49 protein-coding genes and 1 riboswitch (1 of these 50 cut by a window edge) are annotated in these 57,064 nt (G+C 60.7%); of the genes, 22 read left to right on the top strand and 27 right to left on the bottom strand.

Translation table 11 applies throughout. The features are described 5' to 3' along the window. Positions 1 to 48, bottom strand: the 5' portion of a protein-coding gene (gene lptF / locus G5287_RS03670; protein WP_421172974.1) for an LPS export ABC transporter permease LptF. It extends 1,065 nt beyond the left edge of the window; only the first 48 of its 1,113 coding nucleotides appear in the window; the start codon lies at positions 46 to 48; its stop codon lies off the left edge, out of view. Between the two features lie 172 nt (positions 49 to 220). On the opposite strand from lptF, the gene pepA reads away from it, so the two are divergent. The 3 genes from pepA to G5287_RS03655 all read left to right on the top strand — a co-directional run bounded on the left by pepA (position 221) and on the right by G5287_RS03655 (position 5,276). Then, positions 221 to 1,729, top strand: a complete 1,509-nt coding sequence (gene pepA / locus G5287_RS03665; RefSeq protein ID WP_005336423.1) for a leucyl aminopeptidase — start codon at positions 221 to 223, stop codon at positions 1,727 to 1,729. A 174-nt stretch (positions 1,730 to 1,903) separates the two neighbouring features. Further along, entirely contained in the window at positions 1,904 to 2,359 is a 456-nt protein-coding gene (locus tag G5287_RS03660; protein WP_040068777.1) for a DNA polymerase III subunit chi, read from the top strand. 64 nt (positions 2,360 to 2,423) lie between these two features. Next, positions 2,424 to 5,276: a valine--tRNA ligase gene (locus G5287_RS03655; RefSeq protein WP_421230871.1), complete on the top strand. Its 2,853-nt coding sequence runs from the start codon at positions 2,424 to 2,426 to the stop codon at positions 5,274 to 5,276. 70 nt (positions 5,277 to 5,346) lie between these two features. On the opposite strand, the gene G5287_RS03650 is transcribed toward G5287_RS03655, so the two are convergent. Then, a complete protein-coding gene (locus tag G5287_RS03650; RefSeq protein WP_421230870.1) occupies positions 5,347 to 6,333 on the bottom strand; it encodes a sodium:calcium antiporter in 987 nt (328 codons plus the stop codon). 88 nt (positions 6,334 to 6,421) lie between these two features. Continuing rightward, positions 6,422 to 6,528: riboswitch (yybP-ykoY riboswitch) on the bottom strand. A gap of 169 nt (positions 6,529 to 6,697) precedes the next feature. Between G5287_RS03650 and G5287_RS03645 the strand changes: the two genes are divergently transcribed. Further along, positions 6,698 to 7,285, top strand: a complete 588-nt coding sequence (locus G5287_RS03645) for a superinfection exclusion B family protein (protein ID WP_421230869.1) — start codon at positions 6,698 to 6,700, stop codon at positions 7,283 to 7,285. 96 nt (positions 7,286 to 7,381) lie between these two features. Here G5287_RS03645 and G5287_RS03640 read toward each other — a convergent pair whose 3' ends face one another. Together G5287_RS03640 and G5287_RS03635 are read right to left on the bottom strand one after the other, a co-directional pair. Continuing rightward, positions 7,382 to 8,236: an AraC family transcriptional regulator gene (locus G5287_RS03640; RefSeq protein WP_421172994.1), complete on the bottom strand. Its 855-nt coding sequence runs from the start codon at positions 8,234 to 8,236 to the stop codon at positions 7,382 to 7,384. Positions 8,237 to 8,240: 4 nt separating this feature from the next. After that, positions 8,241 to 8,729, bottom strand: coding sequence for a GNAT family N-acetyltransferase (locus G5287_RS03635; protein ID WP_421230868.1), 489 nt, complete (start codon positions 8,727 to 8,729; stop codon positions 8,241 to 8,243). A gap of 644 nt (positions 8,730 to 9,373) precedes the next feature. Between G5287_RS03635 and G5287_RS03630 the strand changes: the two genes are divergently transcribed. Together G5287_RS03630 and G5287_RS03625 are read left to right on the top strand one after the other, a co-directional pair. Continuing rightward, on the top strand, positions 9,374 to 10,606 hold the full coding sequence (locus tag G5287_RS03630) for a hypothetical protein (protein WP_421230867.1): 1,233 nt from the start codon (positions 9,374 to 9,376) through the stop codon (positions 10,604 to 10,606). 109 nt (positions 10,607 to 10,715) lie between these two features. Next, on the top strand, positions 10,716 to 11,492 hold the full coding sequence (locus G5287_RS03625) for a substrate-binding periplasmic protein (protein ID WP_421230866.1): 777 nt from the start codon (positions 10,716 to 10,718) through the stop codon (positions 11,490 to 11,492). A 12-nt stretch (positions 11,493 to 11,504) separates the two neighbouring features. Here the strand turns inward: G5287_RS03625 and G5287_RS03620 are convergent, their stop codons facing one another. After that, a complete protein-coding gene (locus tag G5287_RS03620) occupies positions 11,505 to 12,353 on the bottom strand; it encodes a helix-turn-helix transcriptional regulator (protein ID WP_421230865.1) in 849 nt (282 codons plus the stop codon). A gap of 145 nt (positions 12,354 to 12,498) precedes the next feature. On the opposite strand from G5287_RS03620, the gene tyrS reads away from it, so the two are divergent. From tyrS to G5287_RS03605, 3 genes are all read left to right on the top strand, one after another. Next, positions 12,499 to 13,764 (top strand): tyrosine--tRNA ligase, encoded by a 1,266-nt coding sequence (gene tyrS / locus G5287_RS03615; protein WP_227341558.1) that lies wholly within the window; start codon positions 12,499 to 12,501, stop codon positions 13,762 to 13,764. Positions 13,765 to 13,932: 168 nt separating this feature from the next. After that, positions 13,933 to 14,844 (top strand): lipase family alpha/beta hydrolase, encoded by a 912-nt coding sequence (locus G5287_RS03610; protein ID WP_216954489.1) that lies wholly within the window; start codon positions 13,933 to 13,935, stop codon positions 14,842 to 14,844. Continuing rightward, positions 14,841 to 15,581 (top strand): lipase secretion chaperone, encoded by a 741-nt coding sequence (locus G5287_RS03605; RefSeq protein WP_216952695.1) that lies wholly within the window; start codon positions 14,841 to 14,843, stop codon positions 15,579 to 15,581. Before G5287_RS03610 ends, G5287_RS03605 begins: the two co-directional genes overlap by 4 nt. A 44-nt stretch (positions 15,582 to 15,625) precedes the next feature. Here the strand turns inward: G5287_RS03605 and G5287_RS03600 are convergent, their stop codons facing one another. From G5287_RS03600 to sgrR, 3 genes are read right to left on the bottom strand one after another with little or no spacing between them, the layout of a single operon-like run. After that, positions 15,626 to 16,327, bottom strand: coding sequence for a hypothetical protein (locus G5287_RS03600; protein WP_216954488.1), 702 nt, complete (start codon positions 16,325 to 16,327; stop codon positions 15,626 to 15,628). Positions 16,328 to 16,371: 44 nt separating this feature from the next. Then, on the bottom strand, positions 16,372 to 16,767 hold the full coding sequence (locus G5287_RS03595) for an acyl-CoA thioesterase (protein WP_216952694.1): 396 nt from the start codon (positions 16,765 to 16,767) through the stop codon (positions 16,372 to 16,374). Positions 16,768 to 16,815: 48 nt separating this feature from the next. Then, positions 16,816 to 18,534: an HTH-type transcriptional regulator SgrR gene (gene sgrR / locus G5287_RS03590; RefSeq protein WP_216952693.1), complete on the bottom strand. Its 1,719-nt coding sequence runs from the start codon at positions 18,532 to 18,534 to the stop codon at positions 16,816 to 16,818. Between the two features lie 100 nt (positions 18,535 to 18,634). On the opposite strand from sgrR, the gene G5287_RS03585 reads away from it, so the two are divergent. From G5287_RS03585 to G5287_RS03575, 3 genes are all read left to right on the top strand, one after another. After that, positions 18,635 to 18,811, top strand: a complete 177-nt coding sequence (locus G5287_RS03585) for a hypothetical protein (protein ID WP_216952692.1) — start codon at positions 18,635 to 18,637, stop codon at positions 18,809 to 18,811. Positions 18,812 to 18,963: 152 nt separating this feature from the next. Further along, positions 18,964 to 20,232: an O-acetylhomoserine aminocarboxypropyltransferase/cysteine synthase family protein gene (locus G5287_RS03580; protein ID WP_005336464.1), complete on the top strand. Its 1,269-nt coding sequence runs from the start codon at positions 18,964 to 18,966 to the stop codon at positions 20,230 to 20,232. A 106-nt stretch (positions 20,233 to 20,338) separates the two neighbouring features. Further along, positions 20,339 to 20,965 carry a glutathione S-transferase family protein gene (locus tag G5287_RS03575; RefSeq protein ID WP_421230864.1) on the top strand — a complete coding sequence of 209 codons (627 nt, stop codon included), beginning with the start codon at positions 20,339 to 20,341 and terminating at the stop codon, positions 20,963 to 20,965. 64 nt (positions 20,966 to 21,029) lie between these two features. On the opposite strand, the gene G5287_RS03570 is transcribed toward G5287_RS03575, so the two are convergent. Beyond that, positions 21,030 to 21,929, bottom strand: a complete 900-nt coding sequence (locus G5287_RS03570; protein WP_216952690.1) for a DMT family transporter — start codon at positions 21,927 to 21,929, stop codon at positions 21,030 to 21,032. A gap of 72 nt (positions 21,930 to 22,001) precedes the next feature. Beyond that, a complete protein-coding gene (locus G5287_RS03565; RefSeq protein ID WP_216952689.1) occupies positions 22,002 to 22,442 on the bottom strand; it encodes a DUF2214 family protein in 441 nt (146 codons plus the stop codon). An 83-nt stretch (positions 22,443 to 22,525) separates the two neighbouring features. Between G5287_RS03565 and G5287_RS03560 the strand changes: the two genes are divergently transcribed. Beyond that, on the top strand, positions 22,526 to 24,166 hold the full coding sequence (locus tag G5287_RS03560) for a sensor domain-containing diguanylate cyclase (protein WP_421230863.1): 1,641 nt from the start codon (positions 22,526 to 22,528) through the stop codon (positions 24,164 to 24,166). Between the two features lie 98 nt (positions 24,167 to 24,264). Here G5287_RS03560 and G5287_RS03555 read toward each other — a convergent pair whose 3' ends face one another. From G5287_RS03555 to G5287_RS03530, 6 genes are read right to left on the bottom strand one after another with little or no spacing between them, the layout of a single operon-like run. Then, positions 24,265 to 24,918 carry an HAD family hydrolase gene (locus tag G5287_RS03555; protein WP_201907707.1) on the bottom strand — a complete coding sequence of 218 codons (654 nt, stop codon included), beginning with the start codon at positions 24,916 to 24,918 and terminating at the stop codon, positions 24,265 to 24,267. A gap of 39 nt (positions 24,919 to 24,957) precedes the next feature. Further along, a complete protein-coding gene (locus G5287_RS03550) occupies positions 24,958 to 25,965 on the bottom strand; it encodes an ABC transporter ATP-binding protein (protein WP_421230862.1) in 1,008 nt (335 codons plus the stop codon). A gap of 6 nt (positions 25,966 to 25,971) precedes the next feature. Then, entirely contained in the window at positions 25,972 to 26,748 is a 777-nt protein-coding gene (locus tag G5287_RS03545; RefSeq protein WP_005355251.1) for an ABC transporter permease, read from the bottom strand. Further along, positions 26,741 to 27,640 carry an ABC transporter permease gene (locus G5287_RS03540; RefSeq protein WP_421230861.1) on the bottom strand — a complete coding sequence of 300 codons (900 nt, stop codon included), beginning with the start codon at positions 27,638 to 27,640 and terminating at the stop codon, positions 26,741 to 26,743. Before G5287_RS03540 ends, G5287_RS03545 begins: the two co-directional genes overlap by 8 nt. Continuing rightward, positions 27,640 to 28,473 carry an alkaline phosphatase family protein gene (locus G5287_RS03535; RefSeq protein ID WP_108613448.1) on the bottom strand — a complete coding sequence of 278 codons (834 nt, stop codon included), beginning with the start codon at positions 28,471 to 28,473 and terminating at the stop codon, positions 27,640 to 27,642. The genes G5287_RS03540 and G5287_RS03535 overlap by 1 nt, the downstream gene beginning before the upstream one ends. Before the next feature lie 9 nt (positions 28,474 to 28,482). Continuing rightward, positions 28,483 to 29,544 (bottom strand): ABC transporter substrate-binding protein, encoded by a 1,062-nt coding sequence (locus G5287_RS03530; protein WP_031227932.1) that lies wholly within the window; start codon positions 29,542 to 29,544, stop codon positions 28,483 to 28,485. Positions 29,545 to 29,808: 264 nt separating this feature from the next. Here G5287_RS03530 and G5287_RS03525 point away from each other — a divergent pair, with 264 nt between their 5' ends. Further along, the gene (locus G5287_RS03525) at positions 29,809 to 30,573 is read left to right on the top strand and encodes a UTRA domain-containing protein (protein WP_265343877.1); all 765 of its coding nucleotides are present in this window, start codon (positions 29,809 to 29,811) and stop codon (positions 30,571 to 30,573) included. A gap of 150 nt (positions 30,574 to 30,723) precedes the next feature. Here the strand turns inward: G5287_RS03525 and G5287_RS03520 are convergent, their stop codons facing one another. Continuing rightward, positions 30,724 to 31,488, bottom strand: a complete 765-nt coding sequence (locus G5287_RS03520) for a helix-turn-helix domain-containing protein (RefSeq protein ID WP_005336490.1) — start codon at positions 31,486 to 31,488, stop codon at positions 30,724 to 30,726. 1,276 nt (positions 31,489 to 32,764) lie between these two features. On the opposite strand from G5287_RS03520, the gene G5287_RS03515 reads away from it, so the two are divergent. Beyond that, positions 32,765 to 33,391: a porin family protein gene (locus G5287_RS03515; RefSeq protein ID WP_421172987.1), complete on the top strand. Its 627-nt coding sequence runs from the start codon at positions 32,765 to 32,767 to the stop codon at positions 33,389 to 33,391. 75 nt (positions 33,392 to 33,466) lie between these two features. Here G5287_RS03515 and G5287_RS03510 read toward each other — a convergent pair whose 3' ends face one another. Further along, positions 33,467 to 34,465 (bottom strand): sensor domain-containing diguanylate cyclase, encoded by a 999-nt coding sequence (locus G5287_RS03510; RefSeq protein WP_216952682.1) that lies wholly within the window; start codon positions 34,463 to 34,465, stop codon positions 33,467 to 33,469. A 190-nt stretch (positions 34,466 to 34,655) separates the two neighbouring features. Beyond that, entirely contained in the window at positions 34,656 to 35,552 is an 897-nt protein-coding gene (locus tag G5287_RS03505) for a helix-turn-helix transcriptional regulator (RefSeq protein ID WP_227341565.1), read from the bottom strand. Positions 35,553 to 35,627: 75 nt separating this feature from the next. Between G5287_RS03505 and G5287_RS03500 the strand changes: the two genes are divergently transcribed. Together G5287_RS03500 and G5287_RS03495 are read left to right on the top strand one after the other, a co-directional pair. Next, a complete protein-coding gene (locus tag G5287_RS03500; protein WP_227341566.1) occupies positions 35,628 to 36,026 on the top strand; it encodes a VOC family protein in 399 nt (132 codons plus the stop codon). Between the two features lie 332 nt (positions 36,027 to 36,358). Next, positions 36,359 to 37,528 carry a helix-turn-helix domain-containing protein gene (locus G5287_RS03495; protein ID WP_421208930.1) on the top strand — a complete coding sequence of 390 codons (1,170 nt, stop codon included), beginning with the start codon at positions 36,359 to 36,361 and terminating at the stop codon, positions 37,526 to 37,528. 41 nt (positions 37,529 to 37,569) lie between these two features. Here the strand turns inward: G5287_RS03495 and recD are convergent, their stop codons facing one another. The 6 genes from recD to G5287_RS03465 all read right to left on the bottom strand — a co-directional run bounded on the left by recD (position 37,570) and on the right by G5287_RS03465 (position 48,331). After that, the gene (recD, locus tag G5287_RS03490; protein WP_421230860.1) at positions 37,570 to 39,633 is read right to left on the bottom strand and encodes an exodeoxyribonuclease V subunit alpha; all 2,064 of its coding nucleotides are present in this window, start codon (positions 39,631 to 39,633) and stop codon (positions 37,570 to 37,572) included. Then, on the bottom strand, positions 39,630 to 43,238 hold the full coding sequence (recB, locus tag G5287_RS03485) for an exodeoxyribonuclease V subunit beta (RefSeq protein WP_421230859.1): 3,609 nt from the start codon (positions 43,236 to 43,238) through the stop codon (positions 39,630 to 39,632). The genes recD and recB overlap by 4 nt, the downstream gene beginning before the upstream one ends. Continuing rightward, positions 43,238 to 46,591, bottom strand: coding sequence for an exodeoxyribonuclease V subunit gamma (recC, locus tag G5287_RS03480; protein WP_421230858.1), 3,354 nt, complete (start codon positions 46,589 to 46,591; stop codon positions 43,238 to 43,240). The genes recB and recC overlap by 1 nt, the downstream gene beginning before the upstream one ends. 258 nt (positions 46,592 to 46,849) lie before the next feature. Next, complete coding sequence (locus G5287_RS03475) at positions 46,850 to 47,242, bottom strand: DoxX family protein (protein ID WP_005336513.1); 393 nt, start codon at positions 47,240 to 47,242, stop codon at positions 46,850 to 46,852. 39 nt (positions 47,243 to 47,281) lie between these two features. Then, a complete protein-coding gene (locus tag G5287_RS03470) occupies positions 47,282 to 47,968 on the bottom strand; it encodes a pirin family protein (RefSeq protein ID WP_108541868.1) in 687 nt (228 codons plus the stop codon). 30 nt (positions 47,969 to 47,998) lie between these two features. Continuing rightward, positions 47,999 to 48,331, bottom strand: a complete 333-nt coding sequence (locus tag G5287_RS03465) for a hypothetical protein (RefSeq protein ID WP_013723379.1) — start codon at positions 48,329 to 48,331, stop codon at positions 47,999 to 48,001. Positions 48,332 to 48,589: 258 nt separating this feature from the next. Between G5287_RS03465 and G5287_RS03460 the strand changes: the two genes are divergently transcribed. Both G5287_RS03460 and G5287_RS03455 read left to right on the top strand, forming a co-directional pair. Further along, a complete protein-coding gene (locus G5287_RS03460; protein WP_043821788.1) occupies positions 48,590 to 49,504 on the top strand; it encodes a LysR family transcriptional regulator in 915 nt (304 codons plus the stop codon). 99 nt (positions 49,505 to 49,603) lie between these two features. Continuing rightward, complete coding sequence (locus tag G5287_RS03455; protein WP_216952673.1) at positions 49,604 to 50,023, top strand: hypothetical protein; 420 nt, start codon at positions 49,604 to 49,606, stop codon at positions 50,021 to 50,023. 167 nt (positions 50,024 to 50,190) lie between these two features. Here the strand turns inward: G5287_RS03455 and G5287_RS03450 are convergent, their stop codons facing one another. Then, on the bottom strand, positions 50,191 to 50,541 hold the full coding sequence (locus G5287_RS03450; RefSeq protein WP_005355311.1) for a hypothetical protein: 351 nt from the start codon (positions 50,539 to 50,541) through the stop codon (positions 50,191 to 50,193). Between the two features lie 199 nt (positions 50,542 to 50,740). Between G5287_RS03450 and G5287_RS03445 the strand changes: the two genes are divergently transcribed. The 3 genes from G5287_RS03445 to G5287_RS03435 all read left to right on the top strand — a co-directional run bounded on the left by G5287_RS03445 (position 50,741) and on the right by G5287_RS03435 (position 54,387). Then, the gene (locus G5287_RS03445; protein ID WP_216979694.1) at positions 50,741 to 51,463 is read left to right on the top strand and encodes a response regulator; all 723 of its coding nucleotides are present in this window, start codon (positions 50,741 to 50,743) and stop codon (positions 51,461 to 51,463) included. A gap of 33 nt (positions 51,464 to 51,496) precedes the next feature. Beyond that, positions 51,497 to 52,858, top strand: a complete 1,362-nt coding sequence (locus tag G5287_RS03440; protein WP_216954487.1) for an ATP-binding protein — start codon at positions 51,497 to 51,499, stop codon at positions 52,856 to 52,858. 140 nt (positions 52,859 to 52,998) lie between these two features. Continuing rightward, positions 52,999 to 54,387: a diguanylate cyclase domain-containing protein gene (locus tag G5287_RS03435; protein ID WP_421230857.1), complete on the top strand. Its 1,389-nt coding sequence runs from the start codon at positions 52,999 to 53,001 to the stop codon at positions 54,385 to 54,387. A 67-nt stretch (positions 54,388 to 54,454) separates the two neighbouring features. Here G5287_RS03435 and G5287_RS03430 read toward each other — a convergent pair whose 3' ends face one another. Then, complete coding sequence (locus tag G5287_RS03430; RefSeq protein ID WP_005355314.1) at positions 54,455 to 56,407, bottom strand: ligand-gated channel protein; 1,953 nt, start codon at positions 56,405 to 56,407, stop codon at positions 54,455 to 54,457. Positions 56,408 to 57,064: the final 657 nt, after the last annotated feature.

Here is a 57,064-nt window from a genome sequence, read left to right as displayed (position 1 = left end):
GGTTTTCAGGGTTTCCCTGAACAAATATCGGAAAACGATCACAGTCATTCCCAAGTAAACTTGTGTTTTTAGTCGAATGCCTGAAAAATAGGGCCGTATATTGGATTTTTACCAGTTTGAACTGCGGAGCCTGTGGCTGTTCGCTCCGCCTCTGATACCCCAACAAGCACCGCATTATTCAATAAAAGGTGCCTTTTGTCTTTAGGATGTAGGAGATTCCATGGAGTTCAGTGTAAAGAGTGGCAGTCCAGAGAAGCAACGGAGCGCCTGCGTCGTAGTCGGCGTATTTGAGCCTCGTCGCCTCTCTCCGGTTGCCGAACAACTGGACAAGATCAGCGATGGCTATATCAGTTCGCTGCTGCGCCGTGGCGACCTGGAAGGGAAACCAGGCCAGATGCTGCTGCTGCATCAAGTACCGGGCGTGCTCAGCGAGCGCGTACTGCTGGTCGGATGCGGCAAGGAGCGGGAACTCGACGAACGCCAGTACAAGCAGATCATCAACAAGACCATCACCACCCTGAACGAAACCGGCTCCATGGAAGCGGTCTGCTTCCTCACCGAGCTGCACGTCAAGGGTCGGGATACCTATTGGAAGGTGCGCCAGGCGGTAGAAACCACCAAGGCGGGCCTCTACAGCTTCGATCAGTTCAAGACCAACAAGGCCGAGCCACGTCGCCCGCTGCGCAAGCTGGTATTCAACGTGCCGACGCGTCGGGAACTGACCATTGGTGAAAAAGCCATCGCTCACGGTCTGGCCGTGGCCAAGGGTGTGCGGGTCTGCCGCGACGTGGCGAACATGCCGCCCAACGTCTGCAACCCGGCCTATCTGGCCTCCCAGGCCCGTCGTCTGGCCGATGCCTACGACAACATCACCACCAAGGTGGTGGGCGAGCAGGAGATGGCCGAGCTCGGCATGAACTCCTATCTGGCGGTGGCCCGCGGCTCCGACAACGAAGCCATGATGGCCATCATCGAATACAAGGGTCATCCGGATGCCAAGCCCATCGTGCTGGTCGGCAAGGGTCTGACATTTGACTCCGGCGGCATCTCCATCAAGCCGGCCGACGGCATGGACGAGATGAAGTACGACATGGGTGGCGCCGCCTCCGTGCTCGGTACCATGCATGCGCTGGCCCAGCTGCAACTGCCGATCAACGTCATCGGCGTGCTGGCAGGCTGCGAAAACATGCCGGGTGGCAACGCCTATCGCCCAGGTGACATCCTCACCTCCATGTCCGGCCAAACCATCGAAGTGCTCAACACCGATGCGGAAGGTCGTCTGGTACTGTGTGATGCGCTGACCTATGTGGACCGCTTCGATCCGGAAACCGTCATCGACGTGGCGACCCTGACCGGTGCCTGCGTCATCGCGCTGGGCCACCACACCTCGGGTCTGCTGGCCAACCACAACCCGCTGGCCCACGAGCTGCTCAACGCCTCCGAGCAGGCGGGTGATCGCGCCTGGCGTCTGCCGCTGTTCGACGAGTATCAGGAGCAGATCGACAGCCCGTTCGCCGACATGGCCAACATCGGCGGTCGTCCTGCCGGTACCATCACCGCGGCGGCCTTCCTGTCACGCTTCACCAAGAAGTACAACTGGGCCCACCTGGATATCGCCGGGACAGCTTGGAAGAGTGGCAAGGATAAAGGCTCCACCGGTCGTCCGGTGCCCCTGCTGACCCAGTTCCTGCTGAACCGGGCTGGCGTGGATATCGAAGAGAAAGAGTAACTCTCCGGCCCCTGCCGATGGCTGCATCGGAAGGGTTGGCGTTACCCTGAACCACAAGGAAGAGGCCCGCCTCTTCCTTGTTTCATTCTTGAATCAGTGAGTTGCGGACGGGAAACGCCCCGTCAGCCTCATGAGGCGGTCAACACTCCGTCACCGCAAAACGGGATCAACCTGATGAGCCAAGTGACCTTTTACCTGATGAGCGAACAGGATGACGCGCAGGCCTCTGCGGTCGAGCGACTGGCCTGCACTCTTGCGGCCGAGTCGTGGGGCGCGGGCCATATCTACCTCTTCTGCAACGATGAGGCCCAGGCCCTGCGCCTGGACGAGCTGTTGTGGCAACTGCCGCCGGAGCGCTTCGTGCCGCACCAGCTGCAAGGCGAAAGCGGCATGGCCCCGGTGGAGATCGGCTATCAGCCACCGAAACGGCGCTACGCCCGCCTCATCAATCTGGCCACTGCGACACCTTTGTTTGCAGGACACTTCGCTCAAGTGGTAGATTTTGTCCCCACTGACGAAACACAAAAGCAGCAAGCCCGCGAGCGCTACAAGCACTATCGCCAGGCAGGCCATACCCTCGAAATGAGGGATCAGCCCGTCCTTGCCGCACCGGATCCGGCGCAGCCCTGACTGCAACCAATTGATCCATAAAGAATCAACACCAGACTCCATCCATCCAGATTACGGCGAGACCATGGAAAAGACTTTTAATCACAACGCCATCGAACAGGCGCTCTACCAGCACTGGGAAGCCCAGGGTTACTTCAAGCCCCACGGCGACACCAGCAAAGACTCCTTCTGCATCATGATCCCGCCGCCGAACGTCACCGGCAGCCTGCACATGGGTCACGCCTTCCAGCAAACCCTGATGGATACCCTGATCCGCTACAACCGCATGCAGGGCAAAAACACCCTGTGGCAGGCAGGTACCGACCATGCCGGTATCGCCACCCAGATGGTGGTTGAGCGCAAGATCGCCGCAGAAGAGGGCAAGACTCGCCACGATTACGGCCGTGATGCCTTCATCGACAAGATTTGGCAGTGGAAAGAAGAGTCCGGTGGCACCATCACCCGCCAGATGCGCCGTCTGGGCGACTCCGTGGATTGGGAGCGCGAGCGCTTCACCATGGATGAGGGGCTCTCCGCCGCCGTGCAGGAAGTGTTCGTCCGTCTTTACGAAGATGGCCTGATGTACCGCGGCAAGCGTCTGGTGAACTGGGATCCGAAACTCAACACCGCCATCTCCGATCTGGAAGTGGAGAACCGCGAGATCAAGGGCCACATGTGGCACCTTCGCTACCCGCTGGCCAACGGCGCCAAGACTGCCGAAGGCCAGGATCACCTGATCGTCGCCACCACCCGTCCGGAGACCATGCTGGGTGATACCGCCGTCGCGGTAAACCCGGAAGACCCGCGCTACAAGGCGCTGATCGGTCAGCACATTCTGCTGCCGCTGGTGAATCGTCTGATCCCCATCGTTGCCGACGAACACGCCGACATGGAGAAGGGCACCGGCTGCGTGAAGATCACCCCGGCCCACGACTTCAACGACAACGAAGTGGGCAAGCGCCACAACCTGCCAATGATCAACATCTTCACCCTGGACGCCCACGTGCGTGCCGAGGCCGAAGTGGTCGACAGCAACGGCAACCCCAGCACCGCCTATGACGCCGCCCTGCCGACCGAATTCGCCGGGATGGAGCGCTTCGCCGCCCGCAAGGCCATCGTCGCCAAGCTGGACGAGCTGGGCCTCTTGGCCGAGATCAAGGATCACGTGCTGCAGCAGCCTTACGGCGATCGCGGTGGCGTGCCCATCGAGCCGATGCTGACCGACCAGTGGTACGTACGCGTGGCACCGATGGCCAAGACCGCCATCGAGGCGGTGGAAGATGGCCGCATCCAGTTCGTGCCAAAGCAGTACGAAAACATGTACTTCTCCTGGATGCGCGACATTCAGGACTGGTGCGTCTCCCGTCAGCTGTGGTGGGGTCACCGCATCCCTGCATGGTATGACGACGCCGGCAACGTCTACGTGGGCCGCAGCGAAGATGAAGTGCGCGCAAAGCACAGCATCCCGTCCGTGACTACCCTGCGTCAGGACGAAGATGTGCTCGACACCTGGTTCAGCTCCGCCCTGTGGACCTTCTCCACCCTGGGCTGGCCGAACAACACAGAGGCGCTCAAGACCTTCCACCCGACCGACGTGCTGATGAGCGGCTTCGACATCATCTTCTTCTGGATTGCCCGGATGATCATGATGACCATGCACTTCATCAAGGACGAAAACGGCCAGCCACAAGTCCCGTTCAAGACCGTCTACATCACCGGCCTAATCCGTGACGAAGAGGGCCAGAAGATGTCCAAGTCCAAGGGCAACGTGCTGGACCCCCTCGACATGATCGATGGCATCTCGCTGGAAGATCTGCTGGAGAAGCGCACCGGCAACATGATGCAGCCGCAGATGGCCGAGAAGATCGCCAAGCGTACCGCCAAGCAATTCCCGGAAGGGATCGATGCCCACGGTACCGACGCCCTGCGCTTCACGCTGGCAGCGCTGGCCTCTACCGGTCGTGACATCAACTGGGACATGAAGCGCCTGGATGGCTACAACAACTTCTGCAACAAGTTGTGGAACGCCTCCCGCTATGTACTGATGAACACCGAAGATCAGGATTGCGGTTTTGCCGGTGGCGAGATGCAGTTCAGTCTGGCAGATCGCTGGATCCAGTCCCAGCTGCAAGTGGCCATCCGTGACTTCCGCACCGCCCTCGATACCTATCGCTTCGATATCGCGGCTGGCGTGCTGTACGAATTTATCTGGAACCAGTTCTGTGACTGGTATCTGGAGCTGACTAAGCCAGTGCTGACCAAGGGTTCCGAGGCCGATCAACGCGCTGCCCGCCACACCCTCGTCAGCGTCCTCGAGACCCTGCTGCGTCTGGCGCACCCGATCATCCCGTTCATCACCGAGACCATCTGGAAATCGGTCGCCCCGCTGGCTGGCGTACACGCCGACACCATCATGATTCAGGCCTTCCCGGAGTTCGACGCCGCCAAGGTGGACGAAGCCGCGATGGCGGATCAGGAGTGGGTGAAGGAGTTCATCGTCAGTATCCGCAACATCCGCGCCGAGATGAACGTGGCCCCGAGCGTGCCCCTCAACGTGCTGCTCCAGTGCGATGCCAAGGATGCCCAGCGCGCCGCTGACAACGAGGCCTTCCTCAAGTCGCTGGCCCGTCTGGAGTCCATCCGCGTTCTGGCGGACGGTGAAACCGCCCCGCTGTCAGTGAAGAAGCTGATCGGTGCCACCGAGCTGATGATCCCGATGGCCGGTCTCATCGACAAGGATGCCGAACTGGCCCGTCTGGCTAAAGAGGTTGCCCGTCTGGTGGGCGAGTGCGGCCGTATCGAAGGCAAACTCGGCAACGAAGCCTTCGTCGCCAAGGCGCCGGAAGCGGTCATCGCCAAAGAGCGCGAGAAGCTGGAAGATTACCGTCTCCAGCTGACCAAGCTGGAAGCCCAGCAGGCCGAGATCGCCGCCCTGTAAGCGCCGCGACCAACCGCGACAGCAAAGCCCCCTGACCCAAGGGGGCTTTTTCATATCCGCGCTTCTCGCTTCAGCTCACCAGTAGCCAGCCGCAGAAGCCGAGATAGAGCAGACCCACCAGCGCCAACCGCCCGGCGGTCATCACTCCCTTTCTGAACCCCCACCAGAGCAACCCCACCGCCAGCAGCGTCACCAGCGAGGAGGCCATCATGGCACCATCCAGCAACCAGGGGGTGAAGATCAAGCAGAAGGCCTTGGGGATAGTGCCCTGGATCATCATGGCCCCGGAGATATTGGCCAGCGCCAGCCGATTCTTGCCCTGTCGCACCCAGATCAGCACGTTCATCAGCTCCGGCATCTCGGTCGCCACCGGACTCAACAGCAGGGCCGCCAGCACCGGCGAGAGGCCAAACAGTTCGCCCATGCTCTCCAGCTGATGGACAAACAGCTGTGCCGCCAGCGCCACCACCACTAACGCAGCCAGCGTCTGCAGCAGCACCTTGCCAAGAGGCGGGATCCCGGCATTTGGAGCCAGCTTGAGGGGCTCAGGCAACTCGACCTTATGGCTGTCGCTCTGCTTCAGCTCGCGCCTTACATAGACGAGGTAGACCAGCAGGAAGAGCGGGGCCAGCCAGCTCTTGCCGGTAAAGGCGACCAGACCCAGTACAGTGGCCACCAGAAAGATTCCCATAAACCAGCGCTGATCCCGGCCAATCTCGCGCTGTACCTCCCCATTGATGGCGCGCTCGGTACGCCCCATGCAAAGCAGCAGAGTGAGACCGACCGCACCATAGCCGATGGTGGCCAGCACCAGCGGCCCGCCGAGGGCGGCGCCGATGCCGATCTCCTGCTGGGCGGTTGTATTGCCTATCAGCAGGGCGGTCAGGGTGACGATGCATTCGGGCAGCGCCGTACCCAGTGCAGCCAGCAGCGAACCAGTGGCACTTTGCGAGAGTTTGAAGTGGTGTCCGGTCCATTCGATGCCGTTAACGAAGTATTCGCAGGCAAGGTAGATGGTGACCGCAGAGACGAGAAATAACAGCAGGGTAATCAACATAATAGATACCGCCAGGCGAGCAGAATAACCGATGGACCCGACATGGCTCGCCCGGCTGGCGTGCATATCGAGGCCAAAGGTCTTGCAGAGCGATAGTGCCTATCGCCGCCCATGCCATGGATGCGAGGATCCAAGAGTGTTGACATGGGCCCGGCCCGGAATACGGGCGGGTTGCTACTCCCCAATGACTGAGGGGACGTTTTACCAACTCGACCGTCACCTCACAAGGCAAATTACTGATAACTCATTCAATAAGTTGTAAGGAAATGTATCGCCAGCCTCCCCTCCCCGGCGCCATTACGCTGTTGGCACACCGATTGCTGTAGGTAGTTCACTATCCACAACAGTTTGGGAAGGATGAACAATGAAACGGTGGATCCAACATTTCTATCAACTCAGCCGCCTCAATTGGCTGATGGTCTGGTTGTTGCTCTGTTGCAGCATCATTTTGCTGTTTCCGGCCGGGCTGATGAAAGGGGCCGTCAGCCAGTGGGCTGCGGATTATGCGGCCTGGCTGGGGGTCGGCATGCTGATCGCCATCTCCTACTTCTGCAGTCAGGGCTTCCTGATCGCCTGGGAGTGGGCTTGCGAAGAGTGGCAGGCGCGCCGTCAGCAGGACCAGCTGGCCCAGATGATCGGCTTCCTCGACTTCAACGAAAAGGCGGTGCTGCGCGAGTTCGTGCTACAGCGTAAAAGCGTCATAAACTTGCCGATCACCGAGCCCGCCGTCAAAAACCTGATGGATGCCGGCGTCCTCACCTATGCCTACGGCAAGCCGACCCGAGATAAGGATGACGAGAACCAGATCCGCGCCCTGATGATCGCCCTGCCCGCCCGACCGCTGCTCACCTACAAGGTGCTGGGGCTGTCGCGTGGCAAGATGAGCGACGAACAGGTGGAGCAGATCATGAACGCCCGCCCCAAGTTCGCCCAGAAGGGGTTCCAGCGCTAACCGCCGCCCAACCGCCAGATGCAAAAGAGCCGGACACTGTCCGGCTCTCTAATTTCTGCGCGATGCTCTGTACCATCCCTTACGTCTTGTTGTGCCCTAACCCTTTAGGCTGGAGCAAAAGCTCACATCCGCAACCTTGGTCACCGGATCGAAGCTGTGATAGAGCTCGAAACAGGGTCGATCATCAAATTCGAAACCGGCCGCTACCACCTCACCGATATGTTGCTGCCAGAGTGCGGGGTACTGGGCCGGGTCGGTCACGGTAAAACGTGACTGGCCATAGCGGCCGCCCGCCAGCTGCTGGATCTCCACATTGCCACTTCCCCTGGTGCCCGCCGGCACGGTGACGCAAATATCGGTGCGGCGCTGCTGGGGAGCCGTCACTTCGGGGTTGTCGTGGTAGATGAAGATCCACTCCCCTTCGGCCAAGCCCAACCCGACAGCCCATTGATAGAGCTGGTCACACACCGGCTCATAGCCTATGCCGTAAGGGCCGGTGACCCGGATATAGGCCAGAGTGCGCGCAGCCATCTGTTCGGTTTTCATCTGTAGCCTCCTTTCACTGGAACGGCCTTCAGCATAATCAGAGACCCGGGCAGCCGCGTGTCCATTCTTGCTCAGTTGCAAGAGTGACGGCTGGCGGCGCAACATCCCCGGTGCCATGGCAAACTGCTTGCGAAACGCCTTGGCAAAGGCCTGTGAGCTGGCAAAACCGGCCGAGAAGGCAATCTCGGTGATCGGGTCGCGACTGTAGCAGAGAGAGCGAGCAGCCCGCTCCAACCGCAGGCGGCGCTGCATCTCGGTCGGGGTTTCACCGGTGACGGCGGTAAAGACCCGATGAAAGTGATAGCTGGAGAGCGCCGCAAGACTGGCCGCCTCACTGAGGCAGAGCTCGGGATTCTGCTCCAGCGCCCGGATCACCGGGCGCAATCTGGCCTGATAATCGACCATGCCATTAGCGACTGACGCCCCCCGCAACTCTGGCCATATAGAACACATCCACATAGCGCCCTTGCCGGAAGGCATAGTCACGAGCCAGCCCCTCCTGCGTGAAACCGAACTTGCGATAGAGCGCCTGTGCGGCCTCATTGTCGGTATAGACGGTCAGCTCAATCCGGTGCAGGTTGAGCCAGTTATCGGCCAGATCCAACGCCGCAGCCATCAGGGCAGAGCCCACCCCCTTGCCTGCCCAGTCATCCCGTACCCCCATACCGATACAGGCCACATGCTTGCGTCTCGGATTGGGCTCAACCAGCAGCGAGAGCTGGCCTACCAGCAAGCCGTCAACATCGGCGACCAGTGCCACCACGCTGTCACTCTCCAACCGCTTCTGCCACTGGCTAAGGGGAGACATAGGCAAGTGCAAAGTGCCCGCCTGGGCATGGCATAGAGATCGCAAGGCGGGGGCATCGGCGGATTCGGCATGACGGATGGTAATCTGCATATGAGGCTCCTTCTCGAAACGTCCATCATGCATCATCCATCGCATCAGTCCATACAACCGGCACGGTCAGAGTGATTTATTGTCGGCAGACAGGGCTGCACACTGAGCCATTCAGCCAGTTTCATAGGTGAAAAAAAACGGAGCAAACGCTCCGTTTTTCAATGCTTTATCAATCCCGGACGGAACGCGCTTCGCGCTCTTGCCGCTCCCTTGCCAACAGGCGTTTGTACCACCAGCTACTGCGACGACGTTGTGCATTAGAAGAGCGACGAGCCATTTCTTAGGTTCCAGCCAAGAGTAGAAAGGAGCTGCATTATGCGACAGGGATCACGTCCATGTCTTTAGCTGGATCAAGAAAAGCCTCACTGGCCCCTTGAAATCCTCTTCTGGTTTTGCTGCCATGTGGCCACTGGCAGCACCATCGCAGGGGAACGCCAGACTCTCAGGCCCACTCCAGCAATCAACCCGGCCCCGAGTTTACTTGACGGATAATCATACAGCCTGCTGGCATTGTGGAACCAATATGGTAGCCTGCCAGCGCCTGTGGGCAGTCTCTCGCTGCCACGCGCAAACTCCCGGTGAATTTGTCACGTCCTGACAAAATATAACCTTATTTATCAAATCGTTATTTGGATATTATCCCAATGCGTATCATGCCGTTGCTCAAGGCTGCCTGCCTGAGCCTGATGTTGTCCGCCTGCGTTGCTCCATTGCTGATGATGAGCCCCACCAGCCAGCTGATGTGGGCCCTGCTCAAGCCGCTGGTCGGCTTTGACCCGAACGAGGTCAATCTGTTCGAACAACCCCTGATCAAGGATCGGATGACCGCTATCCTTGGCCCCAACTACGACAGCACCATGCAGTTGCTCAAGACGGCCGACAAGTTACAGCAGGAGGGGCCGCTTTTCTATGTGGTCTCCGAGTATGCGCCCGTGCCGGATATCGCCAAGCAGGCGGGGATGGTGTGGAACTCGCAAACCAACCAGATGTCTGTATTGCTGCAAAAAGGGGATGGTACCACCCTGACCTTCGGCGAAAATCTGGCGGGCACGGCACCGACCTGGCCAACCGCCATGCAGGGCTGGCAGACCCCCACCAACCAGCTCACCCCGGCGGCTAATGCCCTGACCGGTACGGCAACCAGTCAGAGTGGCGCCTCCCCCTTCTCCCTTGACAGCGCGCTGGGCACAGTGACTCGCGGCGTCACCGGCTCGCTGACCAACAGCGCCAGCCAGGCCATCAGCGGCGCAGCCGCCAACGCCACAGGGCAGGCCACCCAAGCGGTGAGCCAAAGCACGACCGCTCTTACCCGCACTGCAACCACCGCAGTCACTGCACCCGCCAAACAGGCGGTGAGCAGCACCGCTGCGACCGCAACGCAAGAAGCCACCAAGGCAGTTGCCGCTCCTGCCAAGCAGGCCGTCAGCAGCGCAGCTGCGACCGCGACGCAGGAAGCGACCAAGGCCGTTGCCGTTCCTGCCAAACAAGCCGTCAGCAGCGCAGCTGCGACCGCGACGCAAGAAGCCACCAAGGCCGTTGCCGCTCCTGCCAAGCAAGCCGTCAGCAGCGCCGCTGCGACCGCGACGCAAGAGGCCACCAAGGCTGTTGTCGTTCCTGCCAAACAGGCAGTCAGCATCGCCGCAGCTACTGTGACACAGGAAGCCACCAAGGCTGTTGCCGCGCCAGCCAAACAGGCAGTCAGCACCGCCGCAGCTACTGTGACACAGGAAGCCACCAAGGCTGTTGCCGCGCCAGCCAAACAGGCCGTCAGTGCCGCCCCCCATACGGCCGGAGAGAGCGTCGCCGATGCCGCCAGAGCGGCGGAAGCCAAGGCGCGCGCCAAGGCAGAGGCGGAGATGGAAGCCCTGCTCAAATAAACCGACAGGCCACCGCAAGGTGGCCTGTTTTTTATCCCGCTACCGGATCATGACGTTATGGAAAAGGCCACATAGACTGTTAGGTAACTACCCGCACAAGGAGTGCATCATGCGTCGTCTGCTCCCTGCTCTCGCTTCTCTCGCCCTGTTTATCGCGCTCCCGGCTCCGGCACTTATCTACTATTCGGAGCAGAACATGCCACTCAATGGCCAGGATAAAAATGGTCAGCCTGTGGGGTTGGCGGTCGAGTTGCTGCGCCTGATGTGGCGCGAAATGGGGGAGCCGGAGCACCCCATCCACTTTCTGCCCTGGGCCCGCGGCTGGTATCTGCTGACCCAGCAGCAAGAGGCCGTGCTCTTTACCACGGCGCACACCAAGGAGCGGGATCCCCACTTCCTCTGGGTCTGCCCCATCAGCCACTCCAGGGTCGCGCTGGTCGGCCGCAAGCAGGATGCCCCCAAAGTGGCCAGCAAAGCGGATCTCGCCAAGCTGCAGATCGGTGTGATGCAGGCGGATGTCGGGGAGCAGTTGCTGCTCAACCGTGGGATCAGCCCGAGCAATATGATGTCGGTGGAGCGCATGGATCAGGTGGTGCGCCAGCTCATCATGGCACGCACCGATCTGGTGGCAGGCAACGAGGTGATGCTGCGCCATCAGGCCAAGGAGCTGGGTTTTCCCAGCGAGGATTTTGTCACCGTCGCGATCATTGAAGAGCAGGACAACTGCTTCGCCTTCAACCTGAGGGCAAACAAGCAACAGGTTGCCCGCCTGCAACAGGCGCTGGACAAGGTCAGACAGGGGGATGAATACAAGCAGCTGATGAAGCGCTACCAGTTGCTCAGTATCCTGCCCGAAACCAATCCCCCCATCCCGCGCCTCGAGTAACCCCGGCCCGCCCTATGGCGGGCTCTCTCTATCTCCCGCCGATGACGCCTGCGATGCCTCCACCGGAGCCGTAATGAGGTGGTTCAGAAAGAGATTGAACAGCTCTGCCCGCGAACCGAGCCGCAACTTGCCGTAGAGGTGCTTGCGGTGATTCTTCACCGTACCGCTGCCAATCCCGAGCTCCGCGGCAATCGCCTCGGTATCCAATCCCTGCAGCAGCAACTCCGCCACCTGCCGCTCGCGCCGGGTGAGCAAATCCCCCCCGACACTCGCCATCGCCTGCTCCACCGCACTCCGGAGGCTGATGCTATCTGGCATCGCCGCGCTCTGGGCCAGCAACGGCTGGCTCTGCTGCCACTGCTGACGACAGAGCGAATGAACCAGCGGGAACAGCTGCTCCAGCCTTACCAGCTCGTCACGGCTGAGGGTACTGCGCTTGTCGAGTCGCCCCAGAAACAGCATCAGCGTCAGTCCGTCCCGCACCGGCAGGATCAGCCCCACCTCCTCCTGCCAGCCGGTGGCCTGATAGAAGTGGTGGCGATATTCGGGATCGAGCCGCCCTTGGGAGACCTGCGCCAGGGTCCAGACGCCGGCAGGCAAGCCTTGTTCCAGCGCCTGCATAAAGGGATCCTGACTGAAGTGGCTGGTGAGGTAGCGGTCAAACAGCAGAGCCCGCTGATGATTGAGGTTGTCGTAGAGGTAGACGGGGCGCTGCCCCACCCCGAGCAGCAGGGCGCAATCAAACGCCACCTGTTGCTGGATCAGCCGCACCAGCGCCGCCGCAAAGGCGCAGCTGTGCAGGGCATCGACCACCTCGGTCATGCTGCGGGTCAAGGCATCTGTGGTGAATGGCTGGGTCATGGTGGCACGTTTCCGGTGGCGGGGAGCGATTCTCCGCTATGGCTGAATACTAGCACGAGAGTGGCAAAAATGTCCCTCAGGGGACATATCCGCCACCAGCCAGAACGGCGAGGATGACGGCTTTTCCCCTGTTGTTGGAGCACACATGATCAACCCCCACCTGCTCGATGAGCTGACCGAGCGCGGCCTTGTGGCCCAGAATTCCGACCCGGCGGCCCTGGCCGATCATCTTGCCACCTCGCGCACCGTCTATTGCGGGTTCGATCCCACCGCCGGCAGCCTGCATATCGGTCATCTGGTGCCGCTCTTGATGCTGCGCCGCTTCCAGCTGGCGGGCCACACCCCGGTGGCACTGGTGGGCGGGGCAACCGGCCTTATCGGCGATCCCAGCTTCAAGGCGACCGAGCGCAGCCTCAACAGTGCCGATACTGTGCAGGGTTGGGTCGCCAGCCTGTCGGCCCAAATCAGGGCGCTGCTGCCCGCCGATGATGGCCTGTCGGCCCCGCAACTGGTCAACAATGGCGACTGGATGGGGCAGATGTCCGCCCTCGATTTTCTGCGGGATATCGGCAAGCACTTCTCGGTCAACGGCATGCTGGCGCGGGAGTCGGTGCGCCAGCGACTGGCCCGCCCGGATCAGGGCATCTCGTTCACCGAGTTCTCTTACGCCCTGCTGCAATCCTACGACTTTGCGGTGCTGCACCAGCGGCTCGGTTGCACCCTGCAGATTGGTGGCAACGACCAGTGGGGCAATATCACCAGCGGCATGGATCTGACCCGTCGCCTCCATCAGGCGCAGGTGCACGGCATGACCCTGCCCCTTATCACCAAGGCGGACGGCACCAAGTTTGGCAAGACCGAAGGGGGCGCGGTCTGGCTCGATCCGGCGCTCACCTCCCCTTACGCCTTCTACCAGTTCTGGCTCGGCACCGCAGATGAGGATGTCTACCGCTTCCTGCGCTACTACAGCTTTATGCCGCTGAGCGAGATTGATGCACTGGAGGCGGAAGATGCGAAGCGGCAGGGGCGAAAGCAGGCCCAGCAGGTGTTGGCGAACGAGCTGACCGAGCTGGTACACGGCAAGGCGGCGCTGGCGGCGGTGCAGCGCATCAGCGAGTTACTGTTTAGCGGCGATGTGGCCCGCCTCGGCGAGAGCGATCTGGCCCAGCTGGCGCAGGATGGCATGCCGTGCAGCACCGTCAGCGGCGAGACGGATCTGGTCAGCCTGCTGGTCAGCTGCGGTCTGGCGAACTCCAAACGCATCGCCCGCGAGCTGCTGGCGGCGGGCGCTATCAGCCTCAATGGTGTGCTCAAGCAAGATGATCAGCTGAGTGCCACTGATCGGCTGTTTGGCCGCTACCTGCTGCTGCGCCGGGGCAAAAAGCAGTATCACTTGGTGGCGTGGCAATAAGCCGCAGGGCGGGGAGCACAGCCTCCCTGCCCGCCCCCTGAATCCCTTTTGACTCCCGAGTTGCGATCCCCCTCACAGCCTCTCCCGTCAGCAGCCACCATACTGGCACCGGCGAACATGGAGTACGCCACACAATCTGTTCCTCACGAATCAACAAGGATGCTGATGATGAAGAGATGGCTTCTGGTGCTGCTCTGCACCCTGCCCATGCTGGCACACGCCAGCGGATACACCCAGACCCGCTACCCCATAGTGCTGGTGCACGGCCTGTTCGGCTTCGACAAGCTGCTCGGGGTCGATTACTTCTACGGCATTCCGCAAGCCCTGAGCCGCGATGGCGCCAAGGTCTACGTGGCTCAGGTATCTGCTACCGCCAGCTCCGAGCAGCGGGGGGAGCAGTTGCTCGCCCAGATTGAACTGCTGCTGGCCGCCACCGGCGCCGAGAAGGTCAACCTGATCGGCCACTCCCATGGCGGCCCGACCATCCGCTATGTCGCTTCGGTCGCCCCCGAGCTGGTCGCCTCCGCCACCAGCGTCGGCGGGGTCAACTACGGCTCCGAGATTGCCGATCTGGTACGGGCCAATGCCGCCCCCGGCTCGGCCGCTGAGAAGCTGGCGGCCGCCGCAGCCCACGCCCTCTCCGACATGATTTCGCTGCTCTCGGGCGGGAGCCAGCTGCCGCAAGATCCGGTCGCCGCCCTCGATGCCCTCACTAGCAAGGGGGCCAGCCAGTTCAACCAGCGCTACCCGGAGGGGCTGCCCAGCCGCTATTGCGGCGAGGGGCCGATGCAGGCCAGCAACGGCGTCTACTACTTCTCCTGGAGCGGGCGCGGCAACCTGACCAATCTGCTGGATCCGGTGGATCCTGCGCTGGCGCTGACCGGCGCCTTCTTCAAGGAGCCCAATGACGGGCTGGTCGGAGTCTGCAGCAGTCACCTCGGCAAGGTGATCGGCACCGACTACCGGATGAACCATCTGGACGAAGTGAACCAGTCATTCGGCATCCACCATCTGTTCGAGACCGATCCGGTCACCCTCTATCGCCAGCATGCCAACCGTCTCAAGGAGCTGGGACTATGAAGATCGCCACCCTGCTCGTCGTGCCCTGCGCCATCACCCTGCTGCTTGGCGGGGTGTTGCTCTGGCCCACAGCACCGACGGCAGACTCATCACAGGCTCAAACCAATCAGCATGCACAGAGCCACCCGCACGATCCCGAGCAGGAGGCCGCCGATGCCCTGCAGGCGCGCTATCGCACCTTTGTCTCCGCCCAGAGCAGCCTGACGGTGCCCACCGAAATCTCCCTCGCCAGCTTGCAGATCCTGTTTGACGAGCGGGAGCAGCTGCGCCAGCAGAGCTTTACCCCGGCCGAGCAGGCCCAGCTGTTTGCCGAGGATCGACTGATGGAGCAGCTGACCCTGCGCCGCAGGGCGCTGGCGGAAGCAAGAGACAGCGACAAGTCGCAGCTGGCCAGCGAGCTGGATCTCTGGCTGGCGGAGCAACCGGGCTGGTTTCGCGAGGCTGAGGCCAACAGCCGCCTGCTTGAAGAGTTGCAAGAGCTGGCACAGATGGAGCCAGCCAAACGGGATGCCCTGCTGCTGGAGACGGGGGGGCCGGAAGCGGTGGATCGGATGCGCCAGCTGGAGCAGAACCGGCAAGGGTTCGAGGAGCAGCTCAGCGGCTTTCTGGCCGAACTCAGGCAACTGCCGAACGAGGCCCGGGCCGAACAGCAACAGGAGCTGCTGGCCCGCTGGTTCGAACCCGGACAGTGGCGCCGGGTCGAGGCGCTCACCCGGCTCAAGCTGGGGGAACAATGAGCCAATGACAAGGGGCCCACGATGGGCCCCTTGCTGTGGTGCACTTATTGCGGCTTGTTGGTTGCCGGTAAAGATTGCCAGGTGAGGCGGGTCACCTGAGTGCCCTGCACCTCGCACTTGAGGCTCAACTCCTGCCACCCCTTATCCTGACGCAGGGAGACCTCCCCCTCGATCCCCTGCTCGCCAATCTTCAGCTTATCCTGCTCGAAGATCACCTTGTCGCCATGGGCAAGATCCATCAGTTTGCCGTTGCAGAGCCAGTGAGCGAGATCCGCCCCCTTCAGCTTGACGCCACCCTTGGCCGCCCTCTGCTCGGCCGCGCTCGGCGCGAACAGCTTGCTCAGCTCGGCGGCCCGCTTGGTGAGCCACTCCTGACGCTGCTGCATGCTCATCTTGCTGACAAACTCGGCGGGCTGGCCCTTCTCGTCCAGCCATTGGGTCAGCTTGCCGCTGTCGTCAAAAGCGAACTGGGCGGCGGGCTCTTTGACCCCGAACAGCTTGCCGCCCTTGAAGTAGTAGCGGCTCTCCCCTTCCAGCTTGCCCAGCTCGTTCATGATGGGCACGGCGATGATGACGGGGGCGCCATCGATCCAGGCCTTGATATCGACGCCGTCATGGCTGAATTGACGGATATCGAGGGCGCTCTCGGCCCCCTTCTCCATCAGGGTAAACTGCTCGGCGAGAGAAGCGGCCAGAGAAGGGAGGGAGCAGAATCCCAGGGTCAGCGCGATCGCTGTGTTGCGCATTGAGTTGTACATAACACTCCTGTGATGGGCCATCCGGCCCGTGGTTAACTCTCTGTCAGCCAGGCCCGCAGCCCTTCCCGGTGAACATCGCTCAGGGGCAGGGATTGGCGGGTCCGGTAGTCAAAATGGATCAGGGTCGTTTCGGCGGTGACGGCCAGTTCGCCGCCCTGCCAGGCCTCCTGCCAGACCGTAAATGAGCTGGTGCCGATGCGGCGCACGCCGGTCTTGATGGTGACCGGCTGGCCGTAGAACAGCTCCCGTTTGAACTGCACCGTATAGCCCGCGATGATCAGATGCCAGTTATGCACATCCAGATCGGGGGAAAAGATCCGGAACAGGGGATCCCGCGCCGATTCGAACCAGACCGCCGGCACCGTATTGTTGATATGGCCGAGGGCATCCGTCTCCTGAAAGCGGGGTTGGATCTGCATTTCCAGCATGGGTTGACTCCTTGTCATTGAACCGCGATCAGGCTAACGCGCCCCGCATCAGGACTCAAGCCTCCCCGTCTTATCCCAAGTGCTGACAGCCAGTTCCGGCCGCAACCAGGCGCTGCGAAAATCGAACCAGCCGAGCGCCGTCATCCGCACCCCGTGCACGCCGACCCTGCTCTCCAGCTCCAGCCAGTGGTGGAACAGCGGCACAAACCAGCTCTGCTGCTGCACAGTTGCCAGCAGGGCGCGGGGGCCAGGCTCCTCACCGCTGGCGCGCCACTGCATCAACCCTTGCCACAACTCATGCTGACTGCTCCACACCTTGCGCAGCAACGGGGTGCCCTGCAACCAGGCGTAGGGGGCAAAGGGGCCGGCATGTTCGAGGTTGAGGGTGCCGAGCCAGAGATCCACGTCTTCATCCTCGCCACTCACCCAACGACCGTAATCGAGGGTGCGCACCTCGAGCCGGATCCCCTGTTCGGCCAGCAGGCTGCTCATGGCGTTGGCGCACTCGTTGAACTCCAGATGCTGGTTGAAACAGGCCAGCACCAAGGTCGTCGGCAACTGCGCCGGTGTGGGCAAGGGCGCGGGCAGTGCTTCGCGCCAGTGGGGCAGCAGACCGAGGGCGCTGGTCCAGCCCCGTTGCAACTCGGGGGCGACCCGCCCCATCAGGGCTACCGGATTGAGCAGCTGGCCGAGCCACTGGCGCAGCGAGGGATCCTGCAAGGATCCGGAACGATCGTCCTGCAGCAGGAAGTAGCAGCCCGACTCCAGCTCCGATTCGCCGCGCATGGTACCGAGCTCAGGGCTGTCGCGCCCCAGCTGCAGGTGGGTCTCCAGTCGCTCCGCAAGCTCAGGCAGCATCCAGATATCGATCTCGTCGAGCAGGGCGCGCAGGCCGAAGTAGTCGTCAAACGCCGCAAGGCAAAGATGCAGGGGATCGTTGGCGGCCACCCGGTATGGGCCTGTGCCCACCGGTTGCAGGGCAAAGCCCGCCTCCCCCTTGAGCTCCCGTGGCAAAATGGTCGCCACCGGCTCCGCCAGCAGGTGGGGCAGCCAGGGATCCGGGCTGTCGAGATAGAGATCCAGCGTGCGCGGCCAAGGGCTCTCCAGCCGATCCAGATGGGCGAACAGCGGGCGATCCCGCAGGGCCAGCAGACTCTCCATCACATCCTCCACCACCAGCTCGCGGCCGTGGTGAAAGCGCACCGCCGGGCGCAGATAGAAGCGCCAGTGACAGGGGCCCAGACACTCCCAGTGGTGGGCCAGATCCCCTTCGATTTCCCCATTTTCCTCATTTCGCCGGGTGAGGCCGTTGAAGATCTGGCGGCTCAGGTGAATTTCGGAGCGGCGCATCGGGCCGGTGGGCAGCAACTGCGGCAGCGGCCGGTAGTAGGGCACCCGCAGGATCTGGCGCCCCTCACGGGTGGCCTGACCGAGCTGTTCGATCAGCAGCGGGGTGAGCAGATCGAGGCGATCCTCGGTCAGCCGCACCGCCTGTGCCAGCTGGCCCTGACTGAGCAGATCTCGCAAGCGGCGCCGGGTCAGGCTCTCCTGACTATCGAGCAGGGTGAGCCGGGAGCGCCGCCCCCGCCCCGCTTCCGCCGACCAGCTGAGCCAGCCCTGATCCTGCATCCGCCGCAGCAGCAGGCGGGCGTTGCGCGGGGTGCAGCAGAGCAGATCCGCCACCTCGGCGAGGCTGATCTCCCGCTCGTCGCTGCCAAGCAGCTGGGCGAGTCGTTGAAATTGCTGGTAGAGGCGACCGGTCGGCATAAAAGAGGAAATCCTGTTGCTATAAGTCATCAGTTTTTACTTCCGCATTTTAGCTCAATACTGCTGATGAACGTGAGAACCACAGTAGAGGAGCACCATCATGAGCCACGCCAACCCCCTCAAACCGAACCGGGTCCAGCAGACCTTGCGCCGTTACTTCAAGCGGATCCTGCCGCGCCCGCTGGCGCTCATCGAGGATCCCATGCAGCAGCTCAACCGCCTGATGCAGTGGGATATGAACCAGATCGATGACAAGGAGTATCGCCGTCGCCTCTGAGCACGGCAGGCCTGCCCGCCACTCGGGACGCGCATCCCCTGCGGGCGACATTGCTTTGCCGGATCTTGCTGTTTACATCGGCCACGGGCCTGATAGATTGGACGTCTATCCATCTATAACTGCGACAAGCAACATCCAACAAGGAGTGTGTGATGAAAGATGCGACCCTGGCCCTGCACCACGGCTTTTCCAGCGACCCCACCACCAAGGCGGTCGCCGTGCCCATCTACCAGACGGTGGCCTACGAGTTCGAGAGCGCCCAGCACGGGGCGGATCTGTTCAATCTGGCGGTGCCGGGCAACATCTACACCCGCATCATGAACCCCACCAACGATGTGCTGGAGCAGCGGATGGCCGCGCTGGAAGGAGGGATTGCCGCGCTGGTGGTCTCGGCAGGTTCCGCCGCCATCACCTACGCCATTCAGGCGCTGACCGCCGCCGGTGACAACATTGTCTCCACGCCCCAGCTCTATGGCGGCACCTACACCTTGTTCGCCCACATGCTGCCGAGTTTCGGGGTCGAGGTGCGCTTCGCCAAGGATGACAGCGCCGAAGCCATCGCCGCCCTCATCGACGACAAGACCAAGGCGGTCTACTGCGAGAGCATCGGCAACCCGGCGGGCAACATCGTCGATCTGGCCGCGCTGGCCAAGGCAGCCCATGCCCGTGGCGTGCCGCTCATCGTCGACAACACGGTCGCCACCCCGGTGCTCTGTAAACCCATCGAACATGGCGCTGACATAGTCGTCCACAGCCTCACCAAATATGTCGGCGGCCATGGCAACTCGCTGGGTGGCGTCATCGTCGACTCGGGCAAGTTCCCCTGGGCAGATCACGCCGAGCGCTTCCCACAGCTGACCAAACCGGAGCCCTCCTACCACGGGGTGGTCTACACCGAGGCCTTTGGCCCGGCCGCCTTTATCGGGCGGGTACGCACAGTGCCACTGCGCAATACCGGCGCAGCGCTGGCGCCAATGAACGCCTTCCTGCTGCTGCAGGGGCTGGAGACCCTGAGCCTGCGCATGGAACGCCACGTCGACAACGCCCTGCGGGTTGCCAATCACCTCAAGCATCACCCCAAGGTGGCCTGGGTCAGCTACGCCGGTCTGCCGGGTCATCCCCACTATCTGCTGGCAGAGAAGTACATGGCCGGTCGCCCCTCGGCCATCCTCTCGTTCGGTCTGAAGGATGGTTACGAGGCGGGCGTGCGCTTCTACGATGCGCTCAAGATCTTCAAGCGGTTGGTCAACATCGGCGATGCCAAGTCGCTGGCCTGCCACCCCGCCTCCACCACCCATCGCCAGTTGAGCGAGGAGGAGCAGGCCAAGGCAGGAGTCAAACCTGAGATGATCCGGCTCTCGGTAGGGATCGAGGCGATCGAGGACATTCTGGCAGATCTGGATCAGGCGCTGGAGGCCTGAGTCTGGTGTTGAGCGAGCGGGCATCAGCCCGCTCTTTTTTTACTGCCGGTGAACCGCCCTCCTCACCCGCTCGTATACCCCATCCTGCCACCGAATCGAGGTCATTATGATAGTCCTGCACCACCTGAACAAATCCCGCTCCCAACGCATCATCTGGCTGCTTGAAGAGCTGGGCCTGCCCTATGAGATCAAGGCGTATCAGCGCGACACCACCACCTTTCTGGCGCCGCCCGAGCTCAAGGCCATCCACCCCCTCGGCAAGTCGCCGGTCATCGAGTTCGACGGCCGGGTACTGGCAGAATCGGGCGCCATCACCGAGTACCTGGTCGCCCGCTACGCCGCCGATCGGCTGGCTCCGGCACCAGATAGCCCGGAGTATCCCGAATACCTGCAGTGGCTCCACTTTGCCGAGAGCTCGGGGATTCTGCCGCTGCTGCTCGACATGTTTGTGCGCAAGGATGGCAGCCCGATGCGCTTCCTGCCGGACTACGCCAGGGCGGAGTGTGCCAAAGTGCTGGGCTACCTCAATGAGGTACTGGCGAATCGCCACTATCTGGTGGGGGATCGCCTCTCCGGCGCCGACATCATGAACTCCTTCCTGGTGGATCTGCTGGCGCAAAGCGGCCAGCTGGCCCACTTCCCGCATCTGCAAGCCTATTGGGAACGCCTCAATACCCATCCGGCCCGTCAGAAGGCGATAGAGCTGGAGCACGAGCTGGATCAGCGCCCCTGACCCAACAGCCGCCATGCAAAACGCCCCGATAGTCGGGGCGTTTTTGTTATGCAGCGAGCGCGGTTTACTTGGTCGCAGGCACCTTGTCCCGGCGCGACTTCCACCACCAGCGCAGCCGGATCTGGGAGATCAGCATCCCCGCCAGCATCAGGGCGCAACCGGCAATGGCACGCTCGTCCAGCGTTTCATCCAGCAGCAATACGCCCCCCACGGCGGCAAAGACGGTCTCCAGACTGAGGATGATGGCGGCGTGGGCCGGATGGGCGCCCCGCTGCCCCAGCACCTGCAGGGTATAACCCACCCCGACCGACACCAGCCCGGCATAGAGCAGCGCCTGCCAGCCAGCTACTGCGCCAGCCACGGTCGGAGTTTCGATGACAAAGGCGGTGGCGAGACTGAGCAGGCCGCACACCACAAACTGCACACAAGCCAGCTTGATGGGGGCCACCCGGTTGGAGTAGTGATCCACCAGCAGCAGATGGATCGCCCAGAACAGGGCGCCAATCACCTGCAGCAGATCGCCAAAACCGATGGTGAACTCGTCGGTCACGCTCAACACATAGAGCCCGCTCAGGGCAATGAGGGCTCCAATCCAGGTATTGGTACCCGTCTTGTGCCGCAGCAGCAGCCCCAGTACCGGCACCAGAATGATGTAGAGCCCGGTGATGAAACCGGCCTTGGCGGCAGTGGTATAGAGCAGCCCCACCTGCTGCAGGGATGCGGCACAGAACAGCACCAGTCCGGCCAGCACACCACCGGTCAGCAATTGGCGATGGTCGCCAGTGGCGACCACTGGTTGACGGGATTTGAGCCACCAGAGCAGCGGCAGCAGGGAGAAGGCACCGAGCAGAAAGCGCAGGCCATTGAAGGTATAGGGCCCCATATGATCCATCCCGAGGCGCTGGGCGACAAAGCCCATACCCCAGATGGTGGCAGCCATCAGCAACATCAGATTGGAGCGCATGGCGATTCTTCCTTAAATCGGCGCGTGACGGGTTATCCAATCCAAGATACCTGCCTCCCTACCCTCTTGTCTTTAGAGCGATAGCTGTTTTGTCAGCACGGCCAGCAGGGCGACCATTACCAGATTGCCCCGCAGGATCCAGACCACCCGGAAGTACTGCTGGATCGAGATCATCGGCGCCTTGCCCAGACGCAGGGCACGACGCCAGCGATAGAAGAGGCGACTGGGATAGTCGAGGGAGCCGACAATCAGCAGAAACAACCCCACTTTGAGACCGTGGGCAGGATGAGCAAAGAGCTGCGCCACCGAGCTGGCGTGTTCGAGGGCCAGCAGACAACCGGTGGCAAAGATGGAGAAGAGCGCCAGCGCCGCCACCGCATCTGCCAGCAGCAGACGGTGTACCCGCAACATATTCAGGCCGCGACGAAAGATCAGATACTCGACACAGAGCGCCAGGACCAACAGCATGATGCCGCCGTAGTGAGCCATCAGGAGCAACGTGGGGTTCAGCATTGAACGGATCTCATTTTCTACCTTTAGACGGGCGGGACGGCATCATATATGCTGGTGACACCCGAGCTGAAAAGGATCTGTGCATGTCCCCCGCCAAGCCCAAGCACACTTGGTCTTTAATCACCCGCATGCGGCTGGGCCTCCTCCTGCTCTTTATTCCCGTAGTGTTGCTCGGCAGCATCTACTACCTGCATATGGAACGTACCCTGCGCCTTGAGCAGCAACAAAACCTGATTGCCCGCAACACCCAATATCTCCATACCCTGCTCGAACCCTATCTGGAGACCCTCAAACGCCAGTTTACGCTTATTTATCAGCAGGTAAATTATCAGGATTTCAGCGGCCCAGCGATCAGTAACGGCGAGCGCTACCTGCAACAGTGGCAGGCCTATCACGAGGTGATGGAGCTCGACTACGTCTATGTAGGAACCGAGCATCGCCAGATGCTGATCCACCCCACCTGGCAGGCGGACGAGAAGTTCGATCCCAGAACTCGCCCCTGGTATCTGCTGGCAGCCAGCCACCCGAATCGGATCGTCTGGACCGATCCCTATTACGACTACACCCTGGGTACCCTCACCATGGCGCTGGCCCGGGTAATTCAAGACCCTGACGGCAAGCGAGTGGGGGTGCTCTCCCTCGATACCCAGCTCACCCCGCTCGCCAACTGGCTCAACAACCGGCATGAACAGAGCCATCATCTGGGCAAGGGCTATCAGATCCTGATCAACCATGACGGGCTGGTGCTGGCTCACCCGGATCGCGAACAGGTATTCAAACCGCTCACCCACCCTGAATGGCTGGCACACATGCAACAGCCGCAAGGTTTCTTCCTCGATAATGCCAGCGGCATGATGGTCTCCTACTACCGTGTCCCCGAGCAGCGCTGGTTCCTGCTCAGTGTCGAGCCCACCGCCAGCATGCAGCAGGTGATCGACAGCGTCTCCATCAACGTGCAGCTGATGATTGCCGTTGCCTGCTTTTTCTATCTGCTGCTAGCCCTGCTTTGGGCCCGCTACTTCCGCCGCATGCTGGGGGAGATTACCCTGCTGATCCGCACCAGCCGCTCTGGCGGGACTGCCTATCATGGCAGCCGCATGCTGGAGCTGGCCAAGGTCTATGAAGAGATGGATGCCGCCAGTCAGGACTTTGCCCAGATCCGCCAGCAAGCCAATCAGGACAAACTCACCGGTCTCTACAACCGCCGCTTCTTCGACGAGTGCCTGCAGAGACAGCTCAGCAGCGGTGCCCCCTTCCTAGTAGTGATGTTCGATCTCGATAACTTCAAACAGGTCAACGACACCTTTGGCCACCAAACAGGGGATATAGTGCTCAAACGGGTGAGCAAGCTGGGCATGAAAATGTTTGACCAGTGGGGCTGGCTCTGTCGTTACGGTGGCGAGGAGCTGGTGCTGATCTTGCGCCTGGAGATGCAAATGAGTGAGGCCACCTCGCTGCTGGAGAGCTTCAGACTTGCGGTCACTCAACTGGAGTGGCGAGAGCCGGAACTGACCATTACCCTCAGCGGCGGGGTGGCCTTGAGCCACTCCGGGCTCTCGACCAAGGAGCTGATAGAACTGGCCGACAGCGGGGTTTATCAGGCCAAGCGGGAGGGGAAAAATCGCATCTGCTTCCCCCAGCGTCGCACCTGCGACGTGACGGAAGAGGATCCTTCCCCTAACCTTGATTCTACCCGGCGGCCCCCCCGGCAGGAGGGGGGGTGAGCACAACCGGGGGAAGGAGACAAGGGAGAGGCAACTGCCTCTCTCAGTTGTTTATGTCGCTATTCTTGCCGTGCTTTAAGCCTGTTTGAGCACGCGACTCAGCGCAGCCACTCCCACACCGGCCAGCCCAGCTCCTCGGCCTGCTGACGCAGCGCGGGGGCAGGATTGACCGCATGGGGATGGCTCACCGCCCGCAGCATGGGCAGATCGTTGTGGGAGTCGCTGTAGCCAAAGCTCCCCTGCCAGAGGTGGTCCCTGCCGGCAAAGAGCTGGTTGATGCGGGCCACCTTGCCCTCGCGAAAACTGAGGGTGCCGCGGGTCTGGCCGGTCAGCATCCCCTCCTCCTCATCGAGCAAAATGGCGACGCAGTGATCCATCCCCAGCATCTTCGCCATGGGGGCGACCAGATGCTCGCCGGAGGCGGAGATAAGCACCAGATCGTCGCCCCGCTCCCGATGCCATTCGATGCGCGCCAACCCCTCGGGGTAGAGGCGCTCGCGCAGCACCTGCTCGGCAAAGCGGGTAGAGAGCGAGTCGAGCCACTGTCGCGTCTTGCCCGCCAGCGGTTGCAGGGTGAAGGCCATGTACTGGTGCATATCCATCTTGCCCTGATGATAGAGGGACATCATCGCCTGCTCCTCGGCGATCATGCTGGCGGGGGCCAGCTCCTCGGCCACCATGTATTCCAGCCAGAGGCTGGCAGAATCCCCGGCAATCAGGGTTTCGTCCAGATCAAACAGTGCCAGTGCCATGGGCGCTCCTCGCAGTGAAAATGGAAATGAAATGCGGCCTCATGCTACCTCACAGAGTTGATCCCGGGCCACCGCCAGGGTCACGGCACTGCCGGTGGCCAGCAGATCGCCAGCCGAGCGGTTGAGGCAATCCACCGTCAACAGCCCTGCCTCGCACTCCACCTGATAGCGGATCACGTTGCCGAGCAGCTGTTGCTGACGAACGATGCCGGGCAGGCTGGGTTCGCTGCTGGTTGCCCCGGCGGGCAGCAGGGTGATGGACTCTGGCCGCAGCGCCAGCTTGCCCTGAAAACGGGGGCCGAACAGCGACTTGCCCTGCTCGGCGCCGAGCAGGTTGTAGTTGCCGATAAAGCCCGCCACAAACTCGCTGGCGGGGCGGGTGTAGATCTCCTCCGGCGTGCCGCTCTGGACGATGGAGCCCTTGTTCATCAGGAAGATCCGATCCGACATGGTAAGCGCCTCCTCCTGATCGTGGGTCACGAAGATGGTGGTGAGTTCGAGCCGCTGCTGGATCTCGCGGATCTGCTGGCGCAGGCTGCGGCGGATGCGAGCATCCAGCGCCGAGAGCGGCTCGTCCAGCAGCAGGATCCGCGGCTGCACCACCAGTGCCCGGGCCAGCGCCACCCGCTGGCGCTGGCCGCCGGAGAGCTTGGCCGGATAGCGGCGCTCGAAGCCGGTCAGCTCCACCAGCGCCAGCGCCTCCTGCACGCTGGCGGCGAGATCCCGTCCCGGCTGGGGCTTCATCTTGAGGCCGAAGGCAACGTTGTCCCACACCGTCATGTTGGGGAACAGCGCATAACTCTGGAACACCATGCCGATGCCCCGCTTCTGGGGCGCCTGCCAGGTGATATCTTCACCGGCCACCCGCACCTGACCGCCATCCACCGGAGTGAGCCCCGCCAGCGCCCGCAGCAGGGTGGATTTGCCACAGCCGGAGGGGCCGAGCAGGGTCACCAGCTCCCCCTTGCGAATGCCGAACTCGATCCCCTCGAACACCGGCGTATCGCCGTAGGATTTGTGCAGTTGATTCACTTCTAGATGGAACATGTTGATTCACCGATGAAATCTGTTGGCCGCCCAGGTGAGCAGCAGGGTCAGCAGGAAGTAACTCATCACCAGCGCACTGGTGAAGTGGCCAGAAGTGGCGCGCATGTTGTAGAGGTAGACCTGCAGGGTCTCGTAACGGGTGCCCACCAGCATGTTGGCAAACACGAACTCGCCGAGCAGGAAGGAGAGGGAGAGAAACAGGGCTGCCAGCAGCCCCTTGCGCAGACAAGGGATCACCACCAGCAGGAAGGCGCGCCGACTACTTGCCCCCAGCAGATGGGCGGCATCCATCAAATCCCTGAGCGGTACCCCTTGCAGGCTGTTGGCCAGCGCCCGATACATAAAGGGGAGCACCACGGTGAACCAGGTGCCGATCAGGATCCACGGCGTGCCGATAATCGGCAGCACGCCGTCGGCGTAGATCTGCAGCAGCCCCACCGACGAGACCACTGGCGGCACCGCGAAGGGGAGCAGGATCAGCAGGTTCATCCAGGGATCCAGCTTTGGGAAGTAGTAGGCCACCACCAGCACGGTCGGCACCAGCACCAGGGTCCCCAACAGCAGGGTGGCGAAGCAGACCAGGAGGCTGCGGCCAAACGCCGCCAGAAAGCGCGGGTCGCCCCACAGCTTGAGATACCAGTCGAGGGTAAAGCCATCCGGCAGCAGGGTCGCCCCCCAGCGGGTGGAGATGGAGTAGAGAAAGGTCGCCAGCAGCGGTAGCAGCAGGGTGGCGACCAGCCCACCCAGCACCCACTTGGGCCAGCGTGGCGTCAAATCATGCATGGGATTGCCCCTTGTTCACATAGCTCTTTTTCAGCAGCCACTGGTTGGCGGCCGTCACTACCCCCAGCAGCACCATCAGGATCACCGCCAACGCCGCCGCCATATTGGGCTCGAGGAAGATATCGCCGGAGACCAGACTGGCCACCCGGATGGTCACCAGATTGAAGTTGCCGGTGGTGAGGGCGTAGGCGGAGGCATAGGCCCCCACCGCGTTGGCAAACAGGATGATCAGGGTGCCGAGCAGGGCAGGCGTCAGCACCGGCAGCGCCACGTGCCACACATATTGTCCCTTGCTAGCGCCGAGCAGCGCGGCCGCTTGCGGCCACTCATCCTGCAGCGCATCGAACGCCGGGTAGAGCAACAGCAGGGCGAGCGGGATCTGGAAGTAGGTGTAGATGAGGATAAGGCCCGACCCCGAGTAGAGGTTGAAGCCGTCGATCAATCCCCAGGATTTCAGCAGCAGGGTCACTGCACCATTGATGCCGAGAATGATGATGAAGGCGAACGCCAGCGGCACCCCGCTGAAGTTGCCGGTCATGGTGACAAAGGCCAGCAGCAGCCGTTTTACCCGCTCACCACTGTGGCGCAGCGCCGCCGCCCCGAGGGTGCCGATGGCAAGCCCCGCCAGACTGGCGATACCGGCGATGCGCAGCGAGTTGCCGAACGATTGCAGGTAGAAGGGGGAGCTCAAAATCTCCCGGTAGTAGTCGAGGCCCCAGCCATCGGGGGCCTGAAAGCTGCCCACCAGCACCCACACCATGGGAGCGAGCTGGAACAGGATCATCAAGAGGATAAACGGCAGCAATACCAGTGCGGGCAGCCAGTGGCGGCGCACCCGGAGCTTGGTGGCCACGGGTTGATCCACGAGGATCTCGGTGGTGGCAGGCATCATCAGTGCACCTCGCGCATAAAGGCCGCCTTGAGCAGCGGTGGCGCTGCCGGCTTGTCGTGGGGGATGCCCAGCAGATCCGCCATCAGGGCGCAGAGCTGGGTCTGGGCGATCACCACCCCATCCGGCCAGCGCTCGATAAAGGCATCGCCAAACAGCCAGAGTGGCACGGTGCGCTCTTCCGGCAGGGTGCCGCCGTGGCTCAGATCGTTGTTCATGCCGTGATCCGAGGTGATCACCACCTGATACCCCTCCGCCAGCCACTGGGGCAGCAGATCGGCCAGCAGGCTGTCCATGCGGCGCGCCTGATTGCGGTACTGGCGGGAATCGAGGCCAAACTTGTGGCCCGCATCGTCCACCCCCATCGGGTGGATCAGCAGAAAATCGGGATCGTACTGGCTGCGCAGCCATTCCCCATCCATCAGCAGATGGCTGTCGGGATAGTTGTCATCCCAGTAGAAGCAGCCGTGCTGGATCGGCAACTGCTCGTCATGAGTAAAGCGATCGCGGGCTGCCAGCCAGGGGCTGCGGTTGTAGAGTTCGCTCACCCAGTAATAGGCCGCCGCTGCGGTGCGTTTACCCGCAGCGCGGGCCAGATGGAAGATGGAGTCATGCAGACTGAGGCGACTCACCCCGTTGTGGGTGATGCCGCTCACCACCGGCGGCACGCCGGTCAGGATGCACTCGTAGAGGGGTCGGGAGAGAGACGGCAGGGCAGCATTCAGGGTCGTATGCAGGCCCCGCCCCGCCTCCACCATGCCACCGAGGTAGCCCATGGTGTGGGCTACCTCGGCTGCCAGACCATCCACAAGTACCACTATCACCTTGTGTTGCACTGGATTCCCTTACTGCATGTTGATCATGACGGTTTCTTGCCACTGGCGCGGCAGGGCTTTGGAGCTCTGCTCCCAGGCGGCGTGATCCTGCACCGGCTTGGCATTGGCGTACTGCTCGGCCGGCAGCAGCTTGGCCTTCACATCATCCGGCAGGGTCACGTTGCTGCGGATCGGGCGGGCGTAGCCGCGGGCCAGATTGATTTGACCGGCATCGGAGAGGATGTATTCACGGGCCAGCTTGGCGGCGTTGGGGTTCTTGGCCCACTTGTTGATGATGGTGGTGTAACCGGCGATGACGGAGCCGTCGCTCGGGATCACCACCTCAAACTTCTTGGGGTCGATCTGGTCGCGGTAGTTGAGGGCGTTGAAGTCCCACAGCACACCCACTTCCACCTCACCCTTCTCGATGTTGGCGATGGTAGGATCGTTCAGGGAGAGACGACCCTGCTTGGCCAGCTGACCGAACAGCTCCAGTGCAGGTTTCAGATTCTTCTCGCTGCCGCCGGTGGCATAGGCCGCCGCCAGCACGCCGTTGTTGGCCTGGGAGGCAACGCCCACATCACCCAGGGTCACCTTGTAATCGCCACCCAGCAGGGATTGCCAGCTGGTGGGGGCGGCCTTGACCAGATCCTTGTTGATCAGGAAGGCGATGGTGCCGGTATAGGCCAGCATCCAGTGACCGTCGGCGTCCTTGGCCCAGTTGGGAATATCGGCCCAGGTGGAGGGTTTGTAGGGTTGGGTAACACCCTGCTTGACCGCAACCGGACCGAAGGCGCCGCCCACGTCACCGATATCGGCGGTGGCATTGGCCTTCTCGGCGGCGAACTTGGCGATCTCCTGCGCCGAGCTCATGTCGGTATCCTGATGCTTGATGCCGTAGATGCTGCCCAGCTGCTGCCAGGTATCCTTCCAGTTGGCCCAGCTGTCCGGCATGCCGATGCTGTGGAGCTGGCCTTCGCCACGGGCGGCCTTTTCGAGATCCGCGATATTTTCGGCTGCATAGCTATTTGTGGCAAACAACGGTTGGCTGATGGCCACCATGGCCAGTGCACTTGCGATCACGCTTTTCATCATCCCATCCCTCTGGACTAGGTCAGTTAAGGTTCGAGAGGGATGCTAGAGGGGAATTGTGACGGTGGCGGGGCGCTTTAATGGCAGTTTGATGACAATCACCCTGTCATGGCGCTGTCATCCACAGCAGTTACAACTCTGAACCCGAGTGAGGCTGGACTATTCCAGTAAGGGATTGGCCAGCCACCCGCCTTCTGAATAAGCAACAGGGACAAGAGTGTGACCGAGCCGAGATTGAGCGAGCAGAGAGTGAACGAACAGAGCATGGCCGATGGCCGCGTCTCCTCCAAGTGCGAACAGATTTGCCAGACTCTGCGCCGCTATATCGGCAGCGGCCAGTTGGGGGCCGGGCAGCAGCTACCCGCCGAGCGGGCCCTGAGCGAGCGCTTTGCCACCACCCGCATCACCATCAAGGAGGCGCTCTCCAGCCTCGAAGCAGACGGCCTTATCTACCGGGCCGAGCGGCGCGGCTGGTTTGTGGCGCCACCCCGCCTCACCTACGATCCCGCCATCCACACCCACTTTCACCAGTGGATCGGCGAGCAGCAACGCACCGCCGAAACCCGGGTGCTGGCCCATGGCAGCGAGCTTGCCAGCAGCGAGCTGTGCCGCTGGATGGGGTTGGAACCCTTCACTCCACTTTATGAGATCCGCCGCCAGCGGCTGATCGACGGCCGCCCGGTGCTGCATGTCAGCCACCACCTGCTGGCGAGCCGCTTTCCCGATATCGCCAGCGCGCCGCTGGCCAGCTCCCTCACCGAGCTCTATCAGCAGCGCTATGGCATAGGCCAGGGTGGGGCGAGTCTCGAGATCACCCCCTCGGCGGCGCGCGGCGCCATCGCCCGCGCCCTCAATCTGGCAGAGGGGAGCGCGGTGCTGCGGCTGGTGCGGGTCAATTACGACGAGCGGGGCGGTCTGGTAGATTGCGATATCGAGCACTGGCGGCCGGATGCGATCCGTATCTGTCTGGATACGCGAGCGTTGCAGCCGATCGCAGGCAAGCTGCAACAAACCCGGGTCGCCGATTAGGGAAAATATCCAGAGCACTGTCGAGCACAGTGGCGATCCGCATCGGCCTCGATAACCGGGTGCTGCAACCGGTCGCAAGCAGATCGCATACCGTTCAACTCAAGGAATAACCAGACTCCAACATGGCGGATCCCGCAGGATCCGCCGGGATCAGTTGTCGATATTGGGGATCATGTCGTCGAAGCTCTGGTAGCCGCAGTCGGCCAGTTGCAGCGACATGGTGTAGGTCTTGGCGTGCTCCTGCTGGCCGATGGCGGGGCGGTTGAGCTTGATCTCCTGATGCCAGTACTCCTTCATCCGGTCGATCAGCGCCATCGCCTCCCCCTCGTTGAGGTGCAACTGGCAGAGCGCCATATAGTTGTTCGACTTGTGCATGTTCTCCACCAGATACTCCCCCAGCACCGACATCGCCTGCCGTGCCTGCTGGCGGGCGAAACGGCTGTGCTGCTCGAAGCTGATCCGCTCGCTGATCAGGAAGTGGTAACTGTTGTCGATACCAAGCTGCAAAATGCCGAGCTTCTCCAGCTTGCGCAGATAGAGGTAGCAGGAGGCATCGGTCAGGCCGTACTCCCGCTTGAGATCGATCAGCGTCTTGTCGCGCCAGAAGATATTGGCGAGAAAAGCGTAGAGCCCCGGCTCATTGTGAAACGCCTCGTCCTGCTCCTGGGTAAAGACGGCGCGGCGGCTCTGGGCGTCCTGAGTGCGATCCAGCAACTCCTCGAACGAGAGACCCACCAGATGGCAGATCTCCAGCAGAGTATCAAACGGCAGCGAGGGCTTGTTCATCATCCGTTTCACGGTCGCGATGGAGACACCCATGGCTTCTGCCAGGGTCTGATAGCGGATCCCCTTGTCGGTCAGGGTCTTCTTCAGGGTGTCGAGAATATTGTTGGCCAGGGTCTGGCTGTAGGTCATGCCACTCTTCCTTGTTATCGCACTTTCATTGCATGGTTATGCCGAGTCAGCTTCTGACCTGTTTTTACCTTCAAGGCTCAGATATTGACACCGAAAAAACAGCCTAGAGAAAAAATCGCCTACAACGCCCATCAGGACAGACCAGTTGAACGATGAGGTCGCAAAATCTGACACCAGACAGTGCATATCTTTCAACCCGCAAACATTTTGCTAGTGCTGCATAGAACATCGCGCATAATCGAAACGTATCGAATTCAAGACCCTTCCTGGTTGAGAAATCGATTGTTTGCTTCCAAATTTTTATCTTTTAAACCGCAAGGTTTTTTCTCTTTCCTGGCATTGGGCGGCGCTGATAGCACCGCCCTTTTCTTTTCCCTGAATTCGCAGGTCAGGTCAAGGGCCCCGGCAAGGGGAAGTGTCACAGGCCACCCGCCGCCCACTGATGCGCCAGCCACTACGACCTCTCTGGCAAGGTATCCTAAACGATCCTTAATACCGTCTCATTGCCATTAAATATATTTAAATGGCTTACTTGGAAAGCTTCACTCAATATAAAAACAAATATAATCAAGTAATTTAAAACATCAAAAACTTATCTTTTAAATGGCTTGCATATATAAGCAAACAAAATTAATCGGGCCGCACGCCCCATATCTGCTTATCACACCCCATGCCCACCCCAACAACTGCTACCGGGTGAAGAGAAAAGCCACCCACAAGCGCCCATTCGCGTATCTGGTGGGTAGCATAGCCCACGCAAAAACAGCCTCAAAAGACCACCAAAAGTTACAATGGGAACAATCCCAAACCTCAAAAAGAGCAAAAAACAGGCAAAGAGAGAAATTTTTTTCTCACGGTTTCACCTTGTGATGCGTTCAAAAAATCATCGAAAAGAACCTGATGCCAATCAGTGACATCTGAGATGCCAATTTTTAGACGGCTCATCATGGCCACGCTCGAATGAAAATTCAATGCTGATAAAAATCAATCACATAGAATCAAAATAGAACTCGCAGCCGGTCATTTGCCTCACCAGTTAATTATTTAAACCTCAATAAAGCTAAAACTCTAATAACACCATTTATTAAACAAAATGGCCCTGCTTGCAGCCAGTCATATTTATAATGATGGGGAAACCACTCTCTTGTTATTCAGAAATGTGCTGACTATACTGCGGCCCCTCTGTGAAAGCAGAGCGATGACGGAAATATAAAAAGCTTCATGGATTGAGCAATATAAATTACACGCAGTTCACGCAACACAAGGTTATTTATCCATGAACAAGTTTAATAAAATTGCCGCTTTCTCCCTGCTTGCTCTGGCCATGAATGGCGGCGCCCATGCCGAAGGCTGGTATGCAGGTCTGGATCTGACCACCTCCAAGATGGATCTCGACGGTGACCTCCAGCGCGCCTATGACGCCAAAGTGATCGACGACCAGCTCGACGGCGGCAGCCTGATCGTCGGTTACAGCTTCAAACCCTGGCTGGCCATTGAAGGTGGCTTGCACGCCCAGCAGATGGATCAGCTGACTTGGGTGACCTCCCCGATTGCAACCGGCTTTGCCGACACCACCATCGACACCCGCAGCATCAGCCTGGCCGCCAAGCTGAGCCATCCGCTGGCCTGGGGCTTCAGCGCCTATGCCAAACCGGGTATCGCTTACACTCGCACCGAAGTGGAAGTTGTCGGCAATGCCACCATCCTCGGTATGAGCGGTCAGGTAAGTGGCAGCGAAACCAAGAGCAAGGTACACCCCAATCTGGAAGTGGGTCTGGACTACGCCTTCAACGACAGCTTCTCTGCCGGTATCGGTTACGAGCGCCAGTTCAACGCCCTGAGCCTGGGTGATGAGCACTACTCTCTGGATACCCTCAAGCTGGGTCTGCGCTACCACTTCTAAGTCGCGCCGCGTCAGTAACAATGCAAAAGGGCCACAGGTTTCACGCCTGCGGCCCTTCTATTGGCTGATGTGCCATCAGCAGATCTGATTCTTGCCCTGCTGCTTGGCCTGATAGAGCGCCCGATCGGCACGCACCATCAGACTCTCCTTCTGCTCACCCTGCTGATACTCCGCCACTCCGAAGCTCATGGTGGTGACACCGCGGGGACAGATGGGGTTCGTCACCATCAACGCCTGAAACTTGTTCGCCACCACCAACGCATCTTCACGGCCGGTATTGGGCAGCAGCACCATAAACTCGTCGCCACCCCAACGAGCCAGCAGATCAATCTCGCGGATATGGTCGCGCACCAGCGCCACTATGTTGATCAGGGTCTGATCCCCGATATTGTGGCCATAGCTGTCATTGATCTGCTTGAAGTTGTCCACATCCATGGCAATCACGGTAAAAGGCAAGTGAAAGCGGCGCGCCCGTTCGCACTCCAGCTGCAACGCCCGCTCCAGCCGATAGCGGCTGGCGGCACCGGTCAGGGCATCAGTCTCCGCCAGCTGACGATTCTCCTCCACCCTCTGTTGCAGTGCCTCGTTGACTCGCACCAGCTCGGCGGTGCGCTCCGCCACCAGTTGCTCCAGCGACTGATTGCGCAGCTCCAGCTGCTCCAGCAGCAACTTGCTGGCGTGGATATTGCGATGGGCGCCGATCATCCGCGCCACAGACCCATCGGGATTGCGCTCTATGATGCGGCCGCAATCCTCGATCCAGATATAGTCTCCGCCGCGACTGCGGCAGCGATACTCGACACGGTAGTCGGGGGCGGCGCCGCTCAGATAGGCATCGAAGCTCGCCATCACCCGATCCATGTCGTCGGGGTGGATCACACTCTCCCAGGTGAAGACATTGTTGCCTAGAGTATGGGGCTCGTAGCCCAGCATCCGGTACCAGCCCGGGTTGCGATAGACGAAACCGGTGTTGGCATTCCAGTCCCAGATGCCATCGCTGATCACCTCGAGAATGCCATGTACCACGGCTTCGCTGACATCCGAGATCCTGATCGTGTCGCTGTCCTGCAGCATGGGAGACCATCCTTGTATTGCCGCCCCGCTGGGGCGCGGGGCATTCCAGCCTGATGTTGAGAAATGATAGCGGCAGACGGCTGCACAGTCCGCTATCCGTTGATCGATGAAAATCGCCACTACTTGTTCCGGTTATCGGCCGCCATCGGGTTCGTCTGAATAACATTAGCAACCAGTGTGGCTCAATATTTCACCCTTGTCCGGTTTTAAAGGCAGGATGATGCAGGTTGCGATAGTGGCTGGGCGCCAGGCCATGCTGGCGTTTGAAGGCGGTGGAGAAGTGGTACTCGTTCTTGAAGCCGCACTGCTCGGCCAGCAGCTTCACCGGGTCGGCCCGGCTGGCCAGCAAGAGCGCCGCCCGCTGCAGCCGCAGCCGTTGCAGCAGCGCCATGGGCGCCAGCGCGAAGTGCTGCTGGCAGAGCCGGTAGAGCTGGCGCTCGGAGAGATGCAGGGCGCCAGCCATGCGCGCTATGTCCCACGGCTCGGTCAGCGCCTCTTTGAGCAGCAATTCGAGGCGCAGCGCCAGCCGCTCGCCACGCCGCTGCCCCTCCCCCTTTTGCAACAGACGGCGCAGGTAAAAGCCGAGCTGCTCAACCAGCAGGGCGCTGAGCAGCGGGTCCTGATGGCGCTCCTGCTCCGCATAGAGGTTCTCGAGCGTGCGCAGCACGGTAGCCTGCTGGGAGGTACAACCGAGCCGGGGGTGGCTGGCGAAGGCATCCCAGGGGGAATCCTTGTGCAGCAGCAGCCACACCAGCTCCCACTCACTCCCCTTATTCACCTGCTGGTTCAACGGCTCACTCAACTGATAGCAGAGTGGCTCCCCGGCTGGGATCAGCGCCCACTCCCCGGCCTGCAACCGCTCGCGGCGATCGCCCACCTGCACCTCCCCCTCACCGCCCAGGGTCAGCAGAAAACAGTGCATATCGGCAAAGCGGCGCGCGATGCGGTAGCGGGTCTTGAGACGGGAATAGCCCGCCAGCCACACCTGCTCCTGTGCGAGGGCCGGCAGCAGACTGTCGCAACAGATCTGCTCGCGGCAGTCGGGGGAGACATCGATAATCTCGGTGTTGGCAGTTTCAGACATCATCAGGACGGGCTCAGCCATGTCGAAGGGACAGGCCCCAGCATAGCATTAAGGGCATCGAGTCACAGGAGACCAGCCATGCATATCCATCACGTCGCCATCTGGGCGCAGGATCTGGAGGCACTCAAGGCATTCTACTGCAACCTGTTTGGCGGGCAGGCCAATGAGCGCTATCACAACCCGAGCAAACAGTTCAGCTCTTACTTCGTGCGTTTCGAAGGGGGCGCCAGCCTGGAGCTGATGCACACCCCCATACTGTTTCCGGCAGATCTCACTCTGCCACACCCGTTGCAGGGGCTGGCCCACCTCGCCTTCTCCCTCGGCAGCGTGGAGGAAGTGGACAAGATGACCGCCCGCCTCAAGCTGCTCAAGGGCGCCGAGGTGAAACACCTGGACGGCCCCCGCTGGACCGGCGACGGCTATTACGAGAGCACCTTCCTCGACCCGGAAGGCAACCGGCTGGAGCTGACCATCTAATACCTGAATGCTCCCCTCACTCTGGCCCTCTCGTAAGTTCGATTAGCGAAGCGTAATCGGACAGCGGTAACGGCATTGCTCCCTTCTCCCATTTATTAAAAAAGGAGGAGAAGGGCTGGGGATAAGGGAAAGGAAAAAGAGATTTCGCGGTAAACGTTGGGCTTCGCTACGCTCGCCACAACCTACACGATCGGTAGTTTGGTGCTGAGCCTGCGAAGCCCAACATGCGAGTTCAGCTTATAAGCATGTAAATAGTTCCATTGCGACCATATTTGAAGGTAAACTGACGACAATTACAAAATACAATTTACATTACTTCATGGTTTTATTTAATGAACAGCATCATTAATGACTTACTCTCAAAAGGTAAAGAAGGTCTCTGGTGGGACTTCAAACAAAAATTCCACAACAATATGGCTGCAATGGTCCATGATATTCTATGTATGGCTAATGTAATTCACAATGGGAATAGATATATAGCTTTCGGAATATCTGATTCATTAGAAGTAGTTGGATTAAATGACAGTGATAAAAAATATACTCAAGCAGATATTATCACTGCGCTTAGAAGACTAAGTTTTAGTGAAGATAACATCCCAAACATTCAGCTTGAATTTTTACAATTTAATGAAGCCAAGTTAGCAATCCTAACAATATTTAATGAGCCTTTAAAACCATATTACCTGACAAAAGAATACAGTTATCAAGGTAAATCCATACGAGCTGGTGTTGTTTATTCACGGACAAATGATGCTAATACACCATTAGATTCATGTGCCAATCCAATTGATGTCAGAACGATGTGGCGTGAAAGATTCGGCCTCAATCTAAAAGCCCCTGATAGATTCTCCATTCTTTTAGAAGATGCCAAATGTTGGGACTATGACGGTATTAGCCAAGCCTTCTATTCTAATGATCCTGATTTCACTATTGAGATTGGAAATGTAGAACATGAGGGGGGTAATTACTGGTGGCAAAACTTATATTTTGAGAATACAAGACAGTTTGACTACCACTTAAAATATAAGAACAGAATTATTAAGACCTTGCCTGTTGTTAATTACTACAACGAGGGTTTGACTATACCATTCCCAAACATTGAGTTTATTACCTATCCAGAAGCTCAAGATGGGTCAAATGCAGAATTTTACTGTGAGATTTACTATTATAAAAAAGGAACTATTGAATATAGTTTATTTCAACACATAAGAAAAAGTGAAGTGCATTGTGATACATATCAAACACTGTCTACACCAATCACAACTCAACTGAAACCACCCATAATAAAATTGCCGTTTTTTATAATTAACAGTGACAGTGAACTAAATGAACTGTCCAAGAAATTCATGGAAAAATATCATGAGTTTAATTCCTGTAAGTCAGATTTGATGAGAAAACGTTACCCTGACGAAAATTATAATAGATGGGATGTTGAAAAAGTTTTTTCGGAGTGGGTTTTTGAGCAAATAAATCCTCCCTCTGAATTTTCAATTAGTGAATGACATTAAAACGGCGGCAAATCCCTTTACCGCCATCCAATCAATCACTCCCCCAACCTCTGTGCCAATCCGGAATAACGCTCGGTCTTTTTCCGTACCGCCTGGGCCAGCAGGGCGCGATCGCCGTAGAGATCGAGGCGGGCCTTGGCGCGGGTGATACCGGTATAGACCAGCTCGCGGGTCAGCAGCGGGCTGGGGCTGTCGGGCAGCACCAGCACGGTATGGGCAAACTCCGAACCCTGGGATTTGTGGATGGTCATGGCGTAGACGGTCTCGTGGGGCGGCAGCCGGCTTGGCAAAAGCGCCCGCAGGGTGCCGTCCGGCTGCTCGAACCAGACCTTGAGTCGCCCGCTCTCATCGGGCAGGCAGAGCCCCATATCGCCGTTGTAGAGGCCGACCCCGTGGTCGTTGCGCACTACCATCACCGGGCGACCGGCATACCAGTCGCCATCGCGGGCAATCAGGCCAGCCCGTGACAGGGCCAGTTCGAGCCGCTCGTTTAGCCCCAGCACCCCGAACGGGCCGTCACGCAGGGCGCAGAGGATCTGGAAGCTGTTGAATGCCTTGAACACGGCGGCGGGCGCTTCCCCCGCGCGGGCCGCCTTCAGATAGCTGCCGTAACCGGCCACCCCCTGGGCAATCAGGGCGTCGTAGGCCTCCCCGGCCCAGGGGTGCAGGCTGATATCGGCAAAGCCCATACCCCAGACCGCCTCCACAGCCGTGGCATCGCCGCTGTTGCAGGCGCGCGCCAGCTGGCCGATTCCCGAATGCTGATCAAAGCGCCAGCTTTTGGCCAGCAAACAGAGGCTGTCGCGCACCGGCGCCCCCGCGGGCGTACCCTGCAAGCGGTAGCCGGTCTGGCGAGAGAGCCAGTCCGCCTGCGCCGGGCTGATGCCCTGCTCGATAAAGCTGCAGATATCGCCTAGCACGGCCCCCGCCTCCACCGAGGCGAGCTGATCCTTGTCACCGAGCAGGATCAGGCGGGCGTGGCTCGGCAGCGCATCGAGCAGGCGCGCCATCATCGGTAGGTCGACCATGGAGGCCTCATCCACCACCAGCAGGTCGAGGTGCAGCGGGTTGCCCGCGTGGTGGCGGAACTGGCTGCGCCCCGGAATGACCCCGAGCAGCCGGTGCAGAGTGCCCGCCTCGGTAGGGATCGCCTCGACCCACTCGGGGGGCAGATCGAGGGCCTGCAGGGCAGAGCCGATACTCTCGGTGAGGCGCGCCGCCGCCTTGCCGGTGGGGGCCACCAGCCGGATCGCCGGGGCCTTGCCCGCTTGCAGGCCGGTCTCCACCAGAATGGCGAGCAGTTTGGCGACCGTGGTGGTCTTGCCGGTGCCGGGGCCGCCGGAGATCACCGCAAAGGGGCGCGCCGCCGCGGTGGCCGCCGCCAGCTTCTGGCCATTGCAGCAGAGCGCCTCGGGCACCAGCACATCCAGCTTGCTCAAATCGCTCGCCGCCTGGGCGCTGGCCAGCAACCCTTCGATGGCGGGCCAATCCACTTCATTGGGGAACACCAGATCGAGATACTTCAGGGTAAAGTGGCGGGCAGAGAAGTCAGGGGCTAGGCGGGCCTTGAGCAGCGCCGCGAACACCAGCCCGTAGTCGCGGGCAAACAGCCGCGACAGGGCCGGGGCGATCTCCGGCCATTCGGCACGCTCGCTCAGGGCGCGCAGATGGCGGGCCACCCCCAGTTCAAAATCGTGGTAGCGGGTGAGGTAGAGCCGCCCGTGCCACAGCCGCAGCGGCCAGCGCGGGGTTAGCCCGTCATCCTGCTCGGTTCCAACCAAGGGACTCTCTGCAAACAGGGCGGGCCAGCGGGCAGGATCAGCCAGATCCAGCAGCAGATCCCGGCTCTGCTGGGGATCCAGCCCGAACGGCCGTAAAGCTCCACTCGCCAACATATCAAGGGGCAGACAGACATGGCCGCGCCCCAGCTCGAAGCAGGTGAGCGCCGCCCCCAGCACCAGCTCGGGGTTGCCGCCAAGGTCAGCCACCAGCCGGGCGAATTGCAGATCCAGCTGGCGGATGCGGCCAGCCAGCGCCAGTGTTTTGAGCCGTTCAACCATCATTGCGCTGGCTGCGGTGCTGATCATGGTGCCGCTCATGCCTCTACCTCATTCAATGCTTGAGATCCCGCAGCTGGCAGCTCACTGCCTTCGCGAAACAACTTATCCAGCCCCAGCACCAGTTCACGGCTCGGGCGGGTATGGAAAATGCCCCCCTGCGGCATGCCGCGCAGGAACAGATAGAAAACGCCGCCAAAGTGCTGCTCGAAGTCGTAGCCCGGCAGGCGCAGGGTGAGCAGCCGGTGCAGCGCCAGCGAATAGAGCTGGTATTGCAGGTCGTAGCGGTGCTCGGCCATCGCCCGCTCCAGCGCCGGACGGCTGTAATCGGCGGGGCTCATGCCGAGGTGGTTTGATTTGTAGTCGAGCAGATACCAGCGCCCCTGCCACTCGAACACCAAGTCGATAAAGCCCTTGAGCATCCCCTGCACGGTGGCAAAGCTGAGCGGCTTGTGGCCCCGCGACAGCGGGTCATGCTGCTGGCAGAGGGCGGTCAGCGCCGGGGCCGTCACCCGCCCCATGGGCAGGAAGAACTCCAGCTCCACCTGTTTGCGCTCGGGGGCCAGATCCCGCAGCCGCACCGGCTCGCCAAAGCCGGTATCGAGCGGAGTATCCAGCACAGCCTCCACCTGCTGTTGCAGCACTTGGGCCCAGCTTTCGTCGAAGCCGTCCTGCGCCAGCAAGGTGGCGATATGCTCTGCCAACGGTTCTCCCGCGGCGCTTTGAAAGTCGATGGTCTCGAACAGGCTGTGCAACAGGGTGCCGGGACGCGCCCCTTTCGGGAAGGTGAAGATGGAGGGCTGGGGCGCCTCCTCCGGTTGCTCGGAAGCCAGCGCAGCCGCCTCGGTGACGACCTCGTCATCGAAGCCGGGATTGGCCAAGACCCCCTTGCTGTGACCGTGGCCCTGCGCCGCCAGCCCGGAGTAGGAGCTGATCCACCAGTCCCGCTCAAGGGAACCGCCAAAGTGGCGCACCTGCGGCTCGCCCAGCTGCTCCTCCTCTGGCGGCAGCGGGGCCGGACGGGTGAGCGAGGGCTCACCGACGGCCACCCCGGGCAGCGCCTGTGCCAGCTCGGTCAGAGCGGTCGCCAGCGTCTGCGCATCCCCCTCTTCGCCCTTTTGCAGCAGGTAGCCGATGGCGGTGTGGTGCAGGTCGGTCTTCTCCGACTTGCCCGCCCCCGCCCGCACCGGTGCCAGCCCCAGCCAGGTGGCGTAGACGCCCCGGGTCAGGGCCACATAGAGCAGTCGCAAATCTTCGGCAAGGCGCTCCCTGTCCGCTTCGGCGAGCGACGAGTCGGCGCCGGTCAGATCGAGAATGGTGCGATTGCCCGCCTCGTCCGCCTCGTGATAGAGCGGGGTCTCGGCGGTTCTGTGGCTGCAGATAAAGGGCAGGAACACCAGCGGGTACTCCAGCCCCTTGGATTTGTGGATGGTGACGATCTGCACCAATTTCCGCTCGGATTCGAGGCGCAGTACCTGCTCCGCATCCTGCCCGTTGGGGCGGCTCACCGCCTCCCCAAGCCAGCGCAGCAGGGCATACTCCCCATCCAGCTCGCAGCTCACCTGTTGCAGCAGCTCGCCAAGATGGAGGAAGTTGGTCAGCCGCCGCTCGCCATAGGGGCTCGCCAAAAGCGAAGAGGCGAGATTGCGCCGGTGCAGCAGGGCCCGCAGCATCGCCAGCACGCCGCGGCGGTGCCAGATCTTGCGGTACTCCATAAACTCCTGCACCGCGCTCTCCCACGCCCGCTCGTCGCTGGCCAGCCCATCGAGCGCCTTGGCATCGAGATCAAACAGGCCGGTCGCCAGCGCCGCCCGCAGGCTGCGCTCCTCGCTCGGGTTCTGGCAGGCGTGCAAAATCAGCAAAATCTCCCGCGCCTCCGTCTGCTCCAGCACGCTCTCGCGGTTCGACAGATAGACGGAGGCGATGGCGAGACGCGCCAGCTCCTGCTGCACCAGCTTGCCCTCGGCGCCGGTGCGCACCAGCACGGCGATATCCCCGGCCTTCACCGCCTTGTCGCCGATCAGCGCCTTGCCCTCGCGGGCCAGCGTCAGCAGGTGGTGGATCTCGGCGGCGGTGGCGCGGGCCATCTTGCTCTGGTAATCCCCCCGGTTGAAGGTGGGCTGGCCGCTCAGCTGCCAGCAGTGGAGCACTGGGGCGGTGGCGCCATCGAGCAGCAGCGCCTTGCTCTTGCCCTGCGCCTCCACCGGCAGGAAGGGGATATCCGCCTCGTAGATAAAGGGATCCTTGGCCCGCTCGAACAGGCCGTTGACCGCCCCCACCAGCGCACTGCTGGAGCGCCAGTTGCGCCCTAGGGTGTAGTGGGCGCTCACATTTCGCCGCGCCTGAATGTAGGTAAAGATGTCGGCGCCGCGAAAGCCGTAGATGGCCTGCTTGGGGTCACCGATCATCAAGAGCGCCGTATCTGCGTGGCCGCCGTAGAGACGATGGAAGATGCGGTACTGCTGGGGATCGGTATCCTGAAATTCATCGATCATCGCCACCCGGTAGGTGGCGCGAATGCGCTCGCAGAGCCGCTCGCCAAGGCTTGAGCCAAGCGCCCCGTCGAGATCTTTCAGCAGGTCATCGAACGAGAGCTGATGGGCTTGGCGCTTGCTCGCCTGCATCCGGCTGCGCACCACCTTGGCAGCCCGCTGCAGGATGAGATCGCGAATACCGGGGCGGCTCGCCAGCAACTCGTCTATCTGACTGAACAGCGGCAGGGTCGGCACTGCCCCCCCCTTCTTGAGGTTCTCCTCCAGCACCGTCTGGCCGAAGCGCTCCAGCTCCTTGGGAATGGCGTAGCCACTGCTCTCGTCCTGTGCCCAGTCGGCTATCTTGGCAAGCCACCCCTCGTAGTTCTTGCCGGTGTAGCGGCTTACTTGCCCGTCGGTCTGGCGGCGGATCTCGTCCGTCTGCGCCAGCCATTCACTCTTCACCGCCGCAATGCGGGCCATAGCCGCCTGATGGCGGGCGGCAAGAGTCTCATCCCCCAGCGCGGGGTGGATCTCCAGCTCGCTGTTGTCGAGCCAGCTGCCCATCTCCCGCAGCAGGGCGGCGGGGCTCGGCCAGAGCGCGCGCACCGCGCTGGCGAGGGTTTTATCCACCGGATAGAACTCGGAGCGCCAGTAGTCGCTTACCGCCTGCAGCCTGAGCTGGCTGTCGTCGGTAAGAAATTCGGTTTCAAAGAGGGCACCCGACTCGAAGGCGTTCTGCTTGAGCATCCGCTGGCAGAAGCCGTGGATGGTAAAGACCGCCGCCTCGTCCATCTGCCGCTCGGCGGCCAGCAGGCGGCGGGCCGCCAGTTCGTGATCTTCCACCTCCTCCAGCAGCTGGGCCAGCAGGGCATCATTGCTATGGCCGCGCATAAAGGCGAGGCGCGCCTCGTGAATGCGACCGCGGATCCGTCCGCGCAGCTCGGCGGTGGCCGCTTCGGTAAAGGTCACCACCAGAATTTCGGTCACCGAGAGCGGCCGTTTATGGGCGCTCGGCTGACCGGCATCGGCACCCTCTTCGATGAGCGGACCGTGGCCCAGCAGCAGGCGCAGGTAGAGACCGGCGATGGTATAGGTCTTGCCGGTACCGGCGGAGGCTTCGATCAGTCGCTCACCATGGAGGGGAAAACGCAATGTATTGAGCGGGTTAGCCATTATGTCAGCTCCTCCAGGGTCTTGAGCAGCGGGGTCAGGTGTTCGCGGGCCAGCGCCTGCAACTGCCCCAGCACCTCGTCATCGAGTTCGGGGAAGCAGCGGGCGACGTAAGGATCTGCCCCTTCCCCATTGATCATCCAGCCGCCGTTGAAACGGGTGAGGGCCGCCTTGTCGGCCGCCTCCGGCTTGTCGGGATCCTTCTCGATCGCCTTGAGCCAATCCCAGGCGGTGTTGGGGAAGAAGGGCAGCGGCCGCTTCATCCCCTGCGCCCAGCACGCCACCAGCGCCGCCAGCTTGGGCCGCGCCTCGTCGGCAGTGAGCTTGGCTAACCGCAGACTCTGTTTGGCATCGAACAGCAGGGTGTCGCCGGGGACGTCGCTCAATGAGAGGCAGAGGTGCTGGATCCAGCCCAGCAGCAGATCCTTGCCGTTGAAGCTGCCGGGTTTGACCACCAGCAAGCGCCCCTTCTGGGTGTCGATCCACCCCTGCAGCTGGCCCTGAGTGAGGGAGATATCGATCTCCACCGCCTGCTTTTCTGACTCATTGGCAGCAACCCATGGCCGCAGCCGATCCGCCAGCTTGCCCATCTCGGCGTCCAGATCGTCCAGCAGCAGGCTGCCAAACCACCCTTGCGGCAGCAGGCCGGTAAGCTGCAACCGCTCGCGTCGCTCGGTACTTTCACCTTCCGCCAGATGGGCATCGAGCAGCAGATCTTTCAGCTGATAATGTTGCAGGCCATCCAGCTCGAATGGCTCGCTGTCCTCGATGTTGGCTTCGTTCAGTTCAAACCACACCTTGAGGCGGCGGTTGAGGAAATATTTGGTGGGTTGGCGATAGAAGCGCAGCAGCTCCGCCAGCTCCAGCCCCTGCTCCTTGCCCCATTCGGGAGGCAAAGGCAGCTCGCCGCTCTGGAAGTTGGCCGCACCGCGCACCGGATTGAGGGCGGGTAGCCAGTCGGCGGCATAGGTAAAGAGGCGCGATCCCGCCTCCGGGTAGAAGTAGTTGCGGCTGTAGGGGGTGAGCGGGTGCGCCACCATCAGGTGGTTGAGCAGCCGCTTGCCGGAGGTTTCGTCGTCGAGATCCTCATCCCCCGCCAGCACGAAGCCCTGCCGCACATAGTCGATCAGCTCCGCCAGCAGCACCGAGGGCACCTTGTCGCTGTTGTCCTGCGCGCTGAAGCCCTGATAGCTGATATAGAGCCCTTGCTGGGCACTGAGCAGCGCCTCGAGGAAGAGGTAGCGGTCATCATCGCGGCGGGAGCGATCCCCGCGCCGCGACGCCACCGCCATCAAGTCGAACCCCATGGGGGCCAGGGTACGCGGGTAGACGCCGTCGTTCATGCCGAGCAGGCAGACCTGCTTGAAGGGGATGGAGCGCATCGGCATCAGGGTGCAGAAGTTGACCTGACCTGCGAGGAAGCGCTGGCTGGAGCGGGACTCTCCCAGCACGCTGCCGAGGTAATCCTGCAACAGGTCGGCACTGATGGGCTGCTCGAAGCGGGCCTCGCCGAGCCGGGTCTGCCACTCGACCAGCTGGCTGCGAATGAGCTGGAGCTGACGCTCTTCATCCTCGTCGGCCAGATAGAAGCGCTCCAGCAGCGCCAGCAGGCAGGCGTTCCACTCGGCCAGCGGCTGCGCCTGTTGCAGGCGGGGCAGGAATTCGGCCAGCGAATCGACAAACCAGGCGAGCTTGCCGAGTGCCAGCCCCTGCTGCCCCTCGATGTCGGCGTAGGGCAGAATGCCCGCCACCGGCTCGCCGTCGCCCATGGCAAAACCGAGCAGCATGCGGCGCAGGCCGAACAGCCAGCTGTTGCCGGACATGGGCGGAAGATCGAAACGGACGGGGTAGCCGTCGTTCAGCCCCCAGCGGATGCCGGTCTCCTGCACCCAGACCCGCAGCTGGTTGAACTCGTCGTCATCCAGCTCGAAGCGGCGCAGCACGGCGGGCACCTCGAGAATGGCGAGCAGCTCCCCCGCCCCGAAGCGGGCGTTGGGCAGCCTGAGCAGGGCGAGGAAGCTTTGCAGCAGCGGGCTCTCCTGACTCGCCGCCCGATCTGAGACCGCAAACGGGATCTGACCGCGCGCGCCAAACACCGCCTGAATGTAGGGGCCATAGCTGTTCACATCCGGCATCATCACCACCACATCTTTCGGGGTGAGGGACGGGTCCTGCTCGAACAGCGCCAGCAGCCGGTCGTGCAGCACCTCGAGTTCGCGCATCGGGCCGTGGCAGGCGTGGATCTGCAAGGATCCATCCGCCGGATCGATGGGGCTCTTGTGATGGCTGCTGTCGAGATCGAACTGACCGGCGCCTCGCTCGGCCAGCTCCAGCACATCCTTCTGGATGGCGCGCAGCAGGCTGACATTGCCCTTGCCATCCACCTCGTCGATATCGACGAAGGCCTCGATTTGCGGCACCTCCAGCTCCATCAGCTGATGCAGGTAGTCACGCCCCAACTTGCCCATGGAAGCGAGCAGCGGGTTGGCGGGGCCTTGCAATGCCTCTATATCGGTGCCGGGTTTGAGCTTGTTTTCGAGGCGCGCCAACGTCTTGCGATCCAGCAGATCCCCCCAGTAGTAACGGCAGGGGTTGGTGACAAACAGGTGCACCTCCACCTCCGGCCGGCTGCCGAGGGCCAGCAGCGCCTCCACATAGCGCGGCGGCAGCGCCGAGATGCCGAACACAAAGACCCGCTGCGGGAGCTTGCCCGGCAGATCGGCGGTGCGCTCCAGCTCGTGGATAAACTCCTCGTAGAGATTGGCGCGGTGGTAACCGCTTGGAGAGAGCGCCAGGGTGCGAGCCACCAGCTCACGCCACAGCTCCGGCTGCCAATCCTGACCGCTCACCCCGGCCAGCTCCTGACTCAATCCTTCCCCCTCTTCCCAACGGGCGATCCAGTCCGGCCGGTAGACCAGATACTGGTCAAAGAGATCCGCTACCTTCTGGCAGAGCTGCCACAGCCGCACCTGCTCGGGATCCTTGGCGGGATCTTCCTCATCTCCGCCACCCAGATAGGCGGCGAGCGGGGCAAAAGCAGGGCGCTCCAGCAAGGCGGGCAGAATGGTCATCAGCTGCCAGCTCATGGATCCCTTGTTGTAGGGGCTCTGGCGCGGCACATCCGCCAGCACCCGGGTGAACATCTCCCAGATAAAGCTGGCGGGCAGCGGAAAATCGATATTGGCGGCGATGCCGAACGCTTTGGCCAGCTCCAGCTTGAGCCACTGGGCCATGCCCGGACTCTGCACCAGGATCTGCTCCCGATCGAAGGGGTGAGAGAGAGGGGCCTGCCGGATGCGGCTCACCAGCAGCTCTTTGAGCAGATCCAGCTGATTGGAGTGGTAGAGGGTAAACATGAGCAATTCCCGCCTGTGGATGAGAGGGGGCGAGGGAAAAGGCGAGCCATTTCCGTCACTTCACAAGAGAGGGAATTGTCGGGGATCGGGGGATAAGATGCAAAAGGCACTTGTGGCCAGCAGGCGGGCAAACCGCTGAACCATGAGGGGGGCCGCAGATTTGTGCAGCTGCCTCACCGCCTCGGAAAACGCAGACAGAAAAAAGCCGGTGCAGTTGCACCGGCCAAAAGGCATTGGAAAACTTGACTCTTCAGGGCATTACCAGTTTTTGCCGAGACGGGCATCCACACTGAAAGCCCCTGCTCCGGCCGCCGCCAGCGCCAGGAAACCACCGGCCACTGAGACGTTCTTCATAAACATCAGCATCTGCATCTGTTCGGCAGGCTGGTAGTGGAAAATAAAGGCAGCCATCAGGGTGAAACCGGCCAGCAGCACGGAGAGGCTGCGGGTAAAGAGACCGAGCACGACGGCAAGGCCACCACCCAGCTCAAGCAGGATCACCAGCGGCAACATAAAGCCGGGTACACCCATCGCTTCCATATAGCCCTGAGTACCGGCATAGCCGCCGATCTTGCTCCAGCCCGCCATTACGAACATCAGCGCCAGCAGTACACGACCCGCCAGCAGCGCTACATCTTTCATCTTGTCCATTTCATATTCCTCGTTTGTGTCACATCACCGCTGACTGCTTCAGGGTAGGTCAAATAACAGAGCTTGGCTGGCACTGGTCGCAACCAGCTCCCACCGGTATTCATCACGACTGAGTACCCCGTCGCCGGGTCGGGCAGCCAGACCGTTGGCGGTCAACTCCCCTGAAATCATCTGCAGGTAACCGTGTCGGCCAGCCAGTGCCCATTCGAGCGCCTCGCCCGGGGCCAGTTCCAGCCGCCATACGCGGGCCTGTTGGCGGATCCGCAGCGATCCCGCCTCGCCATCCGGTGACGCCACCAGCGTCATGCCCGGCCTGGACTCGATCTTCTTCTGCTGATATCCGGGTGGCGTGCCGAACTCGTTCGGCTCTATCCAGATCTGCAACAGGGAGAGAGGATCCGTCTGCGAGGGGTTGTACTCGCTGTGGCGGATCCCGCTGCCTGCGCTCATCAGCTGGAAATCCCCTGCCGGGATCTGCTCGGCGTGGCCGAGGCTGTCCTTGTGCTCTATGGTGCCTTGCAGCACGCAGGTGAGGATCTCCATATTGGCGTGAGGGTGGGTAGCGAATCCGCCACCCGGCGCAACCAGATCCTGATTGATCACCCGCAGTACCGAGTGTCCCATCCACTCCGGGTCATAGTAGTGACCGAAGGAGAAACTGTGGCGCGCGTCCAGCCAGCCAAAGTTGGCCTTGCCCCGCGCTTCTGCGGCTCTCAATTGCATCATGGTGTGCTCCTCATCTACCGGGACGGTTGATTAACGCTGTTTGCCGCTACCGATACCGAACGGAATACGGTATTCGCTGCTCTGGTCAGCCAGGCTGACGGTCAGGTTGCCCTGGGTACGGCTCGGGATCCGCACCTGCTGGGTGCCTGTCAGGTTGGCGTGGACTGATGCCAGCAGATCGCCAGACTCGTCACGCACTTCCAGCATAGGATTGGCTTTGCCATCCATTGCGGCAGTGGCGTTCCAGTTCACAAACAGCACGCCGGGCATGGCATTGAAGTCAGCCGGTACGGAAGCTTGGGCGAAACCTGTGGTCATCAGGCCTGCAACGGCCAGCATCTTGATTACGTTTTTCATGTTCATTCACTCTCTTGTTTTATATGTCATTGCCAAGGCCTTTTCGGCCAGAATCAATGCATCCATGCAAGAGGTTATTCAAATAGTGTGTTGTTCTTTCACCGACATCAGACAGACCGATTTGGTGTGTCACAGTGCGGAACTACCCGCGTATTTGGCCGCTCGACGTTCCTGCCTAAGCGTTGATTGAATATTAAAGTGACATGACCTAACTTGTTAGCGAGATAAACTGGCAAACATATTCAAAAAAATTGAAGGTGAGGAATGGCCAAGGAATCGAACAAGGAGCGGGCGCTGACCCTGGAGGCAATCCGGGTGCTGGACGCCATCGACCGCCGCGGCAGCTTTGCGGCAGCGGCCGACGAGCTGGGCAAGGTCCCCTCGGCATTGAGCTACACGGTGCAGAAGCTGGAGGATGAACTGGATGCCATGCTGTTTGACCGCAGCGGCCACCGCACCAAGTTCACACCGGCGGGGCGCATGCTGCTGGAGCGCGGCCGGGTACTGCTGGAGGCAGCCGAGCATCTGGTGGGAGAGACCCGGGCGCTGGCCCGTGGCTGGGAGACCGACATCACAGTCGCCGTCGATGCACTGGTCCCGGTGCAGGCCCTCTACCCCTTGGTGGAGAAGCTGGCCGAACAGACCGATACCCGACTGCGGCTGCGGGCCGAGGTGCTGGCGGGTAGCTGGGAGTGTCTGGAAGATGGTCGCGCCGACCTGCTTATCTCCTCCATCAACCCGGACATCATGATGACCGGCATCAAGCATCAGGTGATCAAGGACGAGGTGATGCTCTACGTCGCCCATCCCGATCACCCGCTGCATCAGGAGCCCGAACCCTTGGCCGACGAGACCCTGCGCCGCTACCGCGCCATCGCGGTGGCCGACACAGCCCTGCGCAAACCGGTTCTCACCTACCGCCTGCTGGACAAGCAGCCGCGCCTCACTGTCAGCACCATGACGGAGAAACGGGATGCCCTGCTGGCAGGGATCGGCGTCGGCACCATGCCACAGAGCTGGATTGAGGAAGACATCCGGGCCGGTCGGCTCAAGGTGATCAGCCCCGAATATCGCCATCAATTGCAGGTGGTGCTGGCCTGGCGGCGAGACACCATGGGCAAGGCCAAAAGCTGGCTGGTGCGGGAGATACCAAAACTATTTGCAACTGGTGAGAAATGAGATCCAGTTAACAGAAATGTTAATTGCATGCCTCACTTGACGCCCAATATCTTTGCTGATTTCATAGCCGCCTCATTGAACCCATGGAAGCTGTAGAAAATGAAAAAGAGTTTGCTGGTTGCCCTCACCACCCTGCCCCTGTTTGCCAATGCCGGCCTGATGGACTCGCTGACCGACAGCGTCACCAGCAGCGTCAAGGATGCGGCCAGCACTGCCGTATCCGGTGCCATGGACAGCGCATCCAACGAAGCCATCAAAAAGGCACTGGATATCAAGGAAGGCGGCTCCAACAAGCAGGCAGTCAAAGATAAGCTGGGCTCTCCTGCCACCACCAAGACTGAATCCGGTCTGGAAGTGTGGACCTATGATCTGGATGCCCTGAACAAGGCCTCTCCGCTGCTGGCAGAAACCACCAAAACCCTGCTGAAAGATACCGACGCCGCCAAGAAAAACGTGGTCATCAAGTTCGAAGGCGAAACCGTCAAGAAAGTAGACCTGACCGACAAGGCTCAGGGCTAAGTTCGCTCATCCGTGCACACTCGCACCGACACAGATAGCAAGAGGGGGGAGCATCAGGCTCCCCTCTTTTATTGACAATCACCAGCGTTCAACCAATCTGCTGCTCAACGCAGTAAGCGCAAAAAGGGTGGCCTCGGCCACCCTTGGGTTGATAACAGCTGGCGCTGTTACTGGTTCGCTTCGGCGAACTGCTTCATCGCTTCGGCGTGCTTGGTCATACCGGCGGCACGCTCGTTGAGCTTCTTGATGAACTCCGCCTTCTTGGCAGGATCCTCGATGCGATCATAACGTTGCTGCAAGTTGGCCTGGATCTGCTCCGGGGTCATGTTCTGCATACGAGCCATCTTGTCGTGGCGACCACCGTGGTGTTTACCACCCATCATGCCACCACCGTCCATCGGGCAATCCACCATGGCACCGGGCTGGCCGGTGGGGGCCGCTTCACTGGCAGCATAGGCACCCAGCGGCAGGCCAAGGATCAGGGTGGCGGTCAGCAGGGTTTTGGTCAGCTTTTTCATGGTCTATCTCCTGTAGGGATGATTCTGGTTCGGCGCTCTTGCCTTGCCCTCAAGTAAACACCCTATCGGTGTCTGAACTTTGCCAGCATCGCCCTTTTTTGTAGCAGAGTGTGGCATCGTGCGGATCTGGCACACTTTGACACAAACCGCCGTCCGGATTTTCGTATACTCGGGCCAACGCCAAGCAGGGGAGGTACTCATGAACCAGGGCAACACCCACATTCTGGTGGTCGACGACCACAGCGAGATCCGCGATCTCTTGAAACGCTTTCTGGAACAGCACGGCCTGCGGGTCAGCTGCGCCCGGGATGGCAAGGAGATGAAGCGACTGCTGGAGGAGCGGGAGTTCGACCTGCTGGTGCTGGATCTGATGATGCCGGGTGAAGATGGTCTGACCCTCTGCCGCGAGCTGCGGGTCAAATCGAACCTGCCCATCATCATGCTCACTGCCATGGGGGAAGAGACCGACCGCATCATCGGATTGGAGATGGGGGCCGATGACTATCTGGCCAAGCCCTTCAACCCGCGCGAGCTGCTGGCGCGGATCAAGGCGGTGATGCGCCGCACCCAAGCCGAGACACAACCTGCCGCTGACACCCTGACCCGGGATCTGCGCTTCGATCGCTGGCTGCTCGACGTCAATCGCCGGGAGCTGGTCGATGAGGATGGGGTGGGCCTCAGCCTCTCCACCGCCGAATTCGATCTGCTCAAGGTGTTTCTCGAACGCCCGCAACGGGTGCTGAGCCGGGATCAACTGCTGGATCTGGCCCGTGGCCGCGAGGCGGTGGCCTTCGATCGCGCCATCGATACTCTGGTGAGTCGACTGCGCCGCAAGCTGGAGCGGGATCCCAAGAATCCGGAGCTGATCAAGACCATCTGGGGTGGCGGCTATATGTTCTCCGCCGACGTGACGCAGGCATAAGCGGTGACCTTTTTGAAACGACTGTGGGCAAAAATATGGCCCAAGGGGCTGACAGGCCAGATCATTCTGGTGGCGCTGGCGGGGCTGATCCTGATCCAGCTGCTCAGCATCCAGATCTACCGCTCGGATCGGGAGGAGGCGCTTGGCTTCGTCAACAGCCGCAACGCCATGCAGCGGATCATCTCTGTGGTCAGGCTGCTCTCTCTATCACCCCCATCTCTCTATGACGAGATCCTCAAGGCGAGCCGCAGCGAAACCCTGCTGCTGCGCCTCTCAGACGAACCACTGCAACCGGATAATCGCAGCCCCCGCTTCGAGCAGTTGGTGCGCTCTCGGCTCGGCTACCCGCAGGGTCTCACCATAGAGATCAGCGCCGAGCTGAAAGAGGATGCCCAGCGCAGCAAAGCCTGGGAGCATCACGCCCGCATGATGCGGGATCGCAAGGGGCCGCCCCCGCCACGAGATATGCGGCTCTATGGCTCCATCGAACTGCCCCAGGGGGGCTGGCTGCAGTTCAGCTCGCTGGTCGACAAGGAGGCGGGCAGCTGGTCGTGGCAGACCACCCTCAACCTGATGCTGGTCGCCAGTCTGGTGATCGGGCTGATGGTGCTGCTGTTTCGCCGTGCCACCCGCCCGCTCAAGCAGCTGGCAGGCAATGCGGAGCGGCTCGGGCGGGGCGAGGATATCGAACCCTTGAAAGAAGAGGGACCGACCGAGATCCGCGAATCGATTCAGGCCTTCAACCGGATGCACACCCGGCTCGACCGCTTCGTGCAGGACAGAACCCGGATGCTGGCGGCCATCTCCCACGACCTGCGCACCCCCATCACCAGCCTGCGGCTACGCACCGAGTTTCTGGCCGATGGCGAGGACAAGGAGCGCATCCAGCAGACCCTGCAGCAGATGGAGCAGATGCTGGCGGCCACCCTCAGCTTTGCCCGCGAGGAGGGGCAGCAGGAGGCCACCCGCGAGCTGGATCTGGTCAGCCTGCTGGTCAGCCTGTGCGATGACTATGCCGATACCGGCCAGCCGGTCACCTGTCTGGCGGAGGGCAAAGAGGTCTACGCCTGCCGAGCCAACACCCTGCGCCGGGTGCTGCAGAACCTGATCGGCAACGCCATCAAATATGCCGGCAGCGCCGAAGTGTCGCTGGAGCGGCGCAAGGAGGAGCTGTTGATCCGGGTCTGCGATAACGGGCCGGGGATCGATCCGGCGCGGCTCGAGGATGTGTTCAAGCCGTTCGTGCGGCTCGATGAAGCGCGCAACACCGAGTCCGGCAGCGTGGGGCTCGGGCTCTCAATTGCCCGCACTCTGGTGCATCAGCACGGCGGCGAGTTGACCCTGCTCAATCGGCCACAGGGGGGACTGGAGGCGCGGATCAGCCTGCCGCTGTAAGTAGTTACTCTATCCGCCAGCCTTGTCATGGCGCCATTTGCATCATGCAAACTTCATCATTTGAGCGCTTGTTCTTCGATGAGAAAGACGGTGATAATCGGTGACCACGGGACGGTATACGGCAACGGATTGGAGCAAGGATGGCCTCTTCCAGGACAGGAGTCATAGTCAGTATCGGGTGGGGGCTCCTGCTGCTCGCCCTTGCCCTACCTGCCTGGGCCAAAGCCCCGGAAGAGCCGCTCATCATTACCAACTCCAAAGCCTGGCAGCCCTTCTCCTATATCAATGAGTCGGGCCAGCCGGATGGCCTGCTGATCGATTTGTGGCGTGAATATGCCCGAGTGACCGGCCAGAAGATCGAGTTCAGGCTGGTCGACTGGCAAGGCTCCCTCGACCTGCTCCATGAGGGGAAAGCGGACGTTCACGCCGGACTGCTCTGGTCACCGGAGCGGGACAAACTGTTCGACTATGGCCGGCCTCTCGCCCAGCTCGACTCCCAACTCTTCTTCTCGAGCGAATTGCGCGGCACCGATGTCCACTACTACCTGCTCCATGAAACGGTCGGTGTGGTAGCCGGTGGCTACGAGGAGTATTACGCCAGACGCTACTTCCCCGGCACCAGACTGCAAACCTTCAATGACAATGACACCCTGCTGGCTGCGGCCTTCAAGGGTGAAGTGAAGGCCTTTATCGCCGATCTGCAGGTCGCCAACTTCTACATCTATACCTCGGACGATCCCACCCGCTTTATTCCGGTTCGCCACCTCTATACCGACCAGATCCGCTTTGCAGTGAAAAAGGGCGACCTTGCCCTGTTAAACCGGCTGGAAGAGGGGTTCGCCAAGCTCAAAGAGAGCGATCGGGAGCGGATCATCCGCAAATGGATGCATGTCGAAACCGTCTACCCCATCCATCTCGGTCCCTGGCTGCTGTTGGCCGGAGTGTTAATCATGGTGGCCTACATAGTGCAACTGCGCCGCGCTGTTGCCAGCCGTACCACCGAGTTGAGCCGCGCCAACGCCAGACTGGAGAAGCAGGCCAGTACCGACCCCCTGACCGGCCTGCTCAACCGACGGGCATTCATGCCTGCCATGGAGCAACGACTGGCAAGCGGGGAGCCCTGTGCTCTACTGCTGTTCGATGTGGATCACTTCAAGGAGACCAATGACCGCTTTGGTCATGGCATCGGGGATCTGTTGCTGGAAAAGCTGGCCACGACTGTGACCAACCTGTTGCCCGAAGAGGCTATGCTGGCCCGCATCGGCGGCGAGGAGTTTTGCCTGCTGCTGCCGCTGGCCACGCTGGCAGAGACAGAGCAGTGGGCCAAACGCCTCTGTCAGGAGTGCAATCAACAAACCCTGTACACCAACAATAGTGCAGTGACACTATCCATCAGCACAGGTGCAGTCTGGGTAGCAGCAAACAGAGAAGCAGATGCTGACCAGCTATTGCGGCAGGCTGACGCCCTCATGTATCAGGCCAAGGGACTGGGGCGCAATACCTGGCAAGCCGCCGCCTATCAGGCATAGTCCCCTGACGAACACGCAATAAAAACGGCCGCCATCGGAAGATGGCGGCCGCATGACAGGTTCCCTATCAGAAGTTGTAAGTCACGCCCAGGTTGTAGCGGCGACCATCCAGCACAGTGCCATAGCTGCTGTAATCCACTGTCTTGTCGAACAGGTTGTAGACCCCGGCAGTCAGATCCAGATGCTTGTTGGCCTTGTAGACCAGGCCCATGTCAAAGAAGGTGTAGGAAGGAGTCCCTTCCGCCATCTTGACCCGGCTCAGGTACTCGGAGGTCTCGCCACGGAAGTTGACCCGTGACCAGAGGCTGAGATCCTCGGTGGTTTGCCAGTCAACACTGCCGTTGAACATGTGACGGGGCATCTGGTTGAGGGCATGACCCGCCAGTGGACCACTCTTCTGCTCAGACTGGGTAAAGGTGTAGCTGGAGCTGACCGACCAATCCTCATTGATGGCCCAATCCATCATCCCCTCGACACCGCGCATGTTCGCCTTGTCGACGTTGACCCGATCACTGATGAAGTCATAACTGTGACCATTGAGGGTACAGGCGGGATCGCTCTTGCTGGTGCAACGACGCACTTCGGATATCTTGTTCTTGAAGTCGGTGTTGAACAGGGTCACTCCGGCGTTGAAGCCCTGATGACCATTCCACAGCAGGCCGATCTCTTCACTCACGCTGGTCTCGGGTTTGAGATCAGGATTACCGACCAGCATACCATCCAGGCTACCGCCACCGGTGACCTGACCCCAGTTGGCCGCTGACATCCGCAAGTCAGGAGAGCGGTAACCGGTCGAGACGCCTCCTTTCAAGGTCCAACTGTCATCCAGATGCCAAACTCCGTAGAGGCGAGGGCTCCAGTGAGAACCGTAGTTCTGATCCCGATCCATGCGTGCGCCACCGGTCAGGGCAAAGCTGTCAGTGAGTGACCACTCATCTTCGACAAACATCGCCCAGCTCCAGCGGGTCAGCTGCTCGGCAGGGTTGGCCACTTTCAGGGTATTACCCTGATCGTGCAGATCCTCATAGCGATACTGACCACCGACGCTCAAGTAGTGATCCCCCAGAATAAACTGGGTATGGGTATCGGCGATGGTGTTGGTGAGCTCCATCTTGCGGCCGGGGTTGGTGTTGGTTTCCTGCTGCAGATAGCTGCTGGAGGAGCCGAAATCATACTGACCATCATGGGTCAGCGCATAGTTGGTGCGCTCGTATCGGTTAAGGCTATCTTTCGCCTTGGCAGCCAGCGAATTGCCGGCCGTGCGATCCCGATCCTGCAGACTGCGACTGGCTTCCAGATCGAAGCGGTTATGGTCATCAGGCTTGAAGCTGAGCACCGCCGTGCCACTGCGAGTCTCCTGCTCGGCAAAACCCTGGATAAATTTGTCTTCACCACGATGGGCGAGCTGACCATTGAAACGCAGCCCCAACACGCCATCGATCAGTGAACCTGCGGTATAGGCATCGGTCTGGAAGCTGTTGCCAGCATCCTTGTTCTCCTGGAAGGTAGAATCAGCATGAACCGAGCCCTGCCAGGCCAGACCGGTGGTCTTGCGGGTAATCACGTTAATCACGCCCCCCATGGCATCGGAACCATAACGGGATGACATGGGGCCACGGACGACCTCAATGCGCTCAATCGCCTGCAGTGGCGGCAGCCAGCCCTGTTCGATACCCGGACCATCGCTGTTCGGGCGAGTGCCACGGCTATCCACCTTCTTGCCATCAACAAGCATCAGAGTGTATTTCGACCCCATACCGCGAATGCTGATATCACTGCTGCTGCCACCGCCAGTCACCACAACACCGGGAACATCCTTCAGGGCATCGGTCACATCGCGATATGCCCGTTTCTCCAGCTGCTCACGGGTAATCACGGAGATGGAGGCGGCAGAATCTTCAATCTTCTGCTGGAAGCCGGAAGCGGTGACGACCATCACCTCTTGTTCGGCAGCATAGGCCTGGGTCGCAAGAAGGGAGCAGATCAACAAGGCAAGCTTGTTCGGTTTCACTGTTGTCATGTTTTAGCCTGAACATTTTTAGTAGGAAGGTGACGTATTCCCTTACTTCACTCATTACAACGCCCTGGCATCCGGCCAGACGCAGCATTAGAAAAGGCTCATTTGAAAAGCACTTTATTAATCAGCCCGCATTGTAACGACCCCGACCCGATCATTCAAACAATAATCATTATCATTTGTATTGCATGGCATTCCTGCTGAAAAACAGCTCATTCTTGATAAGAGACTGCTTTAATGGAATAAATCCATAAGTAAAAAAGGGGATTATACAAACAAGTGGAAGCGATGACGTACCGTTGCAAGATGGCCTGGTTTAATCCTCAAGCTCTATCAGCTCGCAGCGGAACAATATGGCCAAGATGGGATGTGTTGCGATACAGAGGTGGAAACAGGAGCAAGAACACCAATAGGGGAAGGTATTGCCATCGTGGCGGGATATCGGCAGCTCACCAGCAGGCTAAAAAAACATCAAAGCCCAGTCGTAAGACCGGTCATGAAGCCGAGCTTTGGTATTTGTTCTGGTATGCAAACCTGTGGGTCACTTGATAAAAACGCCCATAACAAAAAGGCCTTCCCATCTGGGAAGGCCTTCAAATTAGTGGCGGAGCGGACGGGACTCGAACCCGCGACCCCCGGCGTGACAGGCCGGTATTCTAA

It is taken from the genome of Aeromonas sp. 603079 (assembly GCF_049172135.1).
Lineage (GTDB): Bacteria > Pseudomonadota > Gammaproteobacteria > Enterobacterales > Aeromonadaceae > Aeromonas > Aeromonas veronii.
Note: the sequence above shows the minus strand (reverse complement) of the source record. Positions and strands in the feature narration are given on the sequence as shown.

What these genes read in the sequence shown, in the direction of transcription:
- pepA (WP_005336423.1), top strand. Translation starts at nt 221, where the DNA reads ATGGAGTTCAGTGTAAAGAGTGGCAGTCCAGAGAAGCAACGGAGCGCC.
- G5287_RS03660 (WP_040068777.1), top strand. Translation starts at nt 1,904, where the DNA reads ATGAGCCAAGTGACCTTTTACCTGATGAGCGAACAGGATGACGCGCAG.
- G5287_RS03655 (WP_421230871.1), top strand. Translation starts at nt 2,424, where the DNA reads ATGGAAAAGACTTTTAATCACAACGCCATCGAACAGGCGCTCTACCAG.
- G5287_RS03650 (WP_421230870.1), bottom strand. Translation starts at nt 6,333, where the DNA reads ATGTTGATTACCCTGCTGTTATTTCTCGTCTCTGCGGTCACCATCTAC.
- G5287_RS03645 (WP_421230869.1), top strand. Translation starts at nt 6,698, where the DNA reads ATGAAACGGTGGATCCAACATTTCTATCAACTCAGCCGCCTCAATTGG.
- G5287_RS03640 (WP_421172994.1), bottom strand. Translation starts at nt 8,236, where the DNA reads ATGGTCGATTATCAGGCCAGATTGCGCCCGGTGATCCGGGCGCTGGAG.
- G5287_RS03635 (WP_421230868.1), bottom strand. Translation starts at nt 8,729, where the DNA reads ATGCAGATTACCATCCGTCATGCCGAATCCGCCGATGCCCCCGCCTTG.
- G5287_RS03630 (WP_421230867.1), top strand. Translation starts at nt 9,374, where the DNA reads ATGCGTATCATGCCGTTGCTCAAGGCTGCCTGCCTGAGCCTGATGTTG.
- G5287_RS03625 (WP_421230866.1), top strand. Translation starts at nt 10,716, where the DNA reads ATGCGTCGTCTGCTCCCTGCTCTCGCTTCTCTCGCCCTGTTTATCGCG.
- G5287_RS03620 (WP_421230865.1), bottom strand. Translation starts at nt 12,353, where the DNA reads ATGACCCAGCCATTCACCACAGATGCCTTGACCCGCAGCATGACCGAG.
- tyrS (WP_227341558.1), top strand. Translation starts at nt 12,499, where the DNA reads ATGATCAACCCCCACCTGCTCGATGAGCTGACCGAGCGCGGCCTTGTG.
- G5287_RS03610 (WP_216954489.1), top strand. Translation starts at nt 13,933, where the DNA reads ATGAAGAGATGGCTTCTGGTGCTGCTCTGCACCCTGCCCATGCTGGCA.
- G5287_RS03605 (WP_216952695.1), top strand. Translation starts at nt 14,841, where the DNA reads ATGAAGATCGCCACCCTGCTCGTCGTGCCCTGCGCCATCACCCTGCTG.
- G5287_RS03600 (WP_216954488.1), bottom strand. Translation starts at nt 16,327, where the DNA reads ATGCGCAACACAGCGATCGCGCTGACCCTGGGATTCTGCTCCCTCCCT.
- G5287_RS03595 (WP_216952694.1), bottom strand. Translation starts at nt 16,767, where the DNA reads ATGCTGGAAATGCAGATCCAACCCCGCTTTCAGGAGACGGATGCCCTC.
- sgrR (WP_216952693.1), bottom strand. Translation starts at nt 18,534, where the DNA reads ATGCCGACCGGTCGCCTCTACCAGCAATTTCAACGACTCGCCCAGCTG.
- G5287_RS03585 (WP_216952692.1), top strand. Translation starts at nt 18,635, where the DNA reads ATGAGCCACGCCAACCCCCTCAAACCGAACCGGGTCCAGCAGACCTTG.
- G5287_RS03580 (WP_005336464.1), top strand. Translation starts at nt 18,964, where the DNA reads ATGAAAGATGCGACCCTGGCCCTGCACCACGGCTTTTCCAGCGACCCC.
- G5287_RS03575 (WP_421230864.1), top strand. Translation starts at nt 20,339, where the DNA reads ATGATAGTCCTGCACCACCTGAACAAATCCCGCTCCCAACGCATCATC.
- G5287_RS03570 (WP_216952690.1), bottom strand. Translation starts at nt 21,929, where the DNA reads ATGCGCTCCAATCTGATGTTGCTGATGGCTGCCACCATCTGGGGTATG.
- G5287_RS03565 (WP_216952689.1), bottom strand. Translation starts at nt 22,442, where the DNA reads ATGCTGAACCCCACGTTGCTCCTGATGGCTCACTACGGCGGCATCATG.
- G5287_RS03560 (WP_421230863.1), top strand. Translation starts at nt 22,526, where the DNA reads ATGTCCCCCGCCAAGCCCAAGCACACTTGGTCTTTAATCACCCGCATG.
- G5287_RS03555 (WP_201907707.1), bottom strand. Translation starts at nt 24,918, where the DNA reads ATGGCACTGGCACTGTTTGATCTGGACGAAACCCTGATTGCCGGGGAT.
- G5287_RS03550 (WP_421230862.1), bottom strand. Translation starts at nt 25,965, where the DNA reads ATGTTCCATCTAGAAGTGAATCAACTGCACAAATCCTACGGCGATACG.
- G5287_RS03545 (WP_005355251.1), bottom strand. Translation starts at nt 26,748, where the DNA reads ATGCATGATTTGACGCCACGCTGGCCCAAGTGGGTGCTGGGTGGGCTG.
- G5287_RS03540 (WP_421230861.1), bottom strand. Translation starts at nt 27,640, where the DNA reads ATGATGCCTGCCACCACCGAGATCCTCGTGGATCAACCCGTGGCCACC.
- G5287_RS03530 (WP_031227932.1), bottom strand. Translation starts at nt 29,544, where the DNA reads ATGAAAAGCGTGATCGCAAGTGCACTGGCCATGGTGGCCATCAGCCAA.
- G5287_RS03525 (WP_265343877.1), top strand. Translation starts at nt 29,809, where the DNA reads ATGGCCGATGGCCGCGTCTCCTCCAAGTGCGAACAGATTTGCCAGACT.
- G5287_RS03520 (WP_005336490.1), bottom strand. Translation starts at nt 31,488, where the DNA reads ATGACCTACAGCCAGACCCTGGCCAACAATATTCTCGACACCCTGAAG.
- G5287_RS03515 (WP_421172987.1), top strand. Translation starts at nt 32,765, where the DNA reads ATGAACAAGTTTAATAAAATTGCCGCTTTCTCCCTGCTTGCTCTGGCC.
- G5287_RS03510 (WP_216952682.1), bottom strand. Translation starts at nt 34,465, where the DNA reads ATGCTGCAGGACAGCGACACGATCAGGATCTCGGATGTCAGCGAAGCC.
- G5287_RS03505 (WP_227341565.1), bottom strand. Translation starts at nt 35,552, where the DNA reads ATGATGTCTGAAACTGCCAACACCGAGATTATCGATGTCTCCCCCGAC.
- G5287_RS03500 (WP_227341566.1), top strand. Translation starts at nt 35,628, where the DNA reads ATGCATATCCATCACGTCGCCATCTGGGCGCAGGATCTGGAGGCACTC.
- G5287_RS03495 (WP_421208930.1), top strand. Translation starts at nt 36,359, where the DNA reads ATGAACAGCATCATTAATGACTTACTCTCAAAAGGTAAAGAAGGTCTC.
- recD (WP_421230860.1), bottom strand. Translation starts at nt 39,633, where the DNA reads ATGAGCGGCACCATGATCAGCACCGCAGCCAGCGCAATGATGGTTGAA.
- recB (WP_421230859.1), bottom strand. Translation starts at nt 43,238, where the DNA reads ATGGCTAACCCGCTCAATACATTGCGTTTTCCCCTCCATGGTGAGCGA.
- recC (WP_421230858.1), bottom strand. Translation starts at nt 46,591, where the DNA reads ATGTTTACCCTCTACCACTCCAATCAGCTGGATCTGCTCAAAGAGCTG.
- G5287_RS03475 (WP_005336513.1), bottom strand. Translation starts at nt 47,242, where the DNA reads ATGGACAAGATGAAAGATGTAGCGCTGCTGGCGGGTCGTGTACTGCTG.
- G5287_RS03470 (WP_108541868.1), bottom strand. Translation starts at nt 47,968, where the DNA reads ATGATGCAATTGAGAGCCGCAGAAGCGCGGGGCAAGGCCAACTTTGGC.
- G5287_RS03465 (WP_013723379.1), bottom strand. Translation starts at nt 48,331, where the DNA reads ATGAACATGAAAAACGTAATCAAGATGCTGGCCGTTGCAGGCCTGATG.
- G5287_RS03460 (WP_043821788.1), top strand. Translation starts at nt 48,590, where the DNA reads ATGGCCAAGGAATCGAACAAGGAGCGGGCGCTGACCCTGGAGGCAATC.
- G5287_RS03455 (WP_216952673.1), top strand. Translation starts at nt 49,604, where the DNA reads ATGAAAAAGAGTTTGCTGGTTGCCCTCACCACCCTGCCCCTGTTTGCC.
- G5287_RS03450 (WP_005355311.1), bottom strand. Translation starts at nt 50,541, where the DNA reads ATGAAAAAGCTGACCAAAACCCTGCTGACCGCCACCCTGATCCTTGGC.
- G5287_RS03445 (WP_216979694.1), top strand. Translation starts at nt 50,741, where the DNA reads ATGAACCAGGGCAACACCCACATTCTGGTGGTCGACGACCACAGCGAG.
- G5287_RS03435 (WP_421230857.1), top strand. Translation starts at nt 52,999, where the DNA reads ATGGCCTCTTCCAGGACAGGAGTCATAGTCAGTATCGGGTGGGGGCTC.
- G5287_RS03430 (WP_005355314.1), bottom strand. Translation starts at nt 56,407, where the DNA reads ATGACAACAGTGAAACCGAACAAGCTTGCCTTGTTGATCTGCTCCCTT.